The 55,344-nt window shown below is 63.9% G+C and carries 60 protein-coding genes and 2 pseudogenes (2 of these 62 cut by a window edge); 44 read left to right on the top strand and 18 right to left on the bottom strand.

Annotation, left to right across the window (positions count from 1 at the left end):
* Positions 1-962, top strand: the 3' portion of a protein-coding gene (locus AC3A6X_RS29475; RefSeq protein ID WP_487845489.1) for a LysR substrate-binding domain-containing protein. Its footprint begins 19 nt before the window's first position; the window shows 962 of its 981 coding nt (coding positions 20-981); the start codon falls outside the window, past its left edge; its stop codon occupies positions 960-962.
* 13 nt (positions 963-975) lie between these two features.
* Here AC3A6X_RS29475 and AC3A6X_RS29480 read toward each other — a convergent pair whose 3' ends face one another.
* From AC3A6X_RS29480 to AC3A6X_RS29515, 8 genes are all read right to left on the bottom strand, one after another.
* Positions 976-1,626 carry a flavin reductase family protein gene (locus AC3A6X_RS29480; protein WP_487845490.1) on the bottom strand — a complete coding sequence of 217 codons (651 nt, stop codon included), beginning with the start codon at positions 1,624-1,626 and terminating at the stop codon, positions 976-978.
* 3 nt (positions 1,627-1,629) lie between these two features.
* A complete protein-coding gene (locus tag AC3A6X_RS29485) occupies positions 1,630-2,349 on the bottom strand; it encodes an ABC transporter ATP-binding protein (RefSeq protein WP_487845491.1) in 720 nt (239 codons plus the stop codon).
* Positions 2,346-3,089, bottom strand: a complete 744-nt coding sequence (locus AC3A6X_RS29490; protein WP_487845492.1) for an ABC transporter ATP-binding protein — start codon at positions 3,087-3,089, stop codon at positions 2,346-2,348. Before AC3A6X_RS29490 ends, AC3A6X_RS29485 begins: the two co-directional genes overlap by 4 nt.
* A 15-nt stretch (positions 3,090-3,104) precedes the next feature.
* On the bottom strand, positions 3,105-4,052 hold the full coding sequence (locus AC3A6X_RS29495; protein WP_487845493.1) for a branched-chain amino acid ABC transporter permease: 948 nt from the start codon (positions 4,050-4,052) through the stop codon (positions 3,105-3,107).
* Between the two features lie 4 nt (positions 4,053-4,056).
* Complete coding sequence (locus tag AC3A6X_RS29500; protein ID WP_487845494.1) at positions 4,057-4,971, bottom strand: branched-chain amino acid ABC transporter permease; 915 nt, start codon at positions 4,969-4,971, stop codon at positions 4,057-4,059.
* Complete coding sequence (locus tag AC3A6X_RS29505) at positions 4,968-5,546, bottom strand: NADPH-dependent FMN reductase (RefSeq protein ID WP_487845495.1); 579 nt, start codon at positions 5,544-5,546, stop codon at positions 4,968-4,970. Before AC3A6X_RS29505 ends, AC3A6X_RS29500 begins: the two co-directional genes overlap by 4 nt.
* 19 nt (positions 5,547-5,565) lie before the next feature.
* Positions 5,566-6,747: an ABC transporter substrate-binding protein gene (locus AC3A6X_RS29510; protein WP_487845496.1), complete on the bottom strand. Its 1,182-nt coding sequence runs from the start codon at positions 6,745-6,747 to the stop codon at positions 5,566-5,568.
* Positions 6,748-6,850: 103 nt separating this feature from the next.
* The gene (locus AC3A6X_RS29515) at positions 6,851-7,393 is read right to left on the bottom strand and encodes a 4-hydroxylaminobenzoate lyase (protein WP_487845497.1); all 543 of its coding nucleotides are present in this window, start codon (positions 7,391-7,393) and stop codon (positions 6,851-6,853) included.
* Positions 7,394-7,679: 286 nt separating this feature from the next.
* On the opposite strand from AC3A6X_RS29515, the gene AC3A6X_RS29520 reads away from it, so the two are divergent.
* From AC3A6X_RS29520 to AC3A6X_RS29590, 15 genes are all read left to right on the top strand, one after another.
* Positions 7,680-9,161: a 2-hydroxymuconic semialdehyde dehydrogenase gene (locus tag AC3A6X_RS29520; RefSeq protein WP_487845498.1), complete on the top strand. Its 1,482-nt coding sequence runs from the start codon at positions 7,680-7,682 to the stop codon at positions 9,159-9,161.
* 8 nt (positions 9,162-9,169) lie between these two features.
* Positions 9,170-9,607: a RidA family protein gene (locus AC3A6X_RS29525; protein WP_487845499.1), complete on the top strand. Its 438-nt coding sequence runs from the start codon at positions 9,170-9,172 to the stop codon at positions 9,605-9,607.
* A 26-nt stretch (positions 9,608-9,633) separates the two neighbouring features.
* On the top strand, positions 9,634-10,212 hold the full coding sequence (locus tag AC3A6X_RS29530; protein ID WP_487845500.1) for a 3-hydroxyanthranilate 3,4-dioxygenase: 579 nt from the start codon (positions 9,634-9,636) through the stop codon (positions 10,210-10,212).
* Between the two features lie 11 nt (positions 10,213-10,223).
* Entirely contained in the window at positions 10,224-11,249 is a 1,026-nt protein-coding gene (locus AC3A6X_RS29535) for an amidohydrolase family protein (RefSeq protein WP_487845501.1), read from the top strand.
* A gap of 25 nt (positions 11,250-11,274) precedes the next feature.
* Complete coding sequence (gene mhpD, locus AC3A6X_RS29540; RefSeq protein WP_487845502.1) at positions 11,275-12,084, top strand: 2-keto-4-pentenoate hydratase; 810 nt, start codon at positions 11,275-11,277, stop codon at positions 12,082-12,084.
* Positions 12,081-12,848 (top strand): 2-keto-4-pentenoate hydratase, encoded by a 768-nt coding sequence (locus AC3A6X_RS29545; RefSeq protein WP_487845503.1) that lies wholly within the window; start codon positions 12,081-12,083, stop codon positions 12,846-12,848. Before mhpD ends, AC3A6X_RS29545 begins: the two co-directional genes overlap by 4 nt.
* 45 nt (positions 12,849-12,893) lie before the next feature.
* Positions 12,894-13,853, top strand: a complete 960-nt coding sequence (locus tag AC3A6X_RS29550; protein WP_487845504.1) for an acetaldehyde dehydrogenase (acetylating) — start codon at positions 12,894-12,896, stop codon at positions 13,851-13,853.
* Positions 13,850-14,914 carry a 4-hydroxy-2-oxovalerate aldolase gene (gene dmpG, locus AC3A6X_RS29555; RefSeq protein ID WP_487845505.1) on the top strand — a complete coding sequence of 355 codons (1,065 nt, stop codon included), beginning with the start codon at positions 13,850-13,852 and terminating at the stop codon, positions 14,912-14,914. The genes AC3A6X_RS29550 and dmpG overlap by 4 nt, the downstream gene beginning before the upstream one ends.
* Positions 14,915-15,991: 1,077 nt before the next feature.
* Positions 15,992-16,894 (top strand): LysR family transcriptional regulator, encoded by a 903-nt coding sequence (locus AC3A6X_RS29560; RefSeq protein WP_487845506.1) that lies wholly within the window; start codon positions 15,992-15,994, stop codon positions 16,892-16,894.
* 147 nt (positions 16,895-17,041) lie between these two features.
* Positions 17,042-18,010, top strand: a complete 969-nt coding sequence (locus tag AC3A6X_RS29565; RefSeq protein WP_487845579.1) for a Bug family tripartite tricarboxylate transporter substrate binding protein — start codon at positions 17,042-17,044, stop codon at positions 18,008-18,010.
* An 80-nt stretch (positions 18,011-18,090) separates the two neighbouring features.
* A complete protein-coding gene (locus tag AC3A6X_RS29570; protein ID WP_487845507.1) occupies positions 18,091-18,777 on the top strand; it encodes an RraA family protein in 687 nt (228 codons plus the stop codon).
* Positions 18,774-19,700, top strand: coding sequence for an NAD(P)-dependent oxidoreductase (locus AC3A6X_RS29575; protein WP_487845508.1), 927 nt, complete (start codon positions 18,774-18,776; stop codon positions 19,698-19,700). The genes AC3A6X_RS29570 and AC3A6X_RS29575 overlap by 4 nt, the downstream gene beginning before the upstream one ends.
* A 10-nt stretch (positions 19,701-19,710) precedes the next feature.
* Positions 19,711-20,772, top strand: a complete 1,062-nt coding sequence (locus AC3A6X_RS29580; RefSeq protein WP_487845509.1) for a cyclase family protein — start codon at positions 19,711-19,713, stop codon at positions 20,770-20,772.
* Between the two features lie 90 nt (positions 20,773-20,862).
* Positions 20,863-21,831, top strand: coding sequence for a tripartite tricarboxylate transporter substrate binding protein (locus AC3A6X_RS29585; RefSeq protein ID WP_487845510.1), 969 nt, complete (start codon positions 20,863-20,865; stop codon positions 21,829-21,831).
* 58 nt (positions 21,832-21,889) lie between these two features.
* A complete protein-coding gene (locus AC3A6X_RS29590; RefSeq protein WP_487845511.1) occupies positions 21,890-22,843 on the top strand; it encodes a Bug family tripartite tricarboxylate transporter substrate binding protein in 954 nt (317 codons plus the stop codon).
* 307 nt (positions 22,844-23,150) lie between these two features.
* Here the strand turns inward: AC3A6X_RS29590 and AC3A6X_RS29595 are convergent, their stop codons facing one another.
* Positions 23,151-24,014, bottom strand: a complete 864-nt coding sequence (locus AC3A6X_RS29595; RefSeq protein WP_487845512.1) for a helix-turn-helix domain-containing protein — start codon at positions 24,012-24,014, stop codon at positions 23,151-23,153.
* A gap of 119 nt (positions 24,015-24,133) precedes the next feature.
* Here AC3A6X_RS29595 and AC3A6X_RS29600 point away from each other — a divergent pair, with 119 nt between their 5' ends.
* From AC3A6X_RS29600 to AC3A6X_RS29660, 13 genes are all read left to right on the top strand, one after another.
* Positions 24,134-24,883, top strand: a complete 750-nt coding sequence (locus AC3A6X_RS29600; protein WP_487845513.1) for a lytic transglycosylase domain-containing protein — start codon at positions 24,134-24,136, stop codon at positions 24,881-24,883.
* Between the two features lie 48 nt (positions 24,884-24,931).
* A complete protein-coding gene (locus tag AC3A6X_RS29605) occupies positions 24,932-25,306 on the top strand; it encodes a hypothetical protein (RefSeq protein ID WP_487845514.1) in 375 nt (124 codons plus the stop codon).
* Positions 25,307-25,445: 139 nt separating this feature from the next.
* On the top strand, positions 25,446-28,169 hold the full coding sequence (locus AC3A6X_RS29610; RefSeq protein WP_487845515.1) for a VirB4 family type IV secretion/conjugal transfer ATPase: 2,724 nt from the start codon (positions 25,446-25,448) through the stop codon (positions 28,167-28,169).
* Complete coding sequence (virB5, locus tag AC3A6X_RS29615) at positions 28,169-28,891, top strand: P-type DNA transfer protein VirB5 (protein WP_487845516.1); 723 nt, start codon at positions 28,169-28,171, stop codon at positions 28,889-28,891. Before AC3A6X_RS29610 ends, virB5 begins: the two co-directional genes overlap by 1 nt.
* Before the next feature lie 2 nt (positions 28,892-28,893).
* Positions 28,894-29,151 (top strand): hypothetical protein, encoded by a 258-nt coding sequence (locus AC3A6X_RS29620; protein WP_487845517.1) that lies wholly within the window; start codon positions 28,894-28,896, stop codon positions 29,149-29,151.
* A gap of 23 nt (positions 29,152-29,174) precedes the next feature.
* A complete protein-coding gene (locus tag AC3A6X_RS29625; protein ID WP_487845518.1) occupies positions 29,175-30,125 on the top strand; it encodes a TrbL/VirB6 family protein in 951 nt (316 codons plus the stop codon).
* Positions 30,126-30,135: 10 nt separating this feature from the next.
* Positions 30,136-30,273 carry a hypothetical protein gene (locus AC3A6X_RS29630; RefSeq protein WP_487845519.1) on the top strand — a complete coding sequence of 46 codons (138 nt, stop codon included), beginning with the start codon at positions 30,136-30,138 and terminating at the stop codon, positions 30,271-30,273.
* Positions 30,270-31,076, top strand: coding sequence for a VirB8 family type IV secretion system protein (locus AC3A6X_RS29635; RefSeq protein ID WP_487845520.1), 807 nt, complete (start codon positions 30,270-30,272; stop codon positions 31,074-31,076). Before AC3A6X_RS29630 ends, AC3A6X_RS29635 begins: the two co-directional genes overlap by 4 nt.
* On the top strand, positions 31,073-31,897 hold the full coding sequence (locus AC3A6X_RS29640; protein WP_487845521.1) for a TrbG/VirB9 family P-type conjugative transfer protein: 825 nt from the start codon (positions 31,073-31,075) through the stop codon (positions 31,895-31,897). The genes AC3A6X_RS29635 and AC3A6X_RS29640 overlap by 4 nt, the downstream gene beginning before the upstream one ends.
* 3 nt (positions 31,898-31,900) lie before the next feature.
* A complete protein-coding gene (locus AC3A6X_RS29645) occupies positions 31,901-33,130 on the top strand; it encodes a TrbI/VirB10 family protein (protein ID WP_487845522.1) in 1,230 nt (409 codons plus the stop codon).
* Between the two features lie 2 nt (positions 33,131-33,132).
* On the top strand, positions 33,133-34,203 hold the full coding sequence (virB11, locus tag AC3A6X_RS29650; protein WP_487845523.1) for a P-type DNA transfer ATPase VirB11: 1,071 nt from the start codon (positions 33,133-33,135) through the stop codon (positions 34,201-34,203).
* A 64-nt stretch (positions 34,204-34,267) separates the two neighbouring features.
* On the top strand, positions 34,268-34,801 hold the full coding sequence (locus AC3A6X_RS29655) for a single-stranded DNA-binding protein (RefSeq protein ID WP_487845524.1): 534 nt from the start codon (positions 34,268-34,270) through the stop codon (positions 34,799-34,801).
* Positions 34,802-35,534: 733 nt separating this feature from the next.
* Complete coding sequence (locus AC3A6X_RS29660) at positions 35,535-36,779, top strand: IS4 family transposase (RefSeq protein ID WP_487845525.1); 1,245 nt, start codon at positions 35,535-35,537, stop codon at positions 36,777-36,779.
* 281 nt (positions 36,780-37,060) lie between these two features.
* Here AC3A6X_RS29660 and AC3A6X_RS29665 read toward each other — a convergent pair whose 3' ends face one another.
* Both AC3A6X_RS29665 and AC3A6X_RS29670 read right to left on the bottom strand, forming a co-directional pair.
* Positions 37,061-37,588, bottom strand: a complete 528-nt coding sequence (locus AC3A6X_RS29665) for an H-NS family nucleoid-associated regulatory protein (protein ID WP_487845526.1) — start codon at positions 37,586-37,588, stop codon at positions 37,061-37,063.
* A 125-nt stretch (positions 37,589-37,713) separates the two neighbouring features.
* The gene (locus AC3A6X_RS29670; RefSeq protein WP_487845527.1) at positions 37,714-38,610 is read right to left on the bottom strand and encodes a tyrosine-type recombinase/integrase; all 897 of its coding nucleotides are present in this window, start codon (positions 38,608-38,610) and stop codon (positions 37,714-37,716) included.
* Between the two features lie 385 nt (positions 38,611-38,995).
* Between AC3A6X_RS29670 and AC3A6X_RS29675 the strand changes: the two genes are divergently transcribed.
* Positions 38,996-39,187, top strand: a complete 192-nt coding sequence (locus AC3A6X_RS29675; RefSeq protein WP_487845581.1) for a hypothetical protein — start codon at positions 38,996-38,998, stop codon at positions 39,185-39,187.
* Positions 39,188-39,304: 117 nt separating this feature from the next.
* On the opposite strand, the pseudogene AC3A6X_RS29680 reads toward AC3A6X_RS29675, so the two are convergent.
* A pseudogene (locus tag AC3A6X_RS29680) lies at positions 39,305-39,490 on the bottom strand (IS110 family transposase); the annotation flags it as partial.
* Between AC3A6X_RS29680 and tnpB the strand changes: the two are divergent.
* Positions 39,480-39,797, top strand: a complete 318-nt coding sequence (gene tnpB / locus AC3A6X_RS29685) for an IS66 family insertion sequence element accessory protein TnpB (RefSeq protein ID WP_487845528.1) — start codon at positions 39,480-39,482, stop codon at positions 39,795-39,797. The pseudogene AC3A6X_RS29680 and the gene tnpB sit on opposite strands and share 11 nt — an antisense overlap.
* Before the next feature lie 64 nt (positions 39,798-39,861).
* Positions 39,862-40,876: pseudogene (gene tnpC, locus AC3A6X_RS29690) on the top strand (IS66 family transposase); the annotation flags it as partial.
* Positions 40,877-41,071: 195 nt separating this feature from the next.
* Here the strand turns inward: tnpC and AC3A6X_RS29695 are convergent.
* The 4 genes from AC3A6X_RS29695 to AC3A6X_RS29710 form a co-directional block, all read right to left on the bottom strand.
* The gene (locus AC3A6X_RS29695) at positions 41,072-41,806 is read right to left on the bottom strand and encodes a TetR/AcrR family transcriptional regulator (protein WP_487845529.1); all 735 of its coding nucleotides are present in this window, start codon (positions 41,804-41,806) and stop codon (positions 41,072-41,074) included.
* Positions 41,807-41,876: 70 nt separating this feature from the next.
* A complete protein-coding gene (locus AC3A6X_RS29700; protein WP_487845530.1) occupies positions 41,877-43,064 on the bottom strand; it encodes a saccharopine dehydrogenase family protein in 1,188 nt (395 codons plus the stop codon).
* Between the two features lie 11 nt (positions 43,065-43,075).
* On the bottom strand, positions 43,076-43,783 hold the full coding sequence (locus AC3A6X_RS29705) for an SDR family NAD(P)-dependent oxidoreductase (RefSeq protein ID WP_487845531.1): 708 nt from the start codon (positions 43,781-43,783) through the stop codon (positions 43,076-43,078).
* A 57-nt stretch (positions 43,784-43,840) separates the two neighbouring features.
* Positions 43,841-44,434: a DsbA family protein gene (locus tag AC3A6X_RS29710; protein WP_487845532.1), complete on the bottom strand. Its 594-nt coding sequence runs from the start codon at positions 44,432-44,434 to the stop codon at positions 43,841-43,843.
* 190 nt (positions 44,435-44,624) lie between these two features.
* Between AC3A6X_RS29710 and AC3A6X_RS29715 the strand changes: the two genes are divergently transcribed.
* From AC3A6X_RS29715 to AC3A6X_RS29770, 12 genes are all read left to right on the top strand, one after another.
* Positions 44,625-45,587, top strand: a complete 963-nt coding sequence (locus AC3A6X_RS29715) for a 1,2-phenylacetyl-CoA epoxidase subunit PaaC (protein WP_487845533.1) — start codon at positions 44,625-44,627, stop codon at positions 45,585-45,587.
* Positions 45,581-45,895 carry a metal-sulfur cluster assembly factor gene (locus AC3A6X_RS29720; RefSeq protein WP_487845534.1) on the top strand — a complete coding sequence of 105 codons (315 nt, stop codon included), beginning with the start codon at positions 45,581-45,583 and terminating at the stop codon, positions 45,893-45,895. The genes AC3A6X_RS29715 and AC3A6X_RS29720 overlap by 7 nt, the downstream gene beginning before the upstream one ends.
* Positions 45,892-46,164, top strand: coding sequence for a phenylacetic acid degradation b (locus AC3A6X_RS29725; protein WP_487845535.1), 273 nt, complete (start codon positions 45,892-45,894; stop codon positions 46,162-46,164). Before AC3A6X_RS29720 ends, AC3A6X_RS29725 begins: the two co-directional genes overlap by 4 nt.
* Positions 46,164-46,934 (top strand): Phenylacetic acid catabolic protein, encoded by a 771-nt coding sequence (locus AC3A6X_RS29730; RefSeq protein ID WP_487845536.1) that lies wholly within the window; start codon positions 46,164-46,166, stop codon positions 46,932-46,934. The genes AC3A6X_RS29725 and AC3A6X_RS29730 overlap by 1 nt, the downstream gene beginning before the upstream one ends.
* The gene (locus AC3A6X_RS29735; protein WP_487845537.1) at positions 46,931-47,104 is read left to right on the top strand and encodes a zinc finger domain-containing protein; all 174 of its coding nucleotides are present in this window, start codon (positions 46,931-46,933) and stop codon (positions 47,102-47,104) included. The genes AC3A6X_RS29730 and AC3A6X_RS29735 overlap by 4 nt, the downstream gene beginning before the upstream one ends.
* Before the next feature lie 48 nt (positions 47,105-47,152).
* Positions 47,153-48,712 carry a class I adenylate-forming enzyme family protein gene (locus tag AC3A6X_RS29740; protein ID WP_487845538.1) on the top strand — a complete coding sequence of 520 codons (1,560 nt, stop codon included), beginning with the start codon at positions 47,153-47,155 and terminating at the stop codon, positions 48,710-48,712.
* Positions 48,713-48,782: 70 nt separating this feature from the next.
* Positions 48,783-49,565: an SDR family oxidoreductase gene (locus AC3A6X_RS29745; protein ID WP_487845539.1), complete on the top strand. Its 783-nt coding sequence runs from the start codon at positions 48,783-48,785 to the stop codon at positions 49,563-49,565.
* Between the two features lie 43 nt (positions 49,566-49,608).
* Entirely contained in the window at positions 49,609-50,778 is a 1,170-nt protein-coding gene (locus AC3A6X_RS29750) for an ABC transporter substrate-binding protein (RefSeq protein WP_487845540.1), read from the top strand.
* Positions 50,779-50,787: 9 nt separating this feature from the next.
* On the top strand, positions 50,788-51,666 hold the full coding sequence (locus AC3A6X_RS29755; RefSeq protein WP_487845541.1) for a branched-chain amino acid ABC transporter permease: 879 nt from the start codon (positions 50,788-50,790) through the stop codon (positions 51,664-51,666).
* Position 51,667: 1 nt separating this feature from the next.
* The gene (locus AC3A6X_RS29760; protein WP_487845542.1) at positions 51,668-52,654 is read left to right on the top strand and encodes a branched-chain amino acid ABC transporter permease; all 987 of its coding nucleotides are present in this window, start codon (positions 51,668-51,670) and stop codon (positions 52,652-52,654) included.
* Positions 52,651-53,454 carry an ABC transporter ATP-binding protein gene (locus AC3A6X_RS29765; protein ID WP_487845543.1) on the top strand — a complete coding sequence of 268 codons (804 nt, stop codon included), beginning with the start codon at positions 52,651-52,653 and terminating at the stop codon, positions 53,452-53,454. The genes AC3A6X_RS29760 and AC3A6X_RS29765 overlap by 4 nt, the downstream gene beginning before the upstream one ends.
* A complete protein-coding gene (locus AC3A6X_RS29770; protein WP_487845544.1) occupies positions 53,447-54,142 on the top strand; it encodes an ABC transporter ATP-binding protein in 696 nt (231 codons plus the stop codon). The genes AC3A6X_RS29765 and AC3A6X_RS29770 overlap by 8 nt, the downstream gene beginning before the upstream one ends.
* A gap of 220 nt (positions 54,143-54,362) precedes the next feature.
* Here the strand turns inward: AC3A6X_RS29770 and AC3A6X_RS29775 are convergent, their stop codons facing one another.
* Both AC3A6X_RS29775 and AC3A6X_RS29780 read right to left on the bottom strand, forming a co-directional pair.
* Positions 54,363-55,190 carry a sulfurtransferase gene (locus tag AC3A6X_RS29775; RefSeq protein ID WP_487845545.1) on the bottom strand — a complete coding sequence of 276 codons (828 nt, stop codon included), beginning with the start codon at positions 55,188-55,190 and terminating at the stop codon, positions 54,363-54,365.
* Positions 55,191-55,261: 71 nt separating this feature from the next.
* Positions 55,262-55,344 carry the end of an MBL fold metallo-hydrolase gene (locus AC3A6X_RS29780; protein ID WP_487845546.1) on the bottom strand. Its footprint extends 784 nt past the window's final position, so only the last 83 of its 867 coding nucleotides appear in the window; the start codon falls outside the window, past its right edge; its stop codon occupies positions 55,262-55,264.

The following is a 55,344-nucleotide window of genomic DNA, read 5'->3' on the forward strand; positions in this document are numbered from 1 at the left end:
CGCGGCCGGTCTCCGCGATCAACCTGAGCCGAAAGCTCAAGCTGAGCCAGATGCTGGTTTTCGCGCGGGTGCTCGACACCGGATCGTTCATCCGAGCCGCGAACGAGCTCGGATTGACCCAGCCCGCGATTTCGAAGGCGATCTTCGAGCTGGAATCGCTCTTCGATGAAGAGCTGTTCAACCGTTCCAATCGCGGCGTGACGCCGACCGAGTTCGGGCTGATGCTCGGTCGCCGCGTCCGTTCGCTGATCGCGGAGCTTCGTTTCATGACCGACGAGGTCCACGCGTTTCGCAAAGGCGACACCGGGCACCTCATCGTCGGGACCTTGATCGCGGCTTCGGCCGTGCTGCTTCCGAGAGCGATCGCGCAGATGCAGGAGGAGGCACCCGGCGTGCTCGTCACCATCCAGGAGGGGACCGCGGCGCAGTTGTTCCCCAGGCTCATGACGGGCGAGATCGACATCGTCGTCGGCCGGCTGCCCGAACGGGATTCGCAGCTCTACACCGCGCTGCCGATCCGGCACGAGGAACTCTATGGCGAGGAATTCAGCGTGGTCTGCAGCGCCGGCCATCTGCTCGCCGGAAGAGAAGATGTCGCGGTCGCCGAGCTCGCGGATGCCGCCTGGATCTTCCCGTTGCCCGAATCGCCCGCGCGAATGGCGGCCGAGAAGATGTTCCACGACGCCGGCATCCCGGTCCCGATGCCCAGGGTCGAATCGCTGTCGCTGCTCGCCAATCTCGGGCTCATGCTGCACAGTCACCTGCTCTCGTTCATGCCGCGCGCTGCGGCTTTGCAACTGATGAAGGCCGGCAGCCTGGCGATCCTTTCGATGCCCGCGATGCACAACGCGGGGCGCGTCGGCTTCTCCATCCGCGCAGACAAGGACCTGGCGCCCTCGTGCAAGCGCTTCCTCGTGTGCCTCCGGCGGGCTGCAGCCGACCTGACCCAGGTTGTCGACTGATGGCCCGCCTGCCTCACTCCCTGGGCGCTCCGACGGAAGGCAGGAAGGTCGGCACACGCAGCTGCACGCGATCTGTGGTGCGCGCGTAGTTGGGGCCGCCCAGCCGTCCGTAGGGCGCGAAGCGGTCCACATGAACGCGCATGCGGTCCTCGTCGAGCAGTTCATCCTTGAAGGCCATCGAAACGATCTCTCCGAAGACCAGCGTGCGATGCTCCGAGAACTCGATGGTCCTGAAAAGCTCGCATTCCCACGAAATCGGGGCCTCCGCGATCCTCGGCACCCGGACGATCTTGCTCGGCGCGAGGTCCAGGCCTACCACCTGCGGTTCGGACACGCGTGAGGGGTAGTCGGTGGCGCAGCGAGCCATGCGCTCCGCGATCGGCTCGTCCACCATGTTCACGACGAACTCCTTGCGCTCGAGGATGTTGACGAGCGTGTCCTTCCTTTCGCGCGGCCGATGGCTTTCCTCTCCGTACCGGTCGATCGCGATGACGAACAACGGAGGCTCCTCCCCCATGTAGTTGAACGCGCTGAAGGGTGCCGCATTGCACAGTCCGTCAGCGCCGAGCGAGGTCACCAGGGCGATCGGGCGCGGTCCGATGCTGCCGGTGATGAGCCAGTACTTCTGCATGTTGCCGAGGTGCGCCATCGAAACGTGCTTCATGGCTCAAACCCCGATGTAGCGCTGCCATAGCGCGGGGTCGGCCGAAAGCTGTTTCGACGAGCCCTGCCATGCGACCTGCCCGCGTTCCACGATCGTGTGCCGGTCCGCGATCTTGATCAGGCGGTCGACGTACTTGTCGATCACCAGCACGGTCTGCCCCGCCGCCCTCAGCAGCTCGAGGCAGCGCCAGATCTCTTCGCGAATGAGCGGTGCCAGCCCTTCGGTGGCCTCGTCCAAGATGAGCAGGCGCGGATTGGTCATCAGCGCGCGCCCGATCGCGAGCATCTGCTGCTCACCGCCCGAGAGCTGGTTGCCCATGTTCCTCTCGCGCTCGCGCAGCCGCGGGAAGATGGCGTAGATCCGGTCGAGCGTCCATCGGTCGCCGATCCCCGCCCGGGCACCGGCGCGCGCGAAGGCGACGAGGTTCTCGCGAACCGAGAGATTGGGGAAGATCTGCCGCCCCTCGGGCACGAGCGCGATGCCGAGCCGGCCCACCTTGTCCGCGGACAGCTTGTCGATGCGGTCGCCGAGAAAGCGCACCGCGCCGCCGCGGCAGGGCGTCAGGCCGAAGATGCTGCGCACCGTGGTCGTCTTGCCCATTCCGTTGCGCCCGAGCAGGGTGTGCATCTCGCCGGCCTCGATGTGGAGGGACATGCCGAAGAGCACCTGGCTGTCCCCGTAGAAGGTCTGCAGCGCTTCTACGTCGAGAATGTTGTTGCTCATGCCGTGACCTCCTCGCCGAGATAGGCTTTCTGAACCTCCGGGCTGACGCGGATCTCGTCGGGAGAGCCCGACGCGACCACGCGACCGTACACGAGGACCGAGATGCGGTCGGCCAGGCGGAACACGGCATCCATGTCGTGCTCCACGAGCAGCATGGTGACCTTGCCGCGCAGCGTTTCCAGCAGGGCGACCATCTCCTGCGACTCGTCGGGCCCCATGCCCGCCATCGGCTCGTCAAGCACCAGCAGCTTCGGGTTCGTTGCCAGGGCGATGCCGAGCTCGAGCTGCCGCTGCTGGCCATGCGCGATGCTGCCTGCCAGGTCGTCGGCGCTGCGGGCCAGGCCGATCTGCTCGAGCACCGAATGCGCCTGGTCGAAGATCTGACGCTCGCGGCGAGCTGGGCCGAAGAAGGAATAGCTTGATCCGCTGCGTGCCTGCACCGCCAGGGCCACGTTGTCGAGCACCGAAAAGTTCTTGAAGGTGTTGGTGATCTGGTAAGACCGGGCCAGGCCCATGCGCACCCGGTCGTGCATGGACGTGTGGGTGATGTCGCGGCCGTCGAAGGCGATGGTACCGGCGTTCGGGCGCAGGGAGCCCGAAATCTGGTGCAGCAATGTCGTCTTGCCCGCGCCGTTAGGGCCGATCAACGCATGGATCTCGCCGGCCTGGACAGTGAGGTTCGCATGGTCGGTCGCCACGAGGCCGCCGAAGCGCTTGACGAGGTTTTCGATCTTGAGCATGGCAGGTCCTTCGCTTCAAGTGGTCCGGCGGCGCGACAGAAGGCTGGCGACGCCGTTGCGCGAATAGATGACGATGCCGAGCAGCAGCAACCCGAGCGGCAGCTGCCAGTAGATGGTGTAGGTGGCGAGGATCTCTTCGAGCAGCAGCAGGATGAGCGCGCCGAGGACTCCGCCGTACACGTAGCCCACGCCGCCGACGATGACCATCACCATCAGGGCGCCCGATTGCGTCCAGTACATGAGGCTGGGGCTCACCATGCCGTTCTGGTTGGCGATCAATGCGCCGCCGAGGCCGGCGATCGCTCCAGCGATCACGAAGGCAATGAGCTTGTAGCGGAATACCGGGAAGCCGATCGCCTCCGTGCGCTGCTGGTTCTCCTTGGTCGCCTGCAGCACGCGGCCGAAGCGCGAGTTGACGAGCGCCTGGACGAAGGCCAGCACCAGGAGCAGCAGGCCCAGCACCACGTAGTAGAAGACCGTGTCCTGCGAAAGATCGAGTCCCGCGGTCAGCGACGAGCGCTGGCTCATGGCCAGGCCATCGTCGCCGCCATAGTCCGCCAGCGAGACGAACATGTAGTGGAGCATCTGCGCGAAGGCCAGCGTGATCATGATGAAGTACACGCCGTGCGTGCGAAGGCTGATGGCGCCGATGATCACCGCCGCCGATGCCGCCACCAGCATGGCCAGCGGCCAGGCAAGCCAGGCGGAGTGGAGGCCGTGGTGGGCGAGGATTCCCACTGCGTAGCCGCCGAGCCCGAAGAACGCCGCGTGCCCGAAGCACACCATCCCGCCGAACCCGATGAGAAGGTTCAGGCTGGTGGCGACGATGCCGAAGATCATGATGCGGGTCAGCACGCCGACATAGAAATCATGATTCAGCGCCGACGCTGCAAAGGGCAGGGCGACGGCAACGAGCAGCAGCCCGGCGGCCAGCGGAATGCGGACGGATTGATGAAGTGACATGGTGTCATCCCCTTGCAGGAAAGAGGCCGCGCGGCTTGAAGAAGAGAACGGCGGCCATCAGCACGTAGATCAGCATGGACGCCGCCGTGGGGCCCAGGCCCGATGCGACCGTGGGGGAGAAGAAGACGCCGAACAGCGCAGGCAATGCCGTGCGGCCCACCGTGTCGACGAGCCCCACCAGCATCGCGCCGACGAGCGCTCCCCGGATGGAGCCGATGCCGCCGATCACGACCACCACGAAGGCGAGGATCAGGATGCTTTCGCCCATGCCCACCTGGACCGAGAGCAGCGGGCCGAGCATCGCGCCGGCTAGGCCGCAGAGCATCGCGCCGAATCCGAAGACATAGGTGAAGAGTCGCTTGATATCCACGCCCATCGCAGTTGCCATCTCGCGATTGGATGCACCGGCGCGAACCCACATGCCGATTCGGGTGCGCGCGACGATCAGGTAGAGCCCGGTCGCGACCGCGATGCCGACGCCGATGACCAGCAGCCGGTACGCAGGGTACGAGACGCCGCCGCCCACGGCGACCGGCCCGGAGAGCATGTCGGGGATGTTCAGCTTGATCGGCTGCGGGCCCCAGATCAGCCGCACCACTTCATTGCTCACGAGAATGAGCGCGAAGGTGGCGAGCACCTGCGACAGGTGATCCCGCCGGTAGAGGGTTCGAAGCACCGAGACTTCGAGCAGCATGCCGATCGCGGCGGTGGACAGAAGCGCGACGGGCACGGCGACCAGGAACGAGCCGGTCGCCTGGACGAGGGTCGCGGTCAGGTAGGCGCCGAACATGTACAGCGAACCGTGCGCGAGATTGATCATGTCCATGATGCCGAACACGAGCGTCAATCCGGCTGCCAGCAGGAACAGCATGAGGCCGAACTGCAGTCCGTTGAGCGACGATTCGTACAACGCGCTCATGGTGCGTCGCTCCGCTTGGCGCTCGCGACCAGCTGGGACATCAGCTGCTCGGTCAGCTGGTCCGACAGGGCGTTGGTCAGCCGTCCGGATTCGTCGAATGCATCCGCCGCGCCCGCCACCAGGACCTCGTCCGCCAGCACCGTGGCGCCCATCTTGCTCAGGATGCCTCGCAGATGGGCCACCGAGCGCACGCCGCCGAAGGGGCCGGCCGACGCCGCCACCAGGCCCACTGTCTTGCCGCGAAAGAGCGCGAGGCCGTCGACGCCGTCAGCGCTGCGGGAACTCCAGTCGAGCGCGTTCTTCAGCAGGGCGGTGACCGACCCGTTGTGCTCCGGTGAAGCCACCAGGAGCGCCTGGTGCTCGGCCAGGAGCGTGCGAAACGTGTGTGCAGTCTCGGGCAATCCGGCCCGGGCTTCGTCATCGCCGTCGTAGATCGGCATGGGAAAGTCCCGCAGGTCGACGACGGTCACATCGGCGCCCATGGTCCGTCCGTGCCCGGCTGCCACCGCGGCGAGCTTCTTGTTGTAGGAGCCGGCACGCGCACTGCCGGCAAACGCGAGGATCTTGGGTTTCACGATCTGTTCCTCGTGCGCGTCAGAGCGGCTTCATCTTGCAGTCACCGGCATAGCTGTCGGTGTGTGCATCGATGATTCGCGAGAGGGTCTTGTTGGTGACGATGCCGTCGGCATCCTTCTGGATCTGGCGCAGGTAGAAGCTGTTGACCGGAAACTGATTGGTGTTGAACTTGAAGCTCCCGCGCGCCGACTCGAAGCGCGCTGCCGCCAAGGCCGCATGCAGTGCCGCCTTGTCTTCGACCTTGCCCTTGACGTCGCCGACCGCGCGATCGATGAGGCGGACGACGTCGTAGCCCTGGAAGGCATACATCGACGGCGTGCGCTTGTACTGGGCCCGAAAGGCCGCGACGAACTTCCTGTTGGCGGCGTTGTCGAGGTCCCAGGCCCAATGCGAGGCGTTGTACAGGCCGATCATCGGATCGCCGACGGCCTGGATGGTGTCCTCGTCGGCGGAATAGCCGGGTACGAAGTAGGGCACGTCCTTGCCGAGGCCCGAGGCGTTGAACTGCTTCAGGAAGTTCGTCCCCATCGAACCGGGCAGAAAGAAGAAGACGGCATCCGGCTTGGTGGCCCGGATCTGCGACAGCTCCGAAGCGAAGTCCAGCTCGCCGAGCTTGACGTACGACTCCTGCGCGATCTTTCCTTTGAAGTAGCGCTTGAAGCCGGCCAGGTTCTCGCGACCGCCTGCATAGTTGGGTGCCAGGATGAAGACGTTCTTGAATCCCTTCTCCGTCATGTACTTGGCCATGGCTTCGGCCTGTCCGTCGTTCTGCCACGCGAGGCCGAAGAAGTAGGGATTGCACTGTGCGCCCGCCAGCGAGGCGGGCCCGGCGGCGGCACTGACGTAGAAGGTCTTGGCGGCGAAGGTCGGCGCACCTACCGCGAGCATGACGTTGGAGTAGACAACGCCCGTCATGAAGTCCACCTTGTCGCGCTTGAGCATCCGGTCGACGATCTGCTTGCCGACGTCCGGGCTCGCCTGGTCATCGCCTTCGACGACTTCCACCGGCAGCCCGCCGATTTTGTCGCCGGTCTCCTTGAGAGCGAGGCGGAAGCCGTCCCGTATCTCGATGCCCAGGCCGGACAAGGGCCCGGAGAGCGTGCTGACGAAGCCGATCTTGATCTTGTCCGCAGCCTGTGCAGGGAAAGAAAGGGCAAGCAGGGCGGGTAGTGCCAGTGTTGCGAGTATTGCGAGCTTCATGGTGGGTTCCTGATGGACGAGTGGAGACCTGCGGAGCCGATCCGCAGCGCTTTTTTTACAAGGGAGCAGGGGGTGGCGGGGCGCCGTGCAGGCGGCGCGCAGCCTAGGCAGCCGGGGGCGGATCCGTGTATTCGATCTCGCCGCCGGGCAGGAAGAACAGCATCGTGACGGTGCCGCCCGTGACGGTCGGGAAATGCCGGCTGTCGGGTGGGAAGACCTTCCAGCCCGCGCCATGCCCGCAGAACTGGCCGGTGGCATCGACGGGGCCGATCATGTTGATCTCGCCGCGAGGATGCCGGTGGTAGTTGCCCAGCACGTTGCGAAGCCTGCCGCTCTCGATGGTGAAGCCGCGGGTCTGCGGGGAGGCTTCCGCGATGCGGCCGCGGCGGTAGTCGGGGCCGGTGATCTCGCTGTAGCAGGCCCACCCCTCGTCGATCCCCTCGTGCAGGAGCGTGAGCAGCGTGGCGTATCGCTCCGTGTGGGGACCGTAGTGGTCGTTGAGCCGCGACTCGAGTTCGGGGCCCAGGGGCTGGTCGCCGACGAAGGCCAGGAACTCGCAGGCCGCCTGCAGCATGGCGGCCTTGTGCGGGCCCTTGGGCAGGGCGGGCGTCCCGTGGCTGGCGGCGCTAAGTTCGTGTGAGTTCATCCTGGGCCTCTGCTTCATGACGGTTCGGCGCAAGCATAAGAGTCCGCCCGCGCCGGTGGTAATGAATGTTCGATCCGTGGATATTCCAAACACTCATGGCAAGGCTGCAGGGTGTCGAAGCGTCGCGGATGCTGCGCCGCGCCTCGGTCTCGCGGAAGCCGCCCGGTATGAGAGACGGTTATAGACGATCGTGAGAGATTGATTATCCAGCGCAGTGCTGCATGACTAAAGTCCCATCCAACGCGATCCACTCCAGCCGGATGGCGGTCACCAAGAGACCTTCACCATGCAAAAGACCCTGACACTGCCTGCCTCGCTCAGCCCGACATTAAACTATGTGAACGGCGAATTCGTCGCCACGGACAAGCGGTTCGTGAACAGATCACCGGTCCACGGCGAGGTGATCGCAGACGTCTGCGAGGCCGACGTCGCGCTGGTGGATCAGGCGGTGCGTGCGGCACGTGCCGCACTCGATGGTCCGTGGGGCACCTTCTCGCCGGCGGAGCGTGCCGCCATCCTGCAGCGCGTGGCCGACGGTATCGACCGCCGCTTCGACGACTTCATTGCTGCCGAGGTGGCCGACACCGGCCGCTTGGTCGAGCAGGCCAGAAGTCTCGACGTCTATCGGGGCGTGGCGAACTTCCGTACCTTCGCCGAGCTCGCGAAGGTCGCGGGTGGCGAGACCTTCGAGATGCGCACCCAGGAAGGCAACCTGATGAACTACACCGTGCGCAAGCCGCACGGCGTCATCGGCATCATCTCGCCGTGGAACCTGCCGCTGCTTCTGCTCACGTGGAAGGTCGCTCCGGCCCTGGCCTGCGGCAACTGCGTGGTCGTCAAGCCTTCGGAGGAAACGCCGTCTTCAGCGACGTTGCTGGCCGAGGTGATGCACGAAGCGGGCGTGCCGAAGGGTGTCTTCAACCTGTTGCATGGCTTCGGGCCGGATTCGGCGGGCGAGTTCCTCACGCGCCACCCCATGGTGGACGCCATCACCTTCACCGGCGAGTCGCGCACCGGCGAAACCATCATGAAGGTGGCGGCCGAAGGCGTGCGCGAAGTCTCGTTCGAGCTCGGGGGCAAGAACGCAGCGGTCGTCTTTGCCGACGCCGACTTCGAGGCGGCCGTCAGCGGCGTGTTGAAGTCGAGCTTCACGAACTCGGGCCAGGTCTGCCTGTGCTCCGAGCGCGTCTTCGTCGAGAGGCCGATCTTCGATCGCTTCGTGGCAGCGCTCAAGCAGAAGGTGGAGTCTCTCGTGATCGGGTATCCCGACGAGCCGGGTGTCGGCATGGGCTCCCTCATTTCGCAGGCGCATCGCCAGAAGGTGCTGTCGTACTTCGACCTCGCCGTGGAGGAGGGTGCCACGGTGGTCACCGGCGGCGGTGTCCCCTCGTTTGGGGACGCGCGGGACAAAGGCGCCTACGTGCTGCCGACCATCTGGACCGGGCTGCCTGACAGCGCGCGCTGCAATGTCGAGGAAGTCTTCGGCCCGGTGTGCCACATCTCGCCCTTCGACACGGAGGAAGAGGTGATCCGCCGTGTCAACGACAGCAAGTACGGGCTGGCCGCGAGCATCTGGACCACCAGCCTGAAACGCGCACACAACGTGTCCCGACGCCTTCACGTGGGCATCGCGTGGGTCAACACCTGGTTCACCCGCGACCTTCGCACCCCTTTCGGTGGCACGAAGCTTTCTGGCCTGGGGCGCGAAGGCGGACGCCATTCGCTCGACTTCTATTCCGAGATCAGCAACATCAGCATCCAACTCTAGGACCCACCATGAACGCCATCCAGAGCCAGGTCGTCGAAGGGAAGGCCAGGCCCCGCGGCCGCTTTCCGCACTTTCGCCGCGCGGGGGATTTCATCTTCGCCTCCGGCACCAGTTCGCGCCGCCCGGACAACAGCTTCGAGGGTGTCGAGGTCGATGCAATGGGTACCGCCTCGCTCGACATCCGCGCGCAGACCCGCGCCGTCATCCGGAACATCGAGGATGTGCTGCGAGCGGCCGGTGCATCCCTGTCCGATGTGGTCGAGGCCTGCGCCTACCTTGTGCACATGAACGATTTCGGTGGCTACAACGAGGTCTACGGCGAGTTCTTCGATGAGAGCGGACCGGCACGCACCACCGTCGCGGTGCACCAGCTTCCGCATCCGCATCTGCTGATCGAGATCAAGGTCGTCGCCTGGAAGCCGTTGGCTGGCGAAGCGAAGGCCTGAACCATTCCTGCACACGAGGACAACCCATGTACAAGTACGGACACCCTCTCAACTTCCAGCGCTGGATCGATGACAACGCCCACCTGCTGAAGCCGCCGGTGGGCAATCAGCAGATCTGGAAGGACAGCGATTTCCTGGTCACCGTCGTCGGCGGCCCGAACAAGCGAAGCGACTTCCATGACGATCCGATGGAGGAGTTCTTCTATCAGTTCAAGGGCAATGCGTACCTGCTGATGCTGGACCGCGGCAAGTACGACCGCGTCGACCTGAAGGAGGGCGACCTGTTCCTGATGGCGCCGCACGTGCTGCACTCGCCGCAGCGGCCCGAAGTCGGCAGCATGTGCCTGGTGGTCGAACGCCAGCGCCCCCCGAAAGACATCGATGCCTTCCAATGGAACTGCGCCCGTTGCTCCCACCTGGTGCAGCGCTACGACGTCCAGCTGCGAAGCATTGTCGCGGACCTGCCACCGACCTACGAGCGCTTCTATGCGTCGTCCGAGGCGGATCGCACCTGTCCGAGCTGCGGCCAGGTGCATCCGGGGCGCGATGCCGCGGCGTGGCATGAAGCCCTCACCAGCCATCACGCGCTGCAGAGCTCCCGTTGAAAGACGGTCTCATGAAAACTCCCAGGAAGATCGACATGCATGCGCACTACTTTCCGCGCCTCACGCGGGAAGAGGCGAAGGTGCTGAGTGCCCAGGCCGGGCCCTGGCTGCGCATCGATGCAGGCGGTGACCACGGTCAGATCATGCGCGGCGACGAGCCGTTCCGGCCGGTCGACCGCGTGCTGTGGGACGCCCACGCGCGCCTGGAGGACCTCGACCGGCAAGGCGTCGACATCCAGATCAGCTGTGCGACGCCAGTCATGTTCGGCTACGGCGCACAGCCGGCCATCGCTGCTGACTGGTGTGCACGGATGAACGACCATGCGCTGGAGTTCGCTGGCGCTGATTCCTCGCGGCTCAAGGTGCTGGCGCAAGTGCCGCTGCAGGATGTCGACCTGGCTTGCAAAGAGGCGACACGTGCCACGCGTGCCGGGCATGTGGGCGTCCAGATCGGCAACCACCTGGGCCACCGGGACATGGACGACGAGCAACTGGTGGCGTTCCTCACGCACTGCGCGCACGAAGGCATCGCCGTCCTGGTCCATCCGTGGGACATGATGGGCGAAGGGCGCATGAAAAAGTGGATGCTGCCCTGGCTGGTCGCCATGCCGGCGGAGACGCAACTGGGCATGCTTTCGCTGATCCTCTCGGGCGCCCTCGAGCGCATCCCGGCTTCGTTGAAGATCTGCTTTGCCCACGGCGGGGGTGCATTCGCGTTTCTGCTCGGACGGGTCGACAACGCCTGGAAGCACCGCGACATCGTCCGGGAGAACTGCCCGAAGCTGCCGTCCTCCTACGTCGACCGCCTCTTCGTCGACAGCGCGGTGTTCGACCGACGCTCGCTGCGCCTTCTGGTGGAGGTGCATGGCACGAACCGCATCCTTCTCGGTTCCGACTATCCGTTCCCTCTGGGCGAAGCCCGCATCGGAACGCTGATCGAGGAAGCCGATTTCCTTTCCGAAACGGACCGTTCCCGCATGCTCGCCGGCAACGCAGAAGCGTTCTTCTCGTTGTCTTCCGAGTACGCGAACGCGTGAACGCCTTCACCCACAGAGAACCCAAGTGAAACCTGAACAACTGGCCACAGCCGCGCGATCGCTGCGGGATGCCGCGGCATCCGGTCAATACCTGCCGCCGCTGCGCGAGACTTATGCGACGCTGGACGAGAAGTCCGCCTACGAGATCCAGCGTATCAACACCGAGCACCGGATCGCCGGCGGGCGTCGCATCGTGGGCCGCAAGATCGGGCTGACCGCGCGTGCCGTGCAGGCCCAGCTGGGCGTGGACCAGCCCGACTTCGGCGTGCTGTTCGACGACATGGGCTACGGCGACGGAGAACCCGTGCCGATGTCGGCGTTGCAGCAGCCGAAGATCGAGGCGGAGGTCGCCTTCGTGCTCGGGCGGGATCTGGACATGCCGTCGCCGACCCAGGTCGATGTGCTGCGTGCCATCGACCATGCGTTGCCGGCGATGGAAATCGTGGGCAGCCGCATTGCCGACTGGCGCATCAAGTTCGTCGACACCGTCGCGGACAACGCATCGTCGAGCGCCTATGTGCTCGGCGGTACGCCGCGACGCCTTTCAGATCTCGACCTGCGGCTGTGCGGCATGGTCATGACCCGTCGCGGCGAGCCCGTTTCCGTCGGGGCCGGTGCGGCTTGCCTGGGTCATCCGGTCAACGCCGTGGTCTGGCTCGCGAGGACCATGGCGTCGCTGGGCCAGCCCCTGCGCGCCGGGGACCTGGTGCTCTCCGGCGCCCTGGGCCCCATGGTTCCGGTGGTGCCGGGCGACATCTTCGAGACGCGGATCCATGGCCTGGGCGAGGTCAAGGCAGTCTTCGAATCGGCGAACAGCACCGGGGAACAAGCATGAACAAGATCCAGCAAGTCGCGGAACTGCTCGACGATGCGGCACGTGCTGCCCGGTCGGTGCAGCAGGTCGATTCCGACGGCCGGCTCTCGGTGGCGGATGCCTACGCGATCCAGGCCGCTGCGGTCGAGCGCCGCATCCAGCGCGGCGAGCGCCGTGTGGGCGTCAAGATGGGCTTCACGAGCCGCGCGAAGATGATCCAGATGGGCATCGATGACGTCATCTGGGGCCGCCTGTCGAGCGGGATGCAGGTCGAAGAGGGTTCGTCGGTCAAGCGCTCCCGCTTCATCCATCCGCGGGTGGAGCCGGAGATCGCTTTTGTGCTGAAGAAGGACCTTGCCGGCGACGTCACGGCGGCGGAAGCGTTGGCATCCATCGAGGCGGTGGCGCCTGCGCTGGAGATCATCGATTCGCGCTATCGCGAATTCAGGTTCAGCCTGACGGACGTCATCGCGGACAACGCTTCTTCCAGCGGGTTCGTCGTCGGTGCGTGGAGCGATCCGCGCAAGGACTTCAGCAACCTGGGCCTCACGATGAACATCGACGGCCGCACCGTCCAGGTCGGCTCGACGGCCGCGATTCTGGGCCATCCGCTTCGCTCGCTCGTCGCCGCGGCGCGCTTGTCCGCGGCGGCAGGCGAGCCGCTCCGGGCGGGGTGGACCGTCATGGCCGGAGGGGCGACGCCGGCCGAGTGGATCGAGGCAGGCCAGTACGTCTCCATCGAAGTGGAGCGGCTGGGCGTTGCCGGCTTTCATGTGGGCGAGTAGCCCCACGTCCCTGGCGCTCGAATCACCCCAACTGAAGGAATCACCGTGACAGAGAAACTGAAGGCCGCGATCATCGGCCCCGGCAACATCGGCACCGACCTGATGATCAAGGTCATGCGCAACAGCAAGTACCTGGAGATGGGCGCAATGGTCGGCGTGGATGCGGCGTCCGACGGCCTCGCGCGTGCGGCCCACCTCGGCGTCACCACCACCGCCGAAGGCCTGGACGGTCTGCTGAAGCTGGACGTCTTCGGCGACATCGACATCGTGTTCGATGCCACTTCTGCGAACGCGCACAAGCGGCACAACGACGCCCTGGCGCCGCATGGCATCCAGGTGATTGACCTGACGCCGGCGGCGATCGGGCCGTACGTCATTCCCGCCATCAACCTGGAGGCCGAGAAAGCCGGCAACATCAACATGGTGACATGCGGCGGGCAGGCCACCATCCCGATGGTCGCGGCGGTGTCGCAGGTTGCGAAAGTGCATTACGCCGAGATCGTGGCGTCGATTTCCAGCAGGAGCGCCGGACCGGGGACGCGCGCCAACATCGACGAGTTCACCGAGACCACCAAGGCGGCGATCGAAAAGCTGGGCGGCGCCGAACGCGGCAAGGCCATCATCGTGCTCAACCCTGCGGAGCCGCCGCTGATCATGCGCGACACCGTGTTCGTCCTCTCCGAACTGGCGGACCAGGCGGAAGTCGAGGAAAGCATCGCGAGGATGGTCGCCAAGGTCCAGGCCTACGTGCCCGGCTACCGCTTGAAGCAGCGGGTGCAATTCGACATCGTTCCTGCGGACCGCCCGCTCAACGTGCCGAAGCTCGGCCCCCGTCACGGCCTGAAGACCTCCATCTTCCTGGAGGTGGAAGGTGCCGCCCACTACCTGCCGTCCTACGCCGGCAACCTCGACATCATGACCTCGGCCGCGCTGGCCTGCGGCGACATGATGGCCCAAAGACGCATCGCCGGCGGGACCGCCCGCGGCTTGAAGGAGAAGGCATGAGCGAGAACAGCGATCAGCGTGCCGGCATGAAGAAGCTCTACATCAGCGACGTGACGCTGCGCGACGGCAGCCACGCAATCCGCCACCAGTACAGCATTGCGCATGTGAAGGCGATCTCGGCCGCGCTGGACACGGCGGGGGTCGACAGCATCGAGGTCGCCCATGGCGATGGGCTGGAGGGCTCGAGCTTCAACTACGGTTTCGGCGCCCATACGGATGTCGAATGGATCTCGGCCGTGGCCGGGACCGTGAGCAACGCGAAGGTCGCGACGCTTCTGCTACCAGGCATCGGGACCACGCACGATCTTCGCAACGCCTTCGATGCCGGGGCCAGGGTGGTTCGCGTCGCGACCCATTGCACGGAGGCCGACGTGTCGCGCCAGCACCTGGAGTACGCGCGCCATCTCGGCATGGACCCCGTCGGCTTCCTGATGATGAGCCACATGACGACGCCACGAAAGCTGGCGCAGCAGGCGCTGCTCATGGAAAGCTATGGCGCGACCTGTGTCTATGTCGTCGACTCCGGCGGTGCGCTGGGGATGGGCGACGTGCGCGATCGCTTTCGCGCATTCAAGGACGTGCTGAAGCCCGAGACGCAGACCGGCATTCACGCGCACCACAACCTCAGCCTCGGTGTCGCGAACTCCATGGTCGCGGTGGAGGAGGGTTGCGATCGCATCGATGCCAGCCTGACCGGGATGGGAGCTGGCGCCGGCAATGCGCCGCTCGAAGTGTTCATTGCCGCGGCAGATCGGCAAGGGTGGAACCACGGTACGGACCTGTACATGCTCATGGACGCGGCCGACGACCTGGTGCGCCCGCTTCAGGATCGACCGGTGCGCGTCGACCGCGAAACCCTTGCGCTTGGTTACGCCGGCGTGTATTCGAGTTTCCTGCGGCATGCAGAAGCCGCGGCCGGGAAGTACGGGCTAAAGACGGTCGATATCCTCGTTGAGCTGGGTGCTCGGAAGATGGTGGGTGGTCAGGAGGACATGATCGTCGACGTGGCACTCGATCTCCTGAAGTCCGCGTCTGCAGCCAATAAGCCCGAACTTGTCTGAGGTAGTTCCATGACCCCCCCCTCACGGCTCGGCATCCAACGCGTTCATCGGCCAAACTTAACCTGCTTCCTCGGCGACTTGTCGACCGGGACCGGCGCGATCCCTGTCGCGACCACTTGATCAACCCGGGACGCTGCACCTCTTCGGCGACAACGCCTGCGACAGCCTGTCCTGAGCATCGCTCAACCAATTGGTCGAAGGCGGCGACTGGGTCGCGTGCGCAAGGGCGTTGTGCGCACATGGCCTGCCGCCTGCGCGGCCGGACCCGAATGGCTCGGACATCGTTCTGATCGGAGAGAAGCGCTATCAGTTCGCCGACGACGTCACGAATGCGCTGCTCGCAGCCGCTGCCCGCTAGGCAAGTGCGAGAATTCGGACAGTCGTGATGAGGTTCCGGTTCTAGGCCGCATGCAGCTGGCCACGACCTGCCGGCCCCATTGCCCCACCACTGCGCGCACTACAGCGGACGGAAATACTGCGCCGAAGCGGCCGTTGAATCCTCGCTGCACCTGTGCGCGGCGGAACTGTGAAAAAGCGAGCGGTGCAACTTTGAAGACGACACCCGCAAGCTGTTGATTTTGCTGGGTTAGCAAGTGCGGCAACCTTGGAGGAACTCACGAAATGAGTTCGTTCAAAGTTAGGCCGGAATTCCATCAAATTAAGGGCCTAACTTTGACGGCGGCGCGCGCAAGTCGCTGATTCGATGAGAAAAATCGGCCTTTTAGGTTGCTTGGACGTCTCCGTGCCCTGGAGCGACGGCAAAGACCGGACGTGGCAGGGCAGGGGAGGGCGGAGAAGGGGCGGGAGCGCACCGCGGTCACGTCAAAGCGCGTGCGCACTGACAGAGCGACGATCGACAATCGCAGCCAGCCGTTTCCGGCCTCCAGCGGACATAGCGCGGACTCCGTGTAGCGCGCCAAAAGCAGACGTCTAGACCCAAAAAGTGTGGGCGGGGGACAACCTGCGTCGCGGCTAGACTTTCGCGTAGTCCAGGCGGCCACTCGCCTGGCGCATGAAAGTCGTCCGCCCTGGGGTGCGGCTTGCCCTCAGACATCAGAGCCAGCTGAAAGGGGACCCGTGGACCTGCGGGATTTGAGGTACTTCGAAGTCATTGCCGAGCTCGAGCACATGGGCCGCGCCGCCGAGCGCCTGCACAAGACCCAACCAGCCCTGACGAGCTGCGTGCGGCGGCTAGAGGAGGCGTATGGCGCGACGCTGTTCGAAAAGACCGGACGTGGCATCCGACTGACTACTGCGGGGCGAGCGCTACTAAGGTGGGCCCAGCGGACCCGATTCGACGTCGAAAGTGCTCGCCGCGAGATTGGCGACATCGGCCAAGGGCTCTCCGGCCAGGTCAAGCTTGGCATCGTCCCCACCGCGGCGCAGTTCCTGTTGCCACCGGCGGCACGGGACCTTCTAAAAGAGGCGCCTGGCGTGACGGTCCGAACGACGGTGGCGCTGGGCGACGTCCTTGCCCCGCTTCTGCGCAGTGGTGACATCGACCTCCTCGTTGGAACAGAAGGCCCGAGCGAACCGGGCTTCACCACTCGCCTGTTGGCAGAGGACCAGATTGTCGTAGCCGCTATTGCAAGCCACGAACTGTTCTCGAAGACAAAAGTCTCGCTCCGGGACCTCACGGACTACAAGTGGGTCTTGCAGCCGCAAGGAGCCCCCATCCGCGACTGGCTGGACCAAACCTTCGACCGGCATCACCTGCCGCGTCCCGTCGTCCAAGTGGAAAGCACGATGCTGCTGATGCTGCCCACGTTGATTGGCGAGACGGGCCTGTTGAGCTTCATCTCTCGCCTGCATTTGCAGGAGGGCAGTTCGGGGGCGAGGTTGCGCGAGGTGAAGCTGCGCGGCACCACTATGCGGCGTCGCATGGTGGTGACGTTTCGGGAAAGCGGCTACGTCTCGCCAGCCGCGCAGCGGCTGATTGCACTGCTGGCCAAGCACGCCCGGCTGCCTGCGGCCGAATAGGCAAAGTCAAATTTATTGATTCCAAGAAAACTTCGATTGGACCTGAAGGAGCGGCCAGCGAATACTTGAACTCCATAGAGGTGCGATTTTGAACGCACACACAATTCCGGAGACATCAAGTTGAACTCGTTCCGTAACGTTCGCGCTCTGGGCACCCTTGCCATCACCGGCAGCGTGCTGGCCCTTGCCCTTACCTCAGGGGCAGTCGCCGCAGAGACATATCCGGCCCGCCCCATCAAGCTCATTGTTCCGTTTCCTCCGGGCGGGGGGCCTGACCTGATTGCTCGAGAAGTGGCCACTACGGTCACAACGCAGCAGGGTTGGACCATCATCATCGACAACAAGCCTGGGTCTGGCGGGAACATCGGCATGGATGCAGCCGCCAAGGCGACTCCCGACGGCTACACGCTCGTGATGGGGCAGACGTCGAACATGGCCATCAATCCTTCGCTGTATGCCAAGCTGCCCTACAACCCGCAGAAGGACCTGACTCCCGTTGGGTTGGTCGCCAGCGCCCCGCTGGTCGTCGCGGTGGCCAGCAACTCGCCGTACAAGACGCTCGCGGACCTCATGAACGCAGCCAAGGCAAATCCGGAGGGCATCAACTACGCGAGCTCCGGAAGCGGCACGGTCGCTCACTTGGCGACGGAACAACTCCAACGCATCGCCAACGTCAAGTTGACGCACGTCCCCTACAAGGGCGCGTCGCAGGGCGTGACTGACCTGATTGGCGGCCAGATTCAGATGTACATCTCGTCGGTGGTCACGCTGAGCGGCCACATCAAGAACGGGAAGATGCGCGCGCTCGCCGTGACGTCTGCCAAGCGTTCTGCCGACCTGCCGAACGTCCCGACGGTAGCGGAGGCGGGGTACAAGGGCTTCGAGGCAGTGACCTGGTTCGGCATCGCCGCGCCGGCCGGCGTGTCCAAGGACGCTGTCAGCAAGCTCAACGCCGCGTTCAACAAGGCACTCGAGACCCCCGACGTCAGGAAGAAGCTCACCGAGCAGGGTGCCGACGTACTGGGCGGAACCCCCGAGCAGTTCGCCACCTTGGTGCGCGACGAGACGGGCCGCTGGGCCAAGGTCGTCAAGGAATCCGGCGCGAAGGTCGACTGACCTTCTTCTCTTCCCTCCCGAGTCGACCCTGCGTGCGCGGGGTTGGGCCAACCTCACCCTTCATTCTTGGAATCTGAACCATGAGCAACGTACCCGACATCATCCGTGACTTCGACCGCGTACCCGCGAACATCGTGAAGGAGGCGTCGACCTTTCAGCCCGCCATCCTGGCCGACGTCGCCGGACGGCGCGGTGCGATGCACGGGCGCATCAAGGCGCTGCGTCCGACCATGAAAGTCGCTGGCACCGCCTTCACGGTGGAAGTGCGTCCGGGCGACAACCTCATGATTCACGCAGCGATGGCAATGGCAAAGCCTGGCGACGTACTCGTCATCGATGGCAAGGGAGACCAGACGGCGGCGCTGATGGGGACCATCATGATGACCGCCTGCAAGAAGCTCGGCATCGCCGGCGTAGTTATCGATGGCGCTGCCCGGGACAGCCTGGAAATCGAGGAAATGGACTTCCCGGTCTTCTCCGTAGGAACGAACCCCAACGGTCCGACCAAGATGGTGCCCGGCCGTATCGGCCACCCCGTCTCCGTTGGCGGGGTCATGGTGCACGCCGGAGACTTCGTCATCGGCGACGCCGATGGGGTTGTGGTCGTAGAGCGCGAGAAGATTGAAGGGCTGCTGCCTATCGCGGCCAAGAAGGTCAAGGACGAGGCGGCGCGTATCGAGGCCATTCAGGGCGGCGACACGAATGCCAAGTGGTTGGTGTCGGCACTGCGCGCCGCAGGCGTGCTCAAGGAAGGGGAAAGTCTGTGAGCACCATCGTCATCACGGCAGAAGCGATTGCGCCCAGCGCCGTTGCGCTGCTGCAGGGCTATGAGCTCGTCTACACCGGTAAGACGCCGACGCCAGAAGACATTGTCGCCCTGTGCAAGCACCACAACCCTGTAGCGATGATTGTTCGATACGGCAAGGTCGGTGCGGCCGCGATGGATGCGGCAGCCGCGCTGCGGGTCATCTCCAAGCATGGGTCGGGCACCGACAACATCGACAAGGTAGCGGCCAAGGAGCGCGGCATTGAAGTCGTGGCGGCGGTGGGCGCCAACGCCAACGCAGTCGCCGAGCATGCGTTTGCCCTTCTTCTGGCTTGTGCCAAGTCAATTCCAGCTGTCGATGCCCGGATGCATGCCGGTCACTGGGAGAAAGCCGCTCATTCGAGCCTGGAGCTCTCTGGCCGCACTGTCGGTGTCGTCGGGTTGGGGGCTATCGGCCGGCGTTTCGCCCGGATGGCTGAGGGCTTTGGAATGAACGTCGTCGCTTTCGACCCGTTCGCCAAGGATGTGCCCGACTACGTCACGTTGGTTGACTTGGAGGAGCTATTCAATCGGTCCGACGTCATCTCGCTGCACTGCCCCCTTACTAAGGACAACCAGGGGCTGCTCAATGCGAGGACGCTCGCCCGTTGCAGGCCAGGCGTCATCATCGTGAACACGGCACGCGGCGCTCTGATTGACGAAGCAGCACTTCTGCAATCCGTCAGCACCGGACACGTCCGCGCAGCGGGCCTGGACAGCTTTGCTGTGGAACCCATGGCGCCTGGCCATCCATTCCAATCCCAACGCGGCTTCGTGTTGAGCCCTCATGTGGGTTCGGTGACGTCGGACGCCTATATCAACATGGGCGAATCGGCCGCCAGGAATGCGCTCGCTGTGCTTGCCAAGCACGTTGAAGCGGCCTGAGGAGAGTTCCATGCAGCGATGGAAGCACGCTCCCGACGGCAGCACCTGGGGTGAATTCGGAGCCGACGACCAGCGAGGTCGGATGAACCTGGTCGACAGCTCGAAGGTCCTTCAAGGCGTTGCCGAGGTGAAACTCGGGAAGACCTTCTGCCTGTCGCTGCCGCTGGACGTGCCCGGCGGAATGACGATGAATCCCCGGCGGATGCCGGCGCAGACCTTCGCGACCCTGCGCGATGGCAAGAGCGCCGGCGCGCAGGGCTTCTGCTGGTCGTACCTCGACGAGGACACGACGCTGACCGATGTGGTCTGCGACGAGGTGCTGGTCATGAATACGCAGTATTCGACCCAATGGGACAGCCTTGCACACATGGGTAGTCGCTTCGATGCGGACGGCGACGGTGAATCCGAAGCTGTCTTCTACAACGGCTTCCGCGCTGGCGTGGAGATTCGCTCCTCCAAGGAGGACGAAGAGGCGCCTACCGATTGGATGCGCTTCCCGGCGCCTCGCGCAGAAGCGTTGGGCATTGAGAACCTGGCGGAACACGGCGTCCAAGGGCGCGGCGTCATGGTCGACCTGGAGCATCACATCGGACGCCGCCGCGAAGCCGTCGGGTACGAGCGGCTCATGCGCATCCTCGAGCAAGACCGCGTCGAGATTGAAGCCGGGGACATGGTGTGCATCCACACCGGCTTCGCCGACACTTTACTTGCGATGAATCGCCAACCCGACCTCAAGAAGCTTCACGAGACGGGCAGCGGGCTGGACGGCAATGACGCGAAGCTTCTGAACTGGATTGTCGATGTCCGTCTTGCATGCCTTCTGGCGGATAACCCCGCAGTCGAATTGGTGGTGCCCCGCCTGATACAGCCGACGCCGATTCGAGGTCCGCGCCTGCCCCTGCACGAGCACTGCCTGTTCAAGAACGGCATTCACCTTGGTGAGTTGTGGCATCTCACGCCGCTGGCGAAATGGCTTCGAGAGCATGGACGCTCCCGCTTTCTGCTGACCGCACCTCCCTTGCGCCTGCCTGGCGCCGTGGGGTCGCCTGCTACGCCTATCGCGACCGTGTAACCCGCACGTTCGCAATGGCGGCATCGCGTACCGTTGGGCCGCGTGGGAGTTGCTGCCTATACCCAACCCCTTTTCTACAGGAGACAAGAAATGAAGCAATGGATGAAGCCCGTTCTGACGACATCAATGCTTGCGCTGGGCCTAACGAGCGCAGCGCACGCGCAATGGCCGGACAAGCCCATCAAGCTGGTGGTGCCCTATCCCGCGGGCGGCGCAGCAGACAACACGGCGCGCATCCTGGCGCAGTACCTCGGCGAACGACTCAAGCAGCAAATCATCGTCGACAACCGCCCGGGGGCAAGCGGCACGATTGGCGCCTCGTATGTGGCAAAGGCACCTGCCGACGGCTACACGCTGCTCCTGGACGCGACGTCGTACACGGTGAATCCGAGCCTCTTCCCCAAGCTCAACTATGACCCGGCGAAGGACCTCGCACCAGTCTCGCTCATCATGCAGGTTCCGCTGTTGATGGTCGTGCCAGCCAACTCCCCGTATGCCACGGTCGCGGACGTCGTGAAAGCAGCGAAGGCCACTCCGGGAAAGCTCACGTATGCGTCCGCTGGGAGTGGCGGTGCTCAGCACCTGGCGGCGGAGTCGTTCGCCCAGAACGAGAAGATTTCCATGACGCACATTCCGTACAAGGGTGGTGCGCCGGCACTGACGGACCTGATTGGCGGCCAGGTCGACCTGATGTTCAGCGCGACCACCGCGAGCGGAACGTTCGTGAAGGGCGGCAAGCTCAAGCCGCTGGCCATCACGTCGTCCAAGCGGCAACAGAGCTGGCCACAGGTTCCGACCGTCGCGGAAAGCGGCGTCAAGGGTTTCGAAGTGAACGAATGGAACGGCCTGTTTGCGCCGGCCGGCACGCCTCGTCCCATCCTCGACCGTCTCGAAGCTGAGACTCGCGCTGTCGTCGCTGACCCGGCAGTGGCAAGTCGCTTCGCCGAGATGGGGGTTCAAGGCGTGGGCTCAAGCTCCAAGGACTTTGCGGCATTCGTGAAGTCGGAGACCGCCAAGTGGGCTGGCGTCATCAAGGCCGGCAACATCAAGGTCGACTGACCCGGTGCAAACAGCGTGGAGAGATACATGTCAAAAGGCACCATCGCTTGCGTCGAATGTGGGGCTTGCCATTGTTGCCGCCCTGGTTGTACACGTCTCGGCTCAAGCCGCCGACACCTACCCGACAAAGGCGGTCAAGGTCGTCGTGCCCTATCCCCCCGGTGGCGCGGTGGACCAAGTCACACGCCGCGTCGCGCAAAAGCTGACTGAACAAACCGGACAAAGCTTCTATGTCGACAACAAGCCGGGGGGAACCGGCACCATCGGCATCGGTCAAGTCGTGCGGTCAGCACCGGATGGCTACACCTTGGTGGCGAACGATTTGACCTATTCCATCCTGCCGTACGTATTCAACAAACTGCCGTGGGACTATGACAACGACCTGATACCAATCGCAGCATTCAACTTCGCCCCGGTGGCTGTAGTCGTGGCCAGCGATTCGAAGTTCAAGACGCTGGCGGACCTTGTCACGTACGCGAAGGCCAACCCCGGCAAACTGAACTACGGCACCGGTGGCGCTGGAACCATGCCCCACTTCGGAACCGAGGCGCTGAAGGCTGCAGCGGGCTTCGAGGCGACGCACGTCCCCTTCAAGGGCAACGGGGAAGCAACGATGGCGCTGCTGGGACATCAGATTGATTTCCAGTTGGCGTCGACGGCAGGTGTCATCAGCCAGGTCCAGGGAGGCAAGGTCCGCCTTCTGGCAATCAGCGGCGCCAAACGCCTGAAGGCACTGCCCGACGTGCCGACTTTCGCTGAGGCCGGATTCAAAAGCTATAGCGTCGTTAACTTCACGGGCCTATGGACCCCAAAGGGCACACCTGCGCCAGTTGTTGCCAAGCTTCAGAAGGAGATTGTGACGGCAATGGCGAGCAAGGACGTCCAGGAATTCGCTGAGAGCATCGGCTCGGTTCCGAACGTTCTGAGCGGTGATGAGTTCACCAAATTGCTGCGAGAGAACTCACGGCTTTGGGGCCAAGTCGCCGATTCGGCCAAGATTGAGAAGCAGTGAAGAGGGGCGCGACAGTCATCTTCTTTCTGCAGCAGCCGGAGGTCATTGAACTCGAGCTCTTCTCCAGCATGCCGGCTCTATCGCCGATGTGGACGGCGAAGCGATCGGACCAAAGCCAACCAGTCGGCCAGCCGATTCGTTTTTGCCCGAAGGACTGCTTTCGACATGAGCTGAACTTCCGCTCAGGGCCCGATCCGGCTGTCCGCCCATGCTTGATAGCTGCCGTTCGACAACCATCACGCCTACCTCGTGGCCATCACGGCGACGCGCCCCGAGATCGAGGACGACCCGTTCGATCAGGTTCTGGTCAAGCCGGTGGAGAGGCTGCGCGTCCAGTGGCATCTAGCCCATCGGTCACGAGCGCGGAAAGAAGGAAAGGCGGCTGCACCGGTTTCTCGACCAGTTGCGCCTTGAAGTTGCTCGCCGCCGCGGCGACCTCGGCCGGATCGGCCGAGCCGTTTCGCGTCTTGCCGGTGAGCAGCACCAGCGCGCTGCGCTTGGGCTGGTTCCGCACGGCGGCCAGCAGCGGCACCGCGGTCTGGTTGTTGGGCAATAGCCAATCGATGACGTAGCCGTCGAAGAGGCCCTGCGGGATGTCGGCCAGAAGGTCTTCTGCCGTGTAGTAGGCGACGGCGTCGATGCCAACGCTGCGCAGGTGAGCGCACAACGCGTTCGCCACGTCGCGTTCATCGTCGAAGACCGCGACGCGCGGTACGACGGCCTTGCCATGGCCGATCTCGAGCCGGGCGATGCGCAGGCTGTCCTGCCCCATCGCAGCAGTGGCCGGCACCACCACGTAGGAACCCGCGGTCTGCATCGCCACCAGCGCGTCGCTGGAGGCGTCGTCGGTCTCGCGCGCGAACCAGACGCGGCAGCCGACCTGCAGGGCGCCCACGCGCAGCACCGCGTCGGTCCCGCTGTGGGGTGTGGTGGCGCCCACCACTTCGGCCAGCGTCTCGCCGAAACGGTCCGCGAGTTGTTGGAACTCGTCAAGGGTCCAGGCGGTGCTCTTGTTGACACGCTGGTGCGCGGCCGCGCGCGACAGGTTGAAGAACTCGCCGATGAAAGAGGAGTGCCGGTGTTTGGGGATGCCGTGCCGTTCGAGCAGTGCGCGCACCAATTGGGCAGCTTGCGAATGCGATTCGTCGTCGGGGGGCTGTGGGGTACTCATCCGCAGGTACTTGTCTCAGTTTGTAAGTTCAATTGCGGAGCAAAAAGCGATGGCGCAAAGTCTTGTCAAACAATACATATGGATCGCGAAACGGCGTCTACACAACCTGGATAGTCGCCTTGAACGAGCGAACACCAGTTTGCAGCCAACAATATGTTTCTTCAAACAATGCTTTTGTTTGCAAATTCAGCATCCAGCCCAATTTGGCGCTCGGTCACGCGTGGCGCGCTCGCGGGGAAGACGCAATGGTACTGAGCGCGGCCCTGCTGGACCAATGTGCGCCGCAGGTTTCGCCGGTGCTGATGCAGGCGCTCGTGCGGACCGAATCGGCAGGCCAGCCGTTCGCGATCGGCATGGACAGGGCGCACGGGACGGTGAAGCAGCCGGCGACCGCCGAAGAGGCGGTCGCCACAGCCAAGTCCCTCATTGCGGCGGGGCGCAAGTTCTCGGTTGGGCTCGCGCAGATCCACGTCAGCAACGTCGCGCTGTACGGGCTCACGTGGGAGCAAGCCTTCGATCCATGCCAGAACCTGGCCATGGGTCAGAAGATCCTCTGGAACTTCTATCACCGCGCCTCCGCGTCCGGCTACAGCGGCATGGCGGCGATCTGGGCGGCGCTGCGTGGCTACAACTCCGGCGGGGTCGACCGATCGATCAGCGACGACTACGCGAGCCGGATCTTCGCATACATGAGCAGCGCACCGCCGCAGTTGCAGTTCGGCACCGGTGCAGCGCCCGCTCGCGCAGCGGCATCGGCACCGCGAGCGGCGTCGATCGTCTCCGCATTGCCAGCCGACCAGGACGCACCGAAGCGTCCCGGCGAGGCACGCGACATCTTCGAGAAGGCCACCAGCAAGACAGGCTTCTAGTCGACTGGCGCCCCTTCATCAGCATTTCATTTCTATCGAGAGGGATTCATGCTTCAACAGTTCATCGGCTCGTTGCCCAGCGAGACCTATGTGAAGGTGCAACGCGCAGCGGCATTCGTGCGCATCGCGGCCCCACTCGGAGCCCTGGCATTGGCCGCCAATCCAGCCATGGCGCAAAGCCTCAAGCAGGCAGGCGTCAACATCTTCAACGTCCTCTACGGGGTGGTGGGGGTGATCGGCGCCATCGCGTGCCTGTTCACGCTGCTGAACTGGGTGACCGGGAACTGGCTGGGTCGCGACGATCCCAAGAAGATCTTCTTCCAGGCCTTGCTCGGTACTGCGCTGGCCTTCGGCATCGTCGCCATCATCCAGTTTGTCAAGGACATGGTGGGCGGCTCGGCCTCCGGCATCTCGAACCTCTGAACACGATGGCAGAGGTCGATGCCAGCCACGAGGAGCCGGCGCTCGAGCGCGCGGTGATCTACCGCGGGCCGCAGGCCCCGGTTCTGCAGGCGTATGTGCCGCTGCCCGTGTTCGGGGCCGAATGCATGCTGCTCTTGTTATGCATGCGCCTGTTCGGGTTCTGGACGGTCCTCTTGCTTCCACTGCACCTAGTCCTGGTCCTCAAGACCAACGACAACCCATTCTGGGTGCGCGACCTGGTGGCGAACTATCGCTACCGTTGGTTCGTCGAGAACAGGAACGCGCACGGCGACGGTGTCGTGAGCTTCAGCCCGCATCTGAACCGGCGCGAGGTGCATTGATGTCCGCGGTCCCCAGCACCAAGGCCGAGCGCAGCGTCGCGAGTTGCCTGCCGTACTCGCAGCAGATCGACGATCACACGGTCATCACGTACGAAGGTGACCTGACCCAGACGATCGAGGTGCAAGGGCTCTCGTTCGAGACGCTCGGTCACAGGGAACTCGACAACCTCAACCAGCAGTGGTTCTCGGCGATCAACAACGTGGCGCGCAGTCCGAATGTGGCGCTGTGGACCCACCTGGAGCGCCGGCGCGTGCGTTACGACCTTTCGAAGGTTCGCTACGACAACGGCCTCTCGGCCGAATTCGCCCGGCAGTACGGCAGGAAGTTCGAGGGCGAGCTGCACTTCACCAACCAGCTGTTCGTCTCGCCGGTGCACCGGCTGGCTGGCAATCGCGCGGATCGCGCCAGCATCCGGCTGTCGAAGCGCTCCAGCGAGGGCATGACGGAACTGCGGCTGCGCTCGCGCGACGAACTGGCCAAGCTCTCGGCGCAACTGATGGCGAGCCTCAGGCGTTACCACCCGCGCCGCCTCGGCACCTACGATCTCGACAGCAGGCTCTGCTCGCGTACCGCCGAGTTCTATTGTCGGCTCCTGAACAATACCGAGCGCCACATCGGCCTCGGCGCGCAAGAGCTCAGCCACAGCCTGCAGACGTCGGCGCTGAACTTCGGCGCCGAGACGGTGGAGATCGAGGGGGCGTCGGGATCGCGCTTCGCTGCGATCCTGACACTGGTGGCGCCGTACCGTGCGGAGCAGCTCGATTCCAAGGTGTTCGAAGGGCTGCTGTCGGCGTCTTTCGAGTTCGTGCTCAGCCAGTCGGTGACCGTCATGGCCTTCGACAAGGCCGACGCGCTCCTCAAGACCCAGTACAACAGGATCAAGTCCACGAGCGACAACGAGGAGCAGTTGAAGGATGTCGCGGCCGCACGCACCCAGCTGCAGGCGGGCAAGTTCTCGATGTTCGAGCACGAGCTGATCCTGGTCGTCTATGGCGACAGCATTAAGGAGCTGAACCAGAACGTCAACGCGGCGGTTACGGTGCTCGACCAGAAGAGCATGAACACTTCGCGGGAGCGGGGTGGGGCGCTGATTTGCACCTACTTCAGCATGCTGCCGGGCAACTTCAAGTACGGCCGCATCCGTGCGATGCCGATCAGCAGCAAGAACTTTTCCAAGTTCTTCCCGATGCACAACCATCCGCGGGGCAACGCATGGGGCAGCCAGTGGGGCGCGCCGATCGCGCTCCTCAAAACGGCGGCGGGCGGACCATACTTCTTCAATTTCCACGTCAGCCGCAACCGGCTGCTGGAGCAGGGCATCCGGCTGGACTATGACGACGAGCCTCCGGGGCGGCGCACCGCAGAAGATGGGAGGCATGACGAGGCGTCCAGTGACCGCGGCCGGGACGATCACCCGAAGGCGCACCGCAAGGAACTGGGCAACTACAAGATCATCGGCCGCTCGGGTGGCGGCAAGACCGTGCTTAAGCTCGCGCTGCGTCTGCTGGCCCGCAAGCGGGAGATGGCGAGTGGCCGACCCCTGAAGATCTTCAGCTTCGATAAGGACTACGGCGAGGAGATCTGCATCCGCGCCATGGGTGGGCGCTATTTCCGGATCGCCGGCGGCGAGCCGACCGGAATGAATCCATTCTCGATGGCGCCGACGCCGGAGAACATTTCCGTGATCCTGAGCATCATGTCCTGGAACGCGCAGTTCGACGGCAAGTACGTCATGACGCACAAGGATGAGGAGGACCTGTTGCGCAGCATCAAGCAGGTCTATCAGCTCGAGCCGAAGTTGCGTCGCTATGCGCGGGTTCGGGATGCCCTTCCGACCCACCGTGAGAGCAGTCTGTACCAGGCGCTCGGACGCTGGTGCGACGACGGCGCCTTCGCCTGGGTGCTTGACAACGCCGAGGACCGGTTCGATCTGACGGGCGCCGATACCTTCGGCTTTGACATGACCCACTTCCTCGACATCGAAGAGGCTCGCACGCCGATCTTGCGCTACCTGACGCACAAGATTGCTCAGCATGCCTCCGGCGCGCCGCACATCATCGACATCGCCGAAGCGTGGCGGGCGCTGAAGGATCCACTGATGCAGACCTTCATCGAGAACAAGGGCAAGACCATCCGCAAGGAGGACGGCGTGATCGGGCTGGACACGCAGGAGCCCAGCGACATCAGCCGCTCGCCGCTGGGCAGCACGCTGCTGTCGCAGTTTCCGACCCAGCTGCTGCTTCCCAACGGCGAGGCGGAGCACGCTGACTACATCGACGGCCTGAAGCTCACGCCGCGCGAGTTCCACCTGATCAAGCACACCGAGGAAAACTCGGGCCAGTTCCTGCTCAAGAAGGGCGCCGAGTCGGTCGTTGCGAAGATGGATCTGAGCGGCATGGACGACATGCTCGCCGTACTGTCCGCCAGTCTCGACAACGTTGAGATCATGCATGCGGCGATCGACGACGTCGGGCCGGAGCCTGCCCAATGGCTCCCTCTGTTTCTGAAAAGGAGAGTGTGATGAAGCTGTTCGCGCGCGCGAAGCGCCTTCTCTTCGGTGTGGTCGTCTCCGTCGGCCTGGCCGGCGGCGCCGGCGCTCAGATCCCTGTCACGGTCACGAGCGACATCCCGGCGACCATGAACCAGATCGAGACCATCATGAAATGGACCGAGCAGCTGCGCTCAATGAGCGACCAGCTCGACCAGATGAGGCAGGTCTACGGCACGCTGCAGGGAATGCGCAACCTGGGCAGCCTCATGAACAACGACCTGCTCACGCAGTACCTGCCGCAGGACTACGTCGGCTCGGTGAAAGCCTTGAGGAGCGGTGGTGGGTCGTTCGCCGGTATCTCCGGCTCGTTGAATGACATCGTGCGTGCCAACCAGCTTCGATCCTGCGCGGAACTGAACAGTGACGCCACGATGCGCGCGACTTGCACCCAGCAGTGGCAGCAGCTTGCGTTGCAGAAGCAGATCGGGGACATGGGATACCGCAAGGCTGCCGAGAACATTCGCAACCTCCAGACCTTCGTCGGTTCGATCAATTCGTCGACAGATGTGAAGGCTATCAACGAGGTGCAGGCGCGCATTCAAGTGGAGACCGTCCGGATGCAGAACGAGCAGATAAAGCTCTCGACCATCCAGGCGATGGAGGAGGCGGATCGGCGCCTCCAGCAGCAATCCGCTATCGACAACTTCAATGCCGGCATGACCCGCGGGTCCGCCGGTGGAATCAGGTTCTAGCCATGAAACTCAGACTCGCATTTCTGCCGGCGATCGCCGTTGTCGTGCTCGCAGCTTGCACAAAACAGGAGACGGTCGAAGCGCCGAAGTTCGATCCGAAGTACGTCGCCGCCGAGGCTGACAAGGGAAACCTGGGCCCGCTGACCGAACTGAACAACGCCTGTAGTGCCGAGGTCGAGAAGAACGGCAAGCGCTTGTCAGCGTGCGCAGCGCAGGATGAGGTGCGCAAGCTCGCCAAGCCCATCGGCATCAGGTTCTGAGTCGGGAACTGGGGAGGTGAGCCGTGGCCGAGAACATCATCGGTGACATCTATAGCAACTTCGAGCGAGCCTTGGGCGGGTTCTACGAAAGCGCCGCCGCAGGAATCTCCGGATACGTAATCCCGATCGCCTGGGTGTTGCTGGGAGTCTGCATGTTGATCTGGTGCTACTTGATCATCGAAGGCAAGGTCGCCATGCCCATCACGGACTGGCTTCTGAAGTTCGTCGGCTTCATGATCGTCCTTTACGTGATGGGAAACGGGTACCTCTCCTGGGTTGCAAAACCTCTGTTTGATCTGCCATCCGAGCTTACGCGCGCTCTTAGCGCGACCTCTGGAAGTGCACCCGACTTGTTGGGCCAAGTGAACGAAAAGGTCGTAGATCTGGTGTCGGCAATGTTCACCGCGGGTACCAAGTTGATCAAGGAACTCGCCTTCGGTCCTGCGATAGCGCTCTTCCTCATGGGCGTTCTCGTTATCGTGGCGGTCTACCTGTTGCTGGCCGCGGCGCTGTTCTCGGTCATCTTCTCGAAGCTCGGCCTAAGCATGGTTCTTGCCGTCGGGCCCTTCTTTGTTCTGGCCCTGGTGTTGTCCCAGACGCGCAACTACTTCTACTCGTGGTTGAACACGGCTCTCTATTTCGTCTTCTATCAGGTGTTCTCCGCGCTGTTCATATTCATGTTCATCGGCATCCTGCACAGCTACGTGGCCAGGTTGAACAGCACGCTTGGCGGTGTAGGGGGCGGGAGTGTTCTTTCGATGGTGGCCCGACTGCTTGGGGCAAGCGGTGAGGGACTGAATGTTGCGGCTATTTGCATTCCCATCTTCCTGATCGCACTGGCCATGTTCTTCATGTTCGTGCAGATCCCCGTCATGTGCGCCTCGCTCACTGGAGGCAGTGGAGGCTCATTCGGCGCCGGGCTGACGAACCTTGTACACGCGCGGTCGCTCGTGAGCCGCTCGAGTTCTAAGTGAGGCTGTCGACATGAACTGGGTCGTCAAGCTGCTCTTGCTCGCTGTGGTGGTCAGCCTTGCTGGCTGCGGTGCGCCGAAGCCGCCCGGGTGGCCGGCAGGTGAAGAGCGGCCCATCAACCCATCCCAGATGTCGAAGGCGCCGAAGTGACGGACAAGCAGACGTATTTCGCGCAGGCGCTCGACTGGGACACCCAGCAGCGGCTCGATCTCGAGCGCCGGGCGTCTCGCAATGCCAAGATCGCATGGGCCTGCGGCATTCTGAGCGGCTTGAGCGTGCTCAGCGTGACGGTGCTGCTGCCGCTCAAGCAGTTCGTGCCGGCCATCATCCGGGTCGACAACGCCACCGGCGCCTACGACGTCCAGGCGCCGGGCGAGTCCGTCAACGTGGGCCGGGATCGCGACCAGAAGATCGTCCTCTCCGACGTCGCGCGCTATGTGCTGGCCCGCGAGGGTTTCACGCGTGGCGAGGCGGAGTCGAACTACAAGACGGCCTACCTGATGTCCTGCGGGCCGGTGCGCACCGATTGGGAGAACTACTTCAATCCCGAGCTCAACGCGCAGTCGCCGGTGAAGACGATGAGCCCGACCGATTCGGAACGCGTGGAAATTCAGAACGTCACGTTCCTCCCGACCGACCAGGATGATCTGCGTGTCGCGCAGGTGCGCTTCGACAAGACGGTGACCCGAGGGGTGGCGCCGCCCGTGCGCACGCGCTACATCTCTACGCTGACGGTGCGCTACGACGGCGCAAACATCCCGGGGCAGATCAAGGATCTGCACATCAACGCCTTCGGCTTCTGCGCGGTGAACTACCGTCGCGACCCGGAGGGCGTGCCGCAGGTGTTGGGGACGCCCCCCGGTTCGACCGCCGGCGGATCAGGACAAGCGCCGTCACCGGCAGGCGCCATCACGCCGGCCAACGTCGGCATGCCCCAGGGTGCGGCGCGATGAATCGTCTGGCCGCTTCGCTGCCGCTGTTGTCGTTGCTGTTGGCTTCCACGGCCGGCCGTGCCGAGGTAGGAACCGTCCCATCGGCCAGCGATGCGCGCATCCAGACGGTTCGCTTCACCGGCGACAACGTCATCCGCATCGCCGCCGCGGAGGGCATAGTCACCACGATCGAGCTCAGCAAGAAGGAGGAGATCAAGGATTTCGCGATGGGGGACCGCGATGCCTGGCATGCGGCCATCAACGGCAACCTGTTCGTCATCAAGCCCAAGGACGTCAAGGCCGACACCAATCTCACCATCTTCACGAACCGACGCTCGTACCTGTTCCAGCTCAAGACCACCAGCCGCACTGCGCGCAACGTGGCCTACTGGGTTCGACTGCAGTATCCGGAACAGGACGCCTCAACGCCCGAAGGCTTGGCTCTGGCCGAGCAGGAGGCCGAGCGCAAGCAGATGAAGGCAGACCTGAAGTCGTCGGGCTACGAGGGCAACTTGAACTACGACTACTGGATCGTCGGCCCGCAGGTGCTGCAGCCCCTGTCCATGCACGACAACGGGCGCCAGACCTTCATGCTGTTCTCGGCGGCCAATCCCTTGCCTGCTGCGTTCGTCATCGAGCCGGACGGAACCGAGAGTCTGGTGGACTACCACGTGGAGGAGGACACCATGGTGCTGCACCGGGTCGCCCAGAGGATCATCCTGCGGCGTGGCGCGTTGGTTGCGGGCGTCACGAATCGATCGCCGAGCCTGCCTATCCAGTCATCGCCCACAGGCACGGCCAGCGGGAAGGTCCAGCGCGCGATTCGCGAGCCGGGAGGTTGAAGAATGTTCGAACAAAGACACGAAGAATCGGTCGCCGAGCAGGAGCGTGAGGGTCTGGTCGAGCGCAAGCGCGCTGTCGCGCCCGGCCAGAAGCTGATCCTGGTCGCGACCTCCACCGTCGCAGCGCTGCTGATCCTTTTCGGGATCGCCAGCAAGAACAATTACTTTGGCGCCTTCGGCGCGCCGGCGCCGGCCGAGACCAAGGGGCTGGCCGACGCGCGGCCTCTGACCGCCCCGGAGGTGAAGGTGCCGCTGGCGCTGGGTCAGCCGCCCTCGCCGCCGTCGTATGTCGAGTGCCCGGGCGGCCTGCGGCTTCCCATCGGCCTGAACTGTCCAGAGCCCGACAAGAAGCCCGACGCCGCCCAGCCCGCGCAAGGCTCGGGCATGTCCGAGGAAGATCGGGTCCGGGAGCGTCGGCGGAAGAGCGCGATCAGCCTTGCCGCTGTGCAGCCGGCGTCGGCGGCGGTCGCACAACTCGGTGCCGCCGTGGCCAATGGCAGCCTGCCGGGTGCCTCGACGCCGCCGGGCGGAACCAACGCCCTGGCCGGCGCGCTGTCCTCCACGATCACGCCTGGCACCAGCGCCACCATCAACCGCAACCCGTCGATGACCCTGGCCAAGGGGACGCTGCCGGACTGCACGCTCCTCACGGCCATCCTGACCGACCAACCGGGATTCCTCAAATGCATCCTCAGCGCGCCGGTCATGTCCATGGACGGCAAGGTCGTGCTGATGGAGGCCGGCACCACCATGGAGGGCGAATATGCGCAGGGCGTGCAAGCTGGCCAGAAGGCGATCTTCACGCTGTGGTCGCGCGCGGTGACGCCGAACTTTGTATCGGTGCAGCTGAACTCACCGGGCACGGATGCCCTGGGCCGGGCGGGGACCTCCGGCTACGTGGACAACAAGTGGTTCGAGCGCTTCGCCGGCGCGGTGTTCTTCTCGCTCCTGGAGGACGCCAAGCAGATCTACATCGCGCGCGATGACGCGCGGGCGGCGCAACGCGCGAGCGGCAATGGCGACACCTTCAACATCGGTATGCAGGGCACGCTCTCGCAGTTCAACAACACGGGCAGTACCACGAAGACGATCGTCGAGGAGATGCTCAAGCAGGGCAGTCAGCTCCGGCCCAGCCTCTACAAGAACCAGGGCGAGATCATCAAGATTTTCGTGGCGCGCGATGTCGACTTCTCCACGGTCTACGAACTCCGTCCTGCTACGGGAACGAACTGATCATGGGTGCTTCCGACAAGTACGTCTCCATCCTGGCGCACCTTCGCGCCCTCGAGGGCTGGCTGGCCGATCCGGGTGTGAACGAAGTGGCGGTGAACGCGCCCGGTGTCGTGCAGCTCTGGAAGAGGGGCGTGTGGGAGCTGGTCGACGCGCCCATGATCACCTTCGAATACCTCCAGGCGCTGGGCAACTTCCTGGCCAACATTTCGCAGAAGCCTTTCGACGAAAGCGATCCGATCCTGTCGGCGTATCTACCAGGTGGCGAGCGCATCGAGATGACGATGCCGCCAACGGCGGCGCGCGGGATGATCTATCTCAACCTGCGCAAGCACACGAGCCAGTCGTTCGAGCTGCCGCAGTTTGTCGAGCAAGGGTACTTCGAGCGCACGCGACATGTTCACTCGGCCACGTTGTCCGACGAGGAGCGCACCAAGCTCCTCGATCAACTCGAGCCGGACCAGGTTGAGCTATGGAATCTGGTGCGCGCCGGCGATTGGCCGGCGTTCCTCGACAAGGCGGTTCGCAGTCACCAAAACATGATCGTCTCCGGTGCCACCGGCAGCGGCAAGACATCCTTCATTCGCGCGCTCATCGAGATCATTCCGAGCTGGGAACGCCTGATCACCGTCGAGGACACCCCGGAGATGCCACTGCGTAATCATCCGAACTCGCAGGCCTTGTTCTATCGCCGCGATGGTCATGCGGGCAAGCGCGTCGTCGGCGCGACGGCCAAGCAAGTGCTGCAAGCAGTCATGCGCAAGACGCCGAATCGGGTGCTCTTGGCCGAACTGCGTGGCGACGAGACGTTCTACTACGTCCAGAACGTTCTCAACTCGGGACACCCCGGCGGCATCACGACCGTTCACGCGAATTCGACGCAGGAGGCGTTCGTTCGCGTTGCGTTGCTGATCAAGGCCTCGGACGAGGGCCGGAGCCTGGCGCTGGACGAGATCATGCGGCTGCTGCACACGTTGGTGCACGTGGTCGTGCAACTGGTGTTCGATCGCGAACGGGGCCGGCATGTGCCGGCGATCTACTACGACCCGATGTATGCGCTGTCGGTCGTGAGGTGAGCTGTCATTTAGCGCAGGCGCGAGGGCCGCAGCAGTCGGCTGTCATTGAGCGAAGGAGCGGGCAATGAATCGAACGCAACTGATCGGACGGCTCGGCCGAGATCCTGAGGGAGGTCGCGGCGGGACAGGAACCTATGCCAACTTCAGCCTGGCCACCAACGAGTACTGGACCGATCGCACGTCCGGCGAGCTGGTCGAGCACACCGAGTGGCACCAATTGGTCTGCTACGACCGACTCGCGGAGATTGCGCTGGAATTCCTAACGAAGGGCAGCGAGGTTTATGTGGAAGGCCGACAACGCACGACCCGATGGACGGACAAGGATGGCAAGGAGCAGCGAGGCTCTGAGATCCGCGTCGACGAGCTGAAGATGCTCAGAAAGGCGCCCAGAGCCGATCCGATCGTGTCGGCTGCCAAAGGCATCGCGTCGATCGAAAAGTTACTCAAGGACGTCGCCCTGGGCCTTCGAACGGATGTATCGCTGGCGGACCTGGCGGCGATGTTGAGTACGGTGCGCACCACGATGATGGGCGACGATGATCGTGTGGGTGAACTGAACGGTCGTGCAACTCCCGCTTCGCATGCCGAGACAACTTGACGCCGCCCCTGCCGCGCAGCTTCAGCCGACCGGTGACCTCGGTCGCCCATCGAATCGTGCGGGCACCAGGGATGAGCCATCGGCGGCTCTGGCAAGGAACCTGTTTCGAGCCAGCCTGGAGCGAGAGGCTCGGGAGAAAGCCCGAGTTATAGCCGGTTCGACATCGGACGCCGGGCTCGCGACTCGAGAATCGGTTCGCACCCAGTCCGTCGAACGCGTCTCCGTCGTCGACGGCGCGGATCGAATGACGTACAGCGAGACCCGGGGTCGGCAAGGCTGGAGGCAACCCCTGGCCGCACAAGAGGCCTTGCGTGATGCGCGTCGCAGAGGGGCCGAGGACGGGGACTACGCTGGAAAGGGCGCGCGCATCGTGCAAACGTTCGAAGGCGAGCAGGCGCAACAGGCGGCGATCCCGCGGGTGGGTGGTCCTGCTTCGCCTACGCGCTATGCACTCGGAAGATCAAGCCTCCTGGCGAACAACCCCGGCCGAGCGGCTCAACCTCAAAACAGCGCAAGATCGCAGCAACCTCAGACCGTGCGCGAGACGCCGGCGACACGTGCACGAGCGCGATAAACAGCGAAACGGGGCACACCTGGGCGGCACCGTTGACCAGACCTCTCCGTTGAGGCTGGTCCGGAAGCACCCGGCTGTATCGTGTCTTGGCCCAATACTGTTCGATTAGAATGAATCCACCTACAATCACCGTCGTGGCAACTCGACGACGGACGAGGCATGGCACGGACAAAGGCGGTGTTGGGCGCGGGTGCCCGGCTGAGTGATTTCTTGGCGGCCAGTTTGCTGGCCCGGGTGGTGCCCGCCGATGTCGTGCACGCTGTTCTGGACGAGCACGGTTGCAACAGTCAACGCATTCGCAGCTTTCCAGCGGTGGCCGGGGTGTACTACTGCATCGCCTTGAGCCTGTATCCCGAGGCGGCCTACGAAGAGGTCTTCGCCGTCGTCTCCCAGGGGCTGGCCTGGGCCAGTGGAGCCGCGCAGCCTGCGCTTGTTGCCAAATCCTCCATCAGCTCGTTGCGCAGCCGCATCGGCTCGGCTCCTTTGAGTGACTTGGTCAAACGCTGCTGCGTGCCTCTGGCCAACGCTCAGGATCATCCGCAAGCTTTCTTTGCCGACCTGCGACTCGTGGCGATTGACGGCAGCACGTTCGAGCTTCCCGATGAGGCCGACAACGCCCGGGTTTTCGGCTACCCGAGCAGCAGTGCCGTCACCGCCGGTCATGCCGGCTTCCCACAGGCTCGCTGCGCCGTATTGATCGAGTGCGCTACACACGCCATCCTCGGCGCCAACATCGGGGCCTTTTGCGATGGCGAACGAGGGCTCGCGGCCGCGTTGCTGCCGCGTCTCGAGCCGGGCATGCTTTGCATGGCCGACCGAGGTTTCAACTCATTTGAGCACTGGCGCCAGGCGAAGGCCATGGGAGCAGACTTGCTATGGCGATGCGGGAGCACCTGGAAGATGCCGGTCCAACGCGTGCTCGACGATGGGTCGTTCCTCAGTGTCATCCGTCCCAGCCATGTCACCCGAGCGGAGGCCGACCAGCAGGCCATCACGGTGCGCGTGATCGACTATGAGTTGCCGGGCTTGGACGACGCGCAGCCGCGCTACCGTCTTCTGACGACGTTGTTGGATCCGCAGCTAGCGCCCGCCATGGAGCTGGCAGCGCTGTATCACCAGCGCTGGGAGATAGAGTCCGTATTCGATGAACTCAAGACGCATTTGCGGCAGAGCCGGCGAGTGCTTCGAAGTAAGACACCGGAGCTGGTGCGACAAGAGTTCTATGGCTGGGTGCTCGCGCACTACTCGGTGAGATGGCTGTTGCATCAAGGAGCCTCCAGCCACCGAATACCTCACGCCGAGTTATCCTTCAAGGGACACGTGGATCTACTCAGGCGTACGCAGCCCCACTCCGGGGCCTTTCCCCCCAGCGAGGCCCATAAAAAGACGACGCTGGTTCCGTGAATTGCTACAGGCCAGTGGCTGCATCCGCGCAACGAGGACCATCAATCGACGCTCCCCGCGCATGGTCAAACGCCGCACATCACCGTACTCGGGTCACAGCCGCAACCTCGCGACTCGCGTTCCCGTCTGCTTCACGCCCTGCGGGTTCTCTGGGCCACCAGGTGCACCTTTGCAAAGGGCCAAGCGATCACGTCCGTCGCCATGGTCACCAACAAATCCCGGGGGAGAATTTGCACTTTAAACGAACAGTATTGTGTCTTGGCCGGGGCTCGACGGCGGCTCTATTTGGCCAGGTCTTCCAATGACTTTCCGGCGTCCAGTGCGGCCTTCAGCCATTTGGGCTTGGGCCCGAACCCGCTCCAGGAATTGCCCGCGCCATCTTCGTAGCGGCTCTTCGCGGTGCGCTTCGCCTTCTTGCGCGCGCGGACAGCAAGAGGTGCTGTCGCCTCGCCGGACTCCGACGCAGAGGACTTCGACCCCCTGCGCGATCCCACTCTGAACTCCTCGATGGACCGACCCGCTCCCAGGGCGTCACGAAGCCAGAGAGGGCGCGGTCCGCGGCCGGACCAGGCGTTGCCATTGCCGTCGCTGAACTTCGCACCGGACTTGCCCGCAGATTTCCCGATCTTCTTCGGCTTCGCGACCGTCTTGCTCGTGCCAAGTCCCAGCTGTGCAGCCGTCAGGCCGTAGTGCGCAATGGCCACCTTGATCCGGTCGACGACACCTTTGACCTCACTGTCTCGGAGAACTTCTGCCTGTCGTTGAAGCTGTTCGATCTGCTTCTGGATCTGCTGATACGTTTGCGCCATGGATACTTCCATTGAATGAACAGAAGCCCGACTTTACTCTTTCGCCAATTGGAAGCAGATTTACTCCATTCGCAGCACGCCTATGCGACTGATGAATTGGCGTACTGGACAGGGGGCCGCAGGGGCTAAACCACATCTTCGGGACTGCTCACGACTCTGCGGTATTTGCCCATGGCTTCTGGCTCCACCCCCAGCCAACGTGCCACCTGATCGGAGTCCGTCCCGCGCCGCAGCTGCCGCAATGCGAAGGTATGCCGCAGCCGGAACGATCCGCCGTCGCTGGAGTCCAGCCCTGCTTCTTCCAGCACCTGTTTGGCGGCCTTGTATTGCGACTCCTTGCTCCAAGGCTTGCCGCTGCGCGTCGACGGGAAAAGGAAGTTGCCCAGGATGCAAGCCTCCGTGCGGACCTGCAGCCAATGCTGCAGCAGCTCGCCCGCCCAAGGGGCGATGGGCGTCTCGCGCGCCGGCGAGTTGCCATTGCCAGGAACGGCCACTTTCCATGGCCGCTCGCGCACGCGGCCGCCATGCGATGTCGGTGCATCGACGGTCAGCACCCGCACGTCGCCCGGCGCCAGGCCGCCGCCCAATTGCAACGCGACGGCCACTCGATTGCGCAGCTGCTGCCAGGTGAAGGCCAGATGGCTGTCGCGGCGTGAGTCCGAAAGGCCCGGCCGAGGGCGCGCATTGGAGAGAAACGTGATCAGGTGCCGGGCCTCGGCCACCGACAAGAACTCCGGCAAGGGATCGGCCTGCGCGGCCTCGGCGTAGCGGATCTCCGGGTGGGCATCGATCCAGTCGCTGGCTGCCGTGTTCACCGGATTGCCGGTCTCGGCGGCATGGTGGCGCAACACGCGGTCGATCAGCCGCAGCAGGCGCAGCGCGTGGCGTGGGGAGAGCGACAGGTCGGCGCTTTTCATGCCGAAGCGGGCCGCCTGGAAGGCCTGCAGGTCGCGGACATCGAGAGACGCTAGCGACACCGCCGGGGATTGCCCGAGACACCAGGCCGTGAAGCTGCCCCACATGTCGCGGTAGACCTCGATGGAGGAGGTCTGCCGCAAGGACCCGGTGGCCTGCTGGTCCGACAGCCAACGCTCGAACGCAAGGCGGTGGCTGGCGGCTGGAGCTTCTTCAAAGAGCGAAAGCGTGAGCATCAATAAATACGCTAACGGCGACCGACGTTATTGGAGAGCGAGGAAGTGAATCGTGGGGAAGGGATCGCGTGGTGGGAGTGATTGGGCCCTGGAAGAATGGAGAGCCGTTAGTGTATTTGACTTCTGCGGCTGAGATCGAGACGAAAACATCAAGGGACTCCTTGTTCTAGGTCAATAAATGCGCGAACAAGCTAATAAATGCGCAAACAGTCAGTCGGGGCTCGGACCTAGCCGGCCTGAGAGGAGGGCAGCGAACATGATGAAGAGCCGCGTCATGTTCATCGATGTCCCCTCAAGATCCGACGGCATGCTCTACCGAGCATGGCTCGCGATCCACGCTGGCCGCGCGCGCCTGTTCGACGCTCGCCGGCCCCCGCCGACTCGCTTGCCGATCGGCTGCAAGGACGTGGGGAGAGCACTTGCCGTCATGTTCGTGCGGATCACTTGAGTTCGTCAGTTCTCGCCAAGGCAAACTCAAGTTCATCCTCTCTGCCAAGGTCTGAGCGAGTAGCTTGACATCCCTCGCGGCTGGCTCACGGGCTCCAGTAGGTGTGCCCGCCGAAGGCCAGTGATGCGAGCCCCCGCAAGACTCCATGGCGACCAGGCAACCGGCAGGCAAGTCAGCGCACCACAGCAGAAACTTATCGCGATTGATTGCTCGGTTTGTGATCACTCGGCCAGCCGCGTCTACGGCGTGAATCTGGATGACATTCTTGGCCAGATCGATGCCGACTCGTGCAATGTTGCTCACGGGACTTCTCCTTCCAAGTGGTTGCAGATTGACCTTCCACAAGCCAATCTTGGCACTCAGATGCCGTAGGCCACCAGAAGTGGGAAGTCCCTTCGTATTCGCCAACCGGCGTGCCAACCGCATGAAGGTCCTCGTGCACGACGGCATCGGTGTGTGGCTGGCAGCAAGGCGGCTGAACGGCGGCAAGTTCGCCTGGCCCAAGAACATCGACGGGACGCTGACACTGAGCCGGCCGCAGTTCGATGCGCTGGTGCTGGGACTGCCCTGGCAGCTCGTCGGTGAGGCCGGTGTAATCACCACGCTGTAGCGCGTCCATTGCGGTATCTGCCCATAGTGCGCTAGCGCGATCGCCGGGACGATCACGGTCCGTCATCGCCGACGACATCGACACGCTGGACCCGCAGGAGCTTCGCGAGAGGCTGCGCAAGGCCGACGCACGGTTGGCGTTCCAAAAGTCGATCATCGAAAAGCTCACACACGAGAACGCGATCCTCAAGCGACTGAAGTTCGCCGCCAAGAGCGAGGCTTACAAAGCCGAACAGAAGAGCTTGCTTGAGGAGACGCTGGATACCGATCTGGCCGCCGTCGCCGCGGAGATCGAAGCACTGCAGGCAGCCAAGGGGGCGCCGGCTGAGAAGCAACTGCCCAGGCGCGAGAAGCTGCCCGCGAACCTGCCGCGCCGCGAGATCCACCACGAGCCGCAGAACACCACCTGCGGGTGTGGCGAGCCGCTGCAGCGCATCGGCGAGGACGTGGCCGAGAAGCTGGATTACCAGGCGGGCGTGTTTACGGTCGAGCGCCACATCCGCGGCAAGTGGGTGTGCAGGTGCTGCGAGAAGATCACCCAGGCGCCGGTGCCCGCTCACGTCATCGACAAAGGAGTACCCACCGCTGGCCTGCTGGCGCAGATGCTGGTGGCCAAGTACCTGGACCATCTGCCCGCTCTACCGGCAGGAAGCGATCTTCGAGCGTGCGGGCCACGTCATCGCCCGCTCGACGTTGGCACAGTGGGTGGGTGAGTGCGGCGTGCAGCTGCAACCGCTGGTGGACGCGCTGGCAGCAGAGCTGCTGCGACACGGCGTGTTGCACGCCGATGAGACGCCTGTAGCGATGCTCAAGCCCGGAGCAGGTAAGACCCACCGGGCGTACCTGTGGAGCTACTGTACGACGCAGTTCAACCCGACCCAGGGCATTGTGTTCGACTTAGCGGACGGTCGGGGCGGACAGCACGTACGTGACTTCCTCAAGCTGAGCAGAACCACCGCCAAGCCTGGCTGACAGGGCAAGCTCGTGACCGACGACTTCAGCGGTTACAAGGCCTGCTTCGAGCTCGGAGTGACCGAGGTTGGGTGCATGGCGCACGCGCGGCGCAAGTTCCACGAGCTATGGATCAACCACGGCCGCCTGGTCGGCGAGAGATGAACGACAGCTTGTGCGCATACGGCGCGCCCCTGCGTACGCCACCTTCTTAGCGCTGCTGAGCGTTCCGATGACGGTTGCGCCAAGATGCTTCGGCCATTCCCGATCCCGAGCCCGAGGTCACACCTGAGCCTGCAGCGACGACATTCTTCAGCGTCTCGCTTAGGAGTTGCCAGTGTCAACTAGCGCCTTTCGCGGCTTTGGGAGACGGCTTCTGAGAACGTCAATGACACGAATGGGCTTCTCTGTCCCGGAAGGAGGTCTCCGGCATTTTTGCTTTGAAGTCTGATGACTTATGCCAATCTGGACGATGCCGTTAAGTGTTGCCACAAGGGTTTCGACCTGGATCTCCAAATCGTTGCGCAGACATTCCAGCATCAGCCCGTCGTTCGTTGCGATCAATGCGCGAGCCATCGCGTCGGCGCCCAGATCAGAGCGGATCTCGCCACTTCTCTGACCTTCCTCCAGGACACGCTGCACCTCTTCGGCTACTTTTTTGTATCCCGCTTTGACGCGCTGCTCAGCGGTCGAATTGGTACCTGCAAATTCGATCGAGACAACGATCGGCAGGAGCATTGATCCCGGAGACTCTGCAGCCAGTCTTCCGCCATACTGGAGAAACTCTGCGATCCGCTGTGCCGGAGTGCGACCCTTGTTCTTCAGCAGCCCGCGCATGGGAACCATCAGCGCTTGCCGCACACCGCTCAAGAGTTCCAGCAGGATGCTTTCCTTGTCCGGGAAATAGAAGTAGACAGCTCCTTTGGTGAGGCCGGCCAGCTTTCCGATCTCTGCCGTTGTGGTGCCGTTGTAGCCGCGCGTCACGAACAGGTACTCTGCGGCAGCAAGAACTGCTGCAATGCTTGTCTCACGATGTTCTTGGTTGGAGATGCGGGCCATTGCCGGTTGGAAGCGTAAACACCTGGTGGCGTTGCCACTTAGTTGAGCGAACGAACCAGGCAAGTTTATGTCATGTAGCCTCGACTTCGAACGAGAGCCCCACCTCTTCGGAGTGAAGCCGTTCGAGCAGCGTTTCCTTCAGCGCAGCCGCGGGCGTCCAGATCCCGGGGCGCACCTGCGGCGACTGCAGCAGCAGCGTGGCGCACTCCACGATCATCCGGGACGTGGTGTCATAGCCAGGGTCCCGTCTCCCGCGCACGGCGGTCCGAAGCACTTCCGTCCCCTCCATGAAACCGATGAACAGGATATCGAAGGAGCCCGCCTCGCGCGCCGCCTTGGATGGCCCCTGGCCCGGCACAGGGCCGTCCTCCCCGGCCAGTTCCGCGCCTTCGGCGGCGATCAGCGCCGACGCTTCCTCCCCCGCGGGACCGGCGCCGCCGATGCGCATTTCTTCGTAGACGAAGCCCGTCCCATACGGGTGGCCCATCAGCGCATTGGAGCGATGGACATTGCGCGTGTTGATCGGCGACATCAGGAAGGGTGCCACCCAGGCGTTCACGTCGGCGTCGAATTCGATCTTCATGCCGCTGGGTTGCCTCGGTCCTTCGAAGCCGGGTGTCAGAGCGAAGGGGTTTTTGAGAACGTCGACGATCGACCTGTTCGCGGCCACGGCGGAATTGGTCGCCCTGAAGCTCTCCGCCGTGCCGCCGGAGAATGTCCCATTCATTGTGCGAATGCGGGCCTTGACGCGGTCTGCGGTCTTGCCGAACCTCCCCCTGGCCACCATTTGGTGGTGATACACACCCATTTCGAAAGGCAGCGAATCGAAGCCGCACGAGAACACGATGCGGGCGCCGGAGGCGCGGGCCGTTTCCTCGTGGGCAAGGATCATCTCCCTCATCCAGGGAACCTCGCCGCATAGATCGACGTAGTCGACCCCCAACACCGCGCAGGTCTCGACCAACCGGGAGCCGTAGAGCTGGAACGGACCGACCGTCGAGATCACGCAGTGGGTACGCCCTGCCATGTCCCGCAGCGCGTCAATGTCGTCGGCATCGGCGCGGATGAGTGGATGTGCCTGCGGCAGACCAAGTTGATCGCGGACCGCGGCCAGCTTGGCGAGGTTACGCCCCGCAAGGGCCCAGCGCAGTTCACCTAGCGCGCCATAGCGCTGCGAGAGGTACTCGGCGACCAGCGTCCCGGTGAAGCCGCTCGCGCCGTAAATGATGATGTCGAATTCGACGTTCTTGTCCTTCATCGCACGCGCCCTCACCACGGCTCGCCGAACGGGCGGATCTCGGCGTTGAAGGACCACCCGTTGCGGCCCTGGTGCACCAGATGCCAGATCTCCTGCGCGACCGTCGAGGGCTCGATGAAGAAGCTGTCGGGCTTATCGGCAAAGAGCCCGCGCGTCCACGGAACGTTGATGACGGCGTCGATCATCAGGTAGCTGACGTGGATGCCCTTGGGATTGAGTTCTCGGGCCATCGATTCCGCCAGGATGCGCTGGGCCGCCTTGGTTGGCGCGAAGGCTGCGAAGTTCGGCTTGCCGCGGAAGGCCGAGGTATTGCCGGTGGCCACGATGGTGCCGTTCCCCGCCTCCACCATGTCGGGTGCCACCGCCCGGGACAGGTACAGCAGCCCCATGGCGTTGACCCGGAAGTTGTTGAGCATGACCTCGGGATCCACATCCAGGAACGAGCCGATCGTGCCACCGACGGCGTTGTGGATCAGTACCGAGGGGGAGCCGAGGCGCTCCTTGATTCCCGCAATGGCGCGATTGACCTGTGCCTCGTCGCTGACGTCGCAGGCGAAGGCGTGCGCATCCGGATAGTTTTGCTCGTGCTTTTTCAGCCGGTCGGCGTTGCGCGCCAGCATCGCCACCTGGTAACCGCCCTCGGTGAAACGCCGGGCGAGCGCAGCGCCGGTCCCGACCGACGATCCGACGCCTGTGATGACGGCGATCTTCTTTGTCATGTTTTCTCCTGGAATTCAGAACAAGCAATGGGAAGGGGGGAGAGCAGCATCGGCGGCTCAGGCTGCGAGCGCGAGCTCAACGAACTGGAGGCGGTCGTTGCCGAAGTAGAGCTGGTCGTCGACGATGAAGGAGGGCACGCCGAACAGGCCGCGCTCCACGGCTTCCTCGGTGCGGCGTGAGATCTCGGCCGCGAGCCCATCTGCATCGCGGCCCGCCAGCATGGCCTCGCCCTGGAGGCCGGCCGCGCCCAGCACCTGGACGAAGACCTCTGGGCTGCCGAGATCGAGGCCGTCCGCGTAAATGCCCTTGAATACGGCCGACACGTAGGCGCCCGCCACGCCGAGTTGGTTGGCCACGAGCACGCCGCGCAGTAACGGTTCGAGCGGCATGTCCTTCAGGTAGACGTTGCGCGCCATGCCCACGTCGTAGAGCTTGGCCCAACGCTTGAAGTCCACTGGCGCGTGTCGGCGCTTGTTGGCGCATTCCAGCGTGGTGGGACGATTTCCCGCCAGCTCCATCAGCCGCAGGATGCCCACGGGGCGATAGACGATGTCGGCCCCGGTGCGGGCCGCGATCAGGGGCAGCTGGGTGTTCGCCAGATACCCGTAGGGGCTGCCGAAGTCGAAGAAGAACTCGAGGGTCTTGCTCACAGATTTGCTCCTTGGTGCCTTGTCGGAAAGGCGATTTCGATCACGCGTCGGACTGACCCTATTGACAAACTGACCGGCCAGTATCCTAATTCTGATCGTGCGGCGGACGCCTTGTCAAGTCGCCATTGGGACGTCAAGCAGCCTCGGGCACGGTGATGAGGCTCCAACCGACCGGCAACGGAGAACAGAGATGAACGCAGTAATCGAGCACAAAGCGTCCGCACCGGATGCTCAGAACGCTGAGGACGACTTGCAGCAAAGGATCAGAGAGGGGCTGATCCTCGAAGACCAGACGGAGATGACGCCCCGCTATCGCGACGTCCTCACGCAGACGATGTTGATCGCAGCGGACCTGGAGATCATGACGCTGCCGTTGGACTTGGACGCCATGCTGTTTGCGCCCTCCATCAGCGACCGCATCGCGGTAGCGGCGGCGCTGCAGGACGAGATGGGACACGCGCAGGTCATGTTCCGTATGCTTGGCGAGTTCGGCTACGACGCCTATCGGCGCATCTTCGAGCGCGACCCTCGTGAATTCAAGACCTTCTCCATTCTCGAATGGCGGATGCACGACCCGATCGACATGGCGGTCGCCCACATTACAGGCGACCGCGCTGGCTACATCACGACGCTCGATCTCGAGCAGCACTGCTCGTTCGGCCCATACAGCCGATCGCTGCGCAAGGTCAACTTCGAAGAGCAGTTCCACGTCAAGCGCGGCGAGCACTGCATCCGGCACTACATGACGCTGGGCCCCGAGATCCGCGCGCGGGTACAGAAGTCCATCGACTTCTTTTTTCCGCTGGGTGTCGAATGGTTCGGGGCCACCGATGACGTCAAGTCTCGCACTGACCAGATTCACTACCGAATCCGGGGTCTCAGCAACGACGGCCTGCGCCAGAAATTCCTCGATGGCATCGTCCCGTTCTGCGAGGAGGTGGGATTGAGGGTCCCTGCGCACCTGGACACCGCCACGGGCCACTATGTCCTCGACTACGAGCTGCCGATCCTCATCGACGAGGAAACCGGCAACTGGGACTTCAGGAAGGTCACCTGGAGGGAAAAGCTCGATCAATGGAAGCGCGGCGGTCCGTTCAAGGTGCCGGGCCTGAGCCGCATCCAGCAGGAACTGTGGGGAACCGATCTATGGTGACCGAAGCCCAAGTGCGACTGGCGCTGAGCCACGTGAACGATCCGCACGTGCCGGTCAGCCTGGAGCGCATGGCCATGCTACGCGGCATCGAGATCACGCCCGCGGGCGAGGTCACGGTGGAACTGGGAATCCCGTGCCTGTCGTGCCCGGGCGTGTCGATGCTCAAGGAACAGATCACGCAGGCAGTGATGGCAATCCCCGGTGCGTCGGCCATCCACGTGCGGGAAGGATGGCATCACCGCTGGACGGCCGATATGGTTGACGACCGCACCCGAATTTACATGCGCAGTTACGGAGTGCAGATATGACAACGGCAGCCACATGCACCAAGACGATCGACAGGATGGTCGAACTTGGTTCGCACGAACCCATCTATTACGAAGTGTTCGCCCGCGTCGATTCGCGCACGCCCTTGACGCACATCGGTTCCGTCGAGGCGCCGAATCTGGACCTCGCCAAGGCGCGCGCCTGGTTCGTCTATACGGAGCAGAAATGGCAGGAGTTCTGCATCGTCCCGACCACCGCCATCATTTCGCTGACAGAGACCGATGGCCGCAAGAAGATCAAGGAAGTGTGATGTTCAAACTGGAACTGAGCGTGGCCGACCTGGCCGCCTGCGACGAAATCCTCTGCCTCGCCGACACCAAGCTGGTGCTGGGGGGATGGCACATGATCACCATCGCCAATGGCCGTGCCATCGGCGACTGGAATGCGATCTGCGGAATGATGCAGGCCCATTACGGCCATGCCCGCGCGCTATACGGCTATCTGTCCAGGTTCGGGCTGACGCGCGCCGATGCCGAGTGGAACCGCGCCGCCGACGAGATTCGTTCGTCCGACCTCCTGGACAAGCCGCCCGCGTCATGGGCGGACCTGATCTTGTCGACCTACCTGGTCGAACGCGCCATGGCGACCCTGCTGACGGCCTATGCGCAAGACCGGGCAGAGTCCGAACTGGCAGGCGTCGCGGTCAAGATCGGCGCTGAGACCGACTTCCACTTCAGCTACCTGCAGGGTTGGCTCAAGGTCCTGGCGTCGAGCCGCCCGCAGGAACTGGAGCAGTCCGCAGCTGCACGGTGGGGACAGATGCTGCAATGGTGGGGCCCCGATGCCGCCGAAGATGTGCTGTTCTCGGCCGGCCGGCGTGTCGTGTCGCGCCGGCAACTTCGCGCCCAGTTCCTGAACGATGCCCGCAACGATGCCGCCGCATGCGGCTTCTCGCTTGACCTGTCGGCTCCCGCCATTGAGCACTGGCAGCCCCAGAGCATGCGGGCCTCGCGCGAGGGGCTGCCTGCGAGGCTGTTCGAGCTGATCCGCTTCAAGCACACCGAACTGGCAATGCCGTGAAGCCCGAATCGCCACTGGCCCAACTCCCCGAGACCGCACGGGACGTCCGGTGCACGCATTGCCAGAGTGCGGCTGTGACGTTGATCTCACTCTTCGGGGGCAGCGTGTCAGAGTGCCTGTTCCGCTGCGACACCTGCAAGAGCTTCTTTCATTGGGTGAAGTGGCGTTAGCGCTCCGTGGTGCGACCCGTAAAAAAGGCAAGAATCTGGAGACGAGAAATGTTTGACGAACCCGCGACTCTTTCGGATGTGCTCAGGGCGACGGCAAGCGCATGCGCCGACAAAGTGGCCATTGTCGACGACCGCGGCATGCTGACGTACCGCGCGCTCGATGCGCAGGTCGATGCGCTCGCGGGATTTCTCCTGCGCGCCGACATCGGCACCGGTGAAAGCGTTGCCTACCTGCTGTGGAACCAGCGGGAGCTGTTGATTTCGTATCACGCCATAACGCGCATCGGAGCCGTTGTCGTGTCTCTGAACTACAGGTTGTCCGCCGCCGAACTTGCACATCAGCTCCAAGCTTCGAACGCCAAGGTGATCATCTACGATGAATGGTTTGCGCAGATCGTTGCGCAAGCGCTGGAACTCACCGGACAAGAACTGTTGAGAATCCAGGCCGGCGCCGCCGAGCCCTCGCCTCCAGCGCTTTCATTCGTTGAAGCGCTGAATGAGCCGACCGAGTCGGCGGTGTTCGCCGATCTTGCGATCACCGCCAATCACGTCAGCGGGATATGGTTCACGTCCGGAACGGAAGGGCATCCGAAGGGCGCCGTGGTGCGGCATCGCGCGGCCATTGCCTCCGCACATGCCAGCGCAGCGGCAATTGGAATCGGACGCGACGCCAAGTGTCTCGCGGTCGCGCCGATGTTCCACCGCGGAGCCGCCGAAAACATCGGACTGGCCGTCACCATGGTGGGTGGAACGCACTATCTTCAATCTCGCTTCAGTGCGGCCGACACACTCGACGCGCTCCTTCGTCACGAAATCAATATCGCCTTCATCGTGCCGACCATGGCCCGGATGCTGATCCAGGAAGCCAAGGGGCGAGCCTGCGAGTTGCCGCATCTTGCGCATTGGGTCAGCGCCTCGGCGCCCATGCCGCCAGCGCTGGAGGCCGAGGTGCGCCACGTCTTCAATCTGAAGCGCGGCGTGATCAACTGTTATGGCATCACCGAGATGCTGATGATCGCCGCGCATCGGACTTCCGCAGACACGGACTACGACGGTTGCGTGGGCGCCCCGGTTCCGACCGTGCAGATCCGCATCCACAACGATGCGCGCGGCGTACTGCCGCAGGGGGAGACCGGCGAGATCCTCGCGCGCGGCCCGCTCGCCTTCAGCCACTATCTGAACAATCCCGATGCGACGGAAGCGGCAAGAATTCGCATTGATGGCATCGACTGGTATCGCACCGGCGACATCGGCCGCATCGACGCGTGCGGCTCGCTGACGATCCTGGACCGGCGCAAGGACATGATCCTGTCGGGCGGCGAGAACATCTACAGCGCCGAGGTCGAGGCGGCCGTCATCCTGCATCCCCTCGTCGCCGAAGTGGCCGTGGTAGGACGCAAGGACGAGCAGTGGGGCGAGAGCGTCGTTGCGTTCGTCGTTGCGCGCGGTGAGGAGCGCCCTACGCTGGCCAGCGTACGGACGGCCTGCGCCCGCCTGGCTTCCTACAAGCACCCGAAGGAAATCATCTTCGTACCCTCGCTGCCCAGGAACTCGTTCGGCAAGGTCAAGAAGGACGTGCTCAAGCAGCTCCTTCAGCAAATGACCTGAGCTTTCTGACCGGCAGCCCACTTCTTTTTTCCAACCGGCGGCGAGCAACCGCACCAACGAAACAATCTCCATGGCGACCATCAGGCAAGCATTCGACCTGCGCGGCAAAACGGCCCTGATCACCGGGGGCTCGCGCGGCCTGGGACTGCAGATCGCGGAAGCTCTCGGCGAGCAGGGCGCGAGGGTGATCCTCTCGGCGCGCAAGCCCGACGAGCTCGAAGCGGCGCAGCGCCGCCTGTCCAGCCTTGGCATTGCGTCAGACTGGTTCGCCGCCGACTCGCAGAAGAGCGAGGAGATCGAGCGCCTCGCCCGCAAGGCGGTGGCCAAGGCAGGCCGAATCGACATCCTCGTGAACAATGCCGGCGCGACGTGGGGGGCCCCCACAGCCGAGCATTCGTTGGAGGCCTGGGACAAGCTCATGAACTTGAACGTCCGCGCGACCTTCTACCTGACGCAGCAGATCGGCAACCTGTCGATGATCCCCGTCGGCGGCGGCAAGATCCTCAACATCGCCTCGATCGCCGGTCTGCGCGGCAACCACCCCGATGCGACGGCCACGCTGGCCTACAACACCAGCAAGGCCGCTGTAATCAACATGACCCGCGCGCTCGCGAGCGAATGGGGTAGGTACGGCATCAACGTGAATGCGCTCGCGCCCGGCTACTTCATGTCGAAGATGACCAAGGGCCTGATCGACGAGACCGGCCTGGACAAGCTCACCGCCGACGTGCCGCTTCGCCGCATCGGCGACGGCGACGACCTGAAGGGTGCTGCGCTCCTCTTTTGCAGCGCCGCTGGCAAGCACATCACCGGACAGGTCCTCGCGGTCGATGGGGGCGTGATGGCGATGTAGGCCCTTGAATCATTCACAACGAGAGACGACAGGAGACCAGGCAATGAAACGACTACTTTTACTCGCGCTTGCAGTGCTGGGAAGCGCCCTTTCCATCGTGGCTGCTGCGCAGGAGCCGATAAAGATCGGCCTTGTGGCACCGTACACCGGCCCCTTCGCCGTCATCGGGCAATCGTTTCGGCACGGCGTCGAGGCCTACATGGCCATCCACGGCGACACCGTGGGTGGGCGAAAGGTCGAGATGATCTATCGGGACAGTGCTGGCGCCGATCCCACCTTGGCAAAGCGCTTGGCAGAGGAGCTGGTCGTCAAGGACAAGGTGGCGATGCTGGGCGGCTTCTACCTCAGTCCGGAAGTCGCCGCGGCGGCGCCGGTCGCCAATGCGTCGAAGACGCCGCTGTTCATCACGCAGGCCGCGACGCCTGGATTGATGAAGATGTCGCCTTACTTGCTGCGCATGGGGTTTTCGATCAACGTGCCAGCGGAACTCGCGGCCTCCTACGCACGGGAGCAGGGCAAGGCGCGCGGCTATGTCGCGGTGGCGGACTACGGGCCTGGCCACATCGTCGAACAGTCCTTCTCCGCCCGATTCACGGCCGCTGGCGGGCAGATGGTGGGCAACGTGCGGATCCCGCTCAACACGGCCGACTTCGCCCCCTTCGCCGAGCGCATCGCCAACGCGAACCCCGACGTCCTGCAGCTCTTCCTGCCGCCCGGCTCGGTGGCGGTCGGTTTCAGCAAGGCGCTGGCCGCCCGGGGGCTTACGCAAAAGATCATGATCATCGGACAGGGCGAGGCGGAGGACAGCGACCTGCCGCTGTTCGACGATTCGATCATCGGCTTTCGCAGCGTGATTTACATCGACGCCAACGCGCGCAACGCGCAGAACCAGGCGCTGGCGCAATGGCTCGCCAAGAACGTGGGGCCCACCGCCAGGCCCAACCCGTCTAACATCGGCGCCTTCGACAGCATGCATGTGGCCTACAAGATGCTAGGCGAGCAGGCCGGCCGGCCATTCGACGGCGAGGCGGCCATCAAATCGGTGGGGGGTTATAGCTTCGACAGCCCGCGCGGGCCGGTCACCATAGACGCGCGCACGCGCGAGCTCACACAGAACTTCTACCTGCGCGAGGTGGTTAAGGGACCCGACGGTCAGAAGCTCAACAAGGTACTGAAGACCTGGACGCAGGTGCAGCCCCCGCCGCTAAAGTAGCCCAGCGCCATGCAAGCTTTTGCATTCATCCTGCTCTACGGTGTTTCCTTCGGGCTGGTGCTGTGTCTCATCGCGCTTGGCTTGGTCGTCACCATGGGCCTGATGCGGGTGGTCAACATGGCCCACGGCGCCTTCGCGGCGATCGGCGGCTATCTGACCATCGGCCTGATGCAGATGGCAGGTTGGCCCTATGCCCTCGCGCTGCCGGCTGCCGTGCTCGGCGTGACCGCCTTCGGCGTGCTCGCTGAGAGGCTGCTGTACGTGCACCTTTACCGCCGCAGCGAACTCGACCAGGTGCTGGTCACTGTCGGCGTCAACTTCGTGGTGATTGCAATGCTGACGATGCTGTTCGGCCCGAACGTCCTCAGCATCAACCTGCCGCCAGCACTCAAGGGCAACGTGGACCTGGGGTTTCGCGACTTCGAGGTCTATCGTATGGTGGCCTCGGCCATCTGCCTGTGCGTGATCGGCGCTCTGTGGTGGGTCTTCGAGCGCACCGGCATTGGTGCCAAGCTGCGCGCGGCCGTCGATAACCCCGGCATTGCGCAGGCGATGGGCGTCAATGTGCCCCTGCTGTTCTCGGCTGTGTTTGCGCTCGGATCAGGTCTGGCGGCGTTGGGTGGCGCGCTCGCCGCACCCATGCTGCCGATGGAGCCGATGTGGCCGCTGAAGTACCTCGTACTCGTGCTGGTCATCGTCGCGCTGGCCGGCCAGGGACGCATCCGCGCGTCGGTCGGCGTCGCGGTGATCGTCGGGCTCGTCGAGACGGCAGGACGCTACCTGTTTCCCGAGATGGGCGCCTTCCTTGTCTACCTGCTGCTCATCACCCTCATGGTCTGGCGGCGCAACGGACTCTTTGTGCGCCGACAAACAACCCGGATTGCCTGACATGCCCACTCTTCCTGCAGACTCCATTCTCTCCAGGCACGGCCTCAGGCCAGGGGAACTGCTCTGGCTCGCGCTGGCGATCGCCTGCTTCTTCGCCTTTCCGGACTACCTGTCGCTGGGCACCACCGTTCTGGTCATGGTGGTGCTGGTGCTGTCCTTCGACCTGCTGCTCGGCTTCTCCGGCGTGCTGAGCTTCGGCCATGCCGTCTTCTTCGGGCTGGGCGCTTATGTGACCGGATGGCTCTCCCTGGCCGGCTGGACCGAGCCCGTCAGTGCGGCGTTGCTCTCCGGGCTCTGCGCGGCGCTGCTAGCGCTGCTGATGGGGCCCTTCGTACTGCGGCTGACCGGCTTGCCGCTGCTGATGGTGACGCTGTCGCTGGGCGTGCTGGTGTTCGAGGCGGCGCACAAGGCCACCGCCATCACGGGCGGTGACGACGGCTTGTCCGGCATTCAGATCGCGCCCATCTTCGGCTTCTTCGAATGGGGCTTGGGCGGCAAGACCAGCTACATCTACGTGCTGTGCTGGCTGGTGGTGATCTTCCTGCTGCTCAAGCGCGTGGTGTGCTCTCCTTTCGGTGTGGCATTGCAAGGCATTCGGGAGAACGCATCGCGCATGCGGCTGATCGGCAACTCGGTGCTGCCGCATCTCACGCTGGCCTACGCCATCAGTGCGTTCGTCGCGGGCGTGGCTGGCGCGCTGTTCACGCAGGCCAACGCCTTCGTCGGGCTGGGCGTGCTGGCGCTGGAAACGTCCATCGACGTGCTGATCATGGCGGTACTGGGTGGCCTGGGCGGGCTGCACGGCGCGCTGGTCGGCGCGCCGGTCTACATTCTGCTGCGGCACTTCTCCTCGCAGTGGAGTCCCTTTTACTGGATGCTGGTGATCGGCATTCTGCTGATCTCCGTCGTGATGCTGGGCCGCGGCGGCATACTGGGCATCGCATCGCAGACGTGGAAGCGGCTGCGCGCGCGGGGAGTGAATCCGTGAGCAGCGTCGTTTCGGTGCCCGTGCCGGCACTGCGTGCGAGTGGCTTGTGCAAATGCTTCGGTGCCCTGGAGGTCACGCGCGACGTCAGCCTGTCCTTGCCGCGCGGCGCACGCACCGCGCTGATCGGCCCCAACGGCGCGGGCAAGACCACGCTGGTGAACCTGCTCACTGGTGTGATCAAGCCGGACGCGGGACGGCTCGAGCTGTTCGGCGAGGACCTCACCAGCGCCAGCGCCGCGCAGCGCACCCGCCGCGGGCTGGTGCGCACGTTCCAGATCTCCAGTCTGTTCAGCGGACTGACCGTGTTCGAGAACGTCTTCATTGCGGTCAGCCAGTGCGCGTCGGCCAGCTTCAGGATGTGGCGGCCCGCCGGCAAGGAGACTGCCATGCTCGAACGCTGCGAAGCCCTGGTCGAGCATCTGAAGCTCGCCGACGACATGCACCGCAAGGTAAGCGAGATCGCCTATGGCCGTCAGCGCCTGGTGGAGATCGCCGTCGCGCTGGCCATGCAGCCCCGTGTGCTTCTGCTGGATGAGCCTGCGGCGGGCATTCCGGGCAACGAGCTGGGGCTGCTGATCGGCGCAATCGAGAGCCTGCCCGCGGAGATCGCGGTGCTGATGATCGAACACGACATGGACATGGTGCGCCGCTTCGCCACGCAGGTCTCGGTGCTCGTGCAGGGCGAGCTGCTGGTCTCGGGTACTCCCAGGGACGTGATGTCGCACGCCGAAGTCCAGGCAGTCTACCTCGGCGCCGCCGGCAGCCGCCGCTTCGAGCGAAAGCAGGTGGCCCATGCTTGAGATCCGCGGCTTGACAGGCGGGTGGGGCCCAACGCTGGTCGTCGAGGACTTCGACCTCGCGATCGAGGCTGGCGAAACCGTGGCTCTGATCGGGCGCAACGGCGTCGGCAAGAGCACACTGCTCGAGCTGCTCATTGGTCGGGCCCGGCGGCGCAGCGGGCAGATCATGCTCGACGGCCGCGACCTGGGTGGCCTGCCGATCCATCTGCGCGCACGCAGCGGGCTCGGCTACGTGCCGCAGGCCAGAGAGGTTTTTCCCAGCCTGACGGTCCAGGAACATCTGGATACCGCATCACGGCCCGGCACGTGGGACGTCGCGCGCGTGCTGGCGCTGTTCCCGCGGTTGGGCGAAAGGCTCGGCAGCTACGGCACGCAGCTGTCAGGCGGCGAGCAGCAGATGCTCGCGCTGGCACGCGCCCTCCTGGGCAACCCGCGCGTGCTGCTGCTTGACGAGCCTTTCGAGGGACTCGCGCCCATCGTGGTGGAACACCTCGCTCTTGCCATCCGAAAGATTGTCGCGGGCGGTTCGCTGTCGTTGCTGCTGGTGGAACAGCGCGTGGACATCGCTCTGGAACTGTCGCGGCGCTGCCTCGTCATGGATCGCGGGCGCTGCGTGTTCGAAGGACTTTCCGAGGACATGAGCGAGGAGGGCCCGATGCTGGCGGCGTTGATGGGATTGACCCACTGATCTGAGTGTTGGCTGATGCCAGTCCCGCTCAGCCGCGCGATGTGCCGCCGAAGGTGAGCAGCCGGGAAGAATCGCGGCCGCCCCACGACACTGACCCAATACTCAACGTTCAGACGACGAACATCAACGGACCGGTCCTCGGTGGCCTTCTAGGGCAACGCCACTTTCAGTCACATTCGCGCCATCGCTAGGTTCCTTTGGTCCGCATGCATCCGTAGCTCTACGCGTCGCCGTTGGCGATAAGTGCGTCTGCCCGAGTGCTCCATTCGCTCCACGAACCTGGATAGAGGGCCGCTCCCTGCAGCCCTGCGATCTCCAAGGCCAGCAGGTTGTGGCAGGCACTCACGCCCGAGCCGCACTGGCTCACGAGGGCGCCGCCCGATCGGCCGTTCGTGATGAGGTAGAACTCCTGGCGCAGCTGTGCCGCCGCCTTGAAGCGGCCATCGGCATCCAGGTTGTCGCGGAACGGGCGGTTGCGCGCACCTGGAATATGGCCCGTCCGGGTCTCAAGGAATTCGTTCTCGCCGCGAAAGCGGTCTGCCGCCCGGGCGTCAAGCACGAGCCACTGCGGGTAGGCCAAATTGCCTCGCACTTCCTCGTACGAGACGCTGCGCGCCAGCGGCGTGCGCAAGTGCAGCGATGCCGCGCCGGGTGACGGCGGCACTTCTTGGGTGACGGCGTGACCTGCCGCCCGCCAGGCGGGCAGTCCGCCGTCGAGCACTGCAACGGCGTCGTGCCCGATCCAGCGCAGCATCCACCACAGGCGTGCCGCATACAGGCCGCCGCTGTTGTCGTAGGCGACCACTTGCATGGTGTCGTCGATGCCGAACGCCGCCATGGCGTGGCAGAACACGACGGGATCGGGGAGCGGATTGCGGCCGTTGCAGCCTGTCGGCGTCCCCGACAGGTCCTGCTGGAGGGACACATGCCGCGCACCGGGAATGTGGCCGGCCTCGTACTGGCGCAGGCCGGCGCAGGCGTCGGACAACTCGCTGCTGCAATCCAGCACGACGGGGGGCGCGGCCGACAGCAGTTCGGCGGCGAGCATGGCAGGGCTGATCAGAGTCTGAAAGAGCATGACTGGGGTAGTCCGAGATTGGCTGCGCTCGCTGCAGCAGATCAGAAGGAATCGAGCGGGACGCGCAGGTACGGTACACCCTGGGATGAGGTGTGCGGCGCCCGGCCGGCCATGAGGTTGAACT

It is taken from the genome of Variovorax sp. Soil_C_12 (assembly GCF_057657375.1).

Coding starts and splice junctions, on each gene's coding strand:
- AC3A6X_RS29480 (WP_487845490.1), bottom strand. CDS start 1,626: ATGAAGCACGTTTCGATGGCGCACCTCGGCAACATGCAGAAGTACTGG.
- AC3A6X_RS29485 (WP_487845491.1), bottom strand. CDS start 2,349: ATGAGCAACAACATTCTCGACGTAGAAGCGCTGCAGACCTTCTACGGG.
- AC3A6X_RS29490 (WP_487845492.1), bottom strand. CDS start 3,089: ATGCTCAAGATCGAAAACCTCGTCAAGCGCTTCGGCGGCCTCGTGGCG.
- AC3A6X_RS29495 (WP_487845493.1), bottom strand. CDS start 4,052: ATGTCACTTCATCAATCCGTCCGCATTCCGCTGGCCGCCGGGCTGCTG.
- AC3A6X_RS29500 (WP_487845494.1), bottom strand. CDS start 4,971: ATGAGCGCGTTGTACGAATCGTCGCTCAACGGACTGCAGTTCGGCCTC.
- AC3A6X_RS29510 (WP_487845496.1), bottom strand. CDS start 6,747: ATGAAGCTCGCAATACTCGCAACACTGGCACTACCCGCCCTGCTTGCC.
- AC3A6X_RS29515 (WP_487845497.1), bottom strand. CDS start 7,393: ATGAACTCACACGAACTTAGCGCCGCCAGCCACGGGACGCCCGCCCTG.
- AC3A6X_RS29520 (WP_487845498.1), top strand. CDS start 7,680: ATGCAAAAGACCCTGACACTGCCTGCCTCGCTCAGCCCGACATTAAAC.
- AC3A6X_RS29525 (WP_487845499.1), top strand. CDS start 9,170: ATGAACGCCATCCAGAGCCAGGTCGTCGAAGGGAAGGCCAGGCCCCGC.
- AC3A6X_RS29530 (WP_487845500.1), top strand. CDS start 9,634: ATGTACAAGTACGGACACCCTCTCAACTTCCAGCGCTGGATCGATGAC.
- AC3A6X_RS29535 (WP_487845501.1), top strand. CDS start 10,224: ATGAAAACTCCCAGGAAGATCGACATGCATGCGCACTACTTTCCGCGC.
- AC3A6X_RS29545 (WP_487845503.1), top strand. CDS start 12,081: ATGAACAAGATCCAGCAAGTCGCGGAACTGCTCGACGATGCGGCACGT.
- dmpG (WP_487845505.1), top strand. CDS start 13,850: ATGAGCGAGAACAGCGATCAGCGTGCCGGCATGAAGAAGCTCTACATC.
- AC3A6X_RS29570 (WP_487845507.1), top strand. CDS start 18,091: ATGAGCAACGTACCCGACATCATCCGTGACTTCGACCGCGTACCCGCG.
- AC3A6X_RS29580 (WP_487845509.1), top strand. CDS start 19,711: ATGCAGCGATGGAAGCACGCTCCCGACGGCAGCACCTGGGGTGAATTC.
- AC3A6X_RS29585 (WP_487845510.1), top strand. CDS start 20,863: ATGAAGCAATGGATGAAGCCCGTTCTGACGACATCAATGCTTGCGCTG.
- AC3A6X_RS29595 (WP_487845512.1), bottom strand. CDS start 24,014: ATGAGTACCCCACAGCCCCCCGACGACGAATCGCATTCGCAAGCTGCC.
- AC3A6X_RS29605 (WP_487845514.1), top strand. CDS start 24,932: ATGCTTCAACAGTTCATCGGCTCGTTGCCCAGCGAGACCTATGTGAAG.
- AC3A6X_RS29610 (WP_487845515.1), top strand. CDS start 25,446: ATGCATGCGCCTGTTCGGGTTCTGGACGGTCCTCTTGCTTCCACTGCA.
- virB5 (WP_487845516.1), top strand. CDS start 28,169: ATGAAGCTGTTCGCGCGCGCGAAGCGCCTTCTCTTCGGTGTGGTCGTC.
- AC3A6X_RS29620 (WP_487845517.1), top strand. CDS start 28,894: ATGAAACTCAGACTCGCATTTCTGCCGGCGATCGCCGTTGTCGTGCTC.
- AC3A6X_RS29630 (WP_487845519.1), top strand. CDS start 30,136: ATGAACTGGGTCGTCAAGCTGCTCTTGCTCGCTGTGGTGGTCAGCCTT.
- AC3A6X_RS29640 (WP_487845521.1), top strand. CDS start 31,073: ATGAATCGTCTGGCCGCTTCGCTGCCGCTGTTGTCGTTGCTGTTGGCT.
- AC3A6X_RS29645 (WP_487845522.1), top strand. CDS start 31,901: ATGTTCGAACAAAGACACGAAGAATCGGTCGCCGAGCAGGAGCGTGAG.
- virB11 (WP_487845523.1), top strand. CDS start 33,133: ATGGGTGCTTCCGACAAGTACGTCTCCATCCTGGCGCACCTTCGCGCC.
- AC3A6X_RS29655 (WP_487845524.1), top strand. CDS start 34,268: ATGAATCGAACGCAACTGATCGGACGGCTCGGCCGAGATCCTGAGGGA.
- AC3A6X_RS29660 (WP_487845525.1), top strand. CDS start 35,535: ATGGCACGGACAAAGGCGGTGTTGGGCGCGGGTGCCCGGCTGAGTGAT.
- AC3A6X_RS29665 (WP_487845526.1), bottom strand. CDS start 37,588: ATGGCGCAAACGTATCAGCAGATCCAGAAGCAGATCGAACAGCTTCAA.
- AC3A6X_RS29670 (WP_487845527.1), bottom strand. CDS start 38,610: ATGTGGGGCAGCTTCACGGCCTGGTGTCTCGGGCAATCCCCGGCGGTG.
- AC3A6X_RS29675 (WP_487845581.1), top strand. CDS start 38,996: ATGATGAAGAGCCGCGTCATGTTCATCGATGTCCCCTCAAGATCCGAC.
- tnpB (WP_487845528.1), top strand. CDS start 39,480: ATGTTGCTCACGGGACTTCTCCTTCCAAGTGGTTGCAGATTGACCTTC.
- AC3A6X_RS29695 (WP_487845529.1), bottom strand. CDS start 41,806: ATGGCCCGCATCTCCAACCAAGAACATCGTGAGACAAGCATTGCAGCA.
- AC3A6X_RS29700 (WP_487845530.1), bottom strand. CDS start 43,064: ATGAAGGACAAGAACGTCGAATTCGACATCATCATTTACGGCGCGAGC.
- AC3A6X_RS29705 (WP_487845531.1), bottom strand. CDS start 43,783: ATGACAAAGAAGATCGCCGTCATCACAGGCGTCGGATCGTCGGTCGGG.
- AC3A6X_RS29715 (WP_487845533.1), top strand. CDS start 44,625: ATGAACGCAGTAATCGAGCACAAAGCGTCCGCACCGGATGCTCAGAAC.
- AC3A6X_RS29720 (WP_487845534.1), top strand. CDS start 45,581: ATGGTGACCGAAGCCCAAGTGCGACTGGCGCTGAGCCACGTGAACGAT.
- AC3A6X_RS29725 (WP_487845535.1), top strand. CDS start 45,892: ATGACAACGGCAGCCACATGCACCAAGACGATCGACAGGATGGTCGAA.
- AC3A6X_RS29730 (WP_487845536.1), top strand. CDS start 46,164: ATGTTCAAACTGGAACTGAGCGTGGCCGACCTGGCCGCCTGCGACGAA.
- AC3A6X_RS29740 (WP_487845538.1), top strand. CDS start 47,153: ATGTTTGACGAACCCGCGACTCTTTCGGATGTGCTCAGGGCGACGGCA.
- AC3A6X_RS29745 (WP_487845539.1), top strand. CDS start 48,783: ATGGCGACCATCAGGCAAGCATTCGACCTGCGCGGCAAAACGGCCCTG.
- AC3A6X_RS29750 (WP_487845540.1), top strand. CDS start 49,609: ATGAAACGACTACTTTTACTCGCGCTTGCAGTGCTGGGAAGCGCCCTT.
- AC3A6X_RS29755 (WP_487845541.1), top strand. CDS start 50,788: ATGCAAGCTTTTGCATTCATCCTGCTCTACGGTGTTTCCTTCGGGCTG.
- AC3A6X_RS29760 (WP_487845542.1), top strand. CDS start 51,668: ATGCCCACTCTTCCTGCAGACTCCATTCTCTCCAGGCACGGCCTCAGG.
- AC3A6X_RS29770 (WP_487845544.1), top strand. CDS start 53,447: ATGCTTGAGATCCGCGGCTTGACAGGCGGGTGGGGCCCAACGCTGGTC.
- AC3A6X_RS29775 (WP_487845545.1), bottom strand. CDS start 55,190: ATGCTCGCCGCCGAACTGCTGTCGGCCGCGCCCCCCGTCGTGCTGGAT.